Origin of the sequence: Lactobacillus kefiranofaciens, from assembly GCF_900103655.1 — a bacterium.
Lineage (GTDB): Bacteria > Bacillota > Bacilli > Lactobacillales > Lactobacillaceae > Lactobacillus > Lactobacillus kefiranofaciens.
Genome location: NZ_FMXC01000015.1, coordinates 1 through 48840 on the forward strand (window position 1 = coordinate 1; position 48840 = coordinate 48840).

General features: G+C 39.2%; 44 protein-coding genes and 4 pseudogenes. 31 read left to right on the forward strand and 17 right to left on the reverse strand.

Going from position 1 to position 48840, the window contains the following annotated elements; all coding sequences use genetic code 11:
* Positions 1 to 208 (reverse strand): annotated as a pseudogene (locus BLP58_RS06605) (hypothetical protein); the annotation flags it as partial.
* A gap of 362 nt (positions 209 to 570) precedes the next feature.
* Positions 571 to 1563 (reverse strand): GMP reductase, encoded by a 993-nt coding sequence (locus BLP58_RS06610; RefSeq protein WP_013854883.1) that lies wholly within the window; start codon positions 1561 to 1563, stop codon positions 571 to 573.
* A gap of 198 nt (positions 1564 to 1761) precedes the next feature.
* Between BLP58_RS06610 and BLP58_RS06615 the strand changes: the two genes are divergently transcribed.
* The 6 genes from BLP58_RS06615 (at position 1762) to BLP58_RS06640 (ending at position 6074) form a co-directional block, all read left to right on the forward strand.
* Positions 1762 to 3051 (forward strand): adenylosuccinate synthase, encoded by a 1290-nt coding sequence (locus BLP58_RS06615; RefSeq protein WP_013854882.1) that lies wholly within the window; start codon positions 1762 to 1764, stop codon positions 3049 to 3051.
* 3 nt (positions 3052 to 3054) lie between these two features.
* A complete protein-coding gene (gene purB / locus BLP58_RS06620) occupies positions 3055 to 4353 on the forward strand; it encodes an adenylosuccinate lyase (RefSeq protein ID WP_013854881.1) in 1299 nt (432 codons plus the stop codon).
* A 128-nt stretch (positions 4354 to 4481) separates the two neighbouring features.
* The gene (locus BLP58_RS06625; RefSeq protein ID WP_013854880.1) at positions 4482 to 4742 is read left to right on the forward strand and encodes a type II toxin-antitoxin system HicA family toxin; all 261 of its coding nucleotides are present in this window, start codon (positions 4482 to 4484) and stop codon (positions 4740 to 4742) included.
* Positions 4729 to 5070 carry a type II toxin-antitoxin system HicB family antitoxin gene (locus tag BLP58_RS06630; protein ID WP_013854879.1) on the forward strand — a complete coding sequence of 114 codons (342 nt, stop codon included), beginning with the start codon at positions 4729 to 4731 and terminating at the stop codon, positions 5068 to 5070. The genes BLP58_RS06625 and BLP58_RS06630 overlap by 14 nt, the downstream gene beginning before the upstream one ends.
* A gap of 72 nt (positions 5071 to 5142) precedes the next feature.
* Positions 5143 to 5502 carry a hypothetical protein gene (locus BLP58_RS06635; protein ID WP_013854878.1) on the forward strand — a complete coding sequence of 120 codons (360 nt, stop codon included), beginning with the start codon at positions 5143 to 5145 and terminating at the stop codon, positions 5500 to 5502.
* Between the two features lie 92 nt (positions 5503 to 5594).
* Complete coding sequence (locus BLP58_RS06640; RefSeq protein ID WP_013854877.1) at positions 5595 to 6074, forward strand: hypothetical protein; 480 nt, start codon at positions 5595 to 5597, stop codon at positions 6072 to 6074.
* 73 nt (positions 6075 to 6147) lie between these two features.
* On the opposite strand, the gene BLP58_RS06645 is transcribed toward BLP58_RS06640, so the two are convergent.
* Positions 6148 to 7179 carry a YdcF family protein gene (locus BLP58_RS06645; RefSeq protein ID WP_013854876.1) on the reverse strand — a complete coding sequence of 344 codons (1032 nt, stop codon included), beginning with the start codon at positions 7177 to 7179 and terminating at the stop codon, positions 6148 to 6150.
* A 63-nt stretch (positions 7180 to 7242) separates the two neighbouring features.
* Here BLP58_RS06645 and BLP58_RS06650 point away from each other — a divergent pair, with 63 nt between their 5' ends.
* The 5 genes from BLP58_RS06650 to BLP58_RS06670 all read left to right on the forward strand — a co-directional run bounded on the left by BLP58_RS06650 (position 7243) and on the right by BLP58_RS06670 (position 10963).
* Positions 7243 to 7638, forward strand: coding sequence for a hypothetical protein (locus BLP58_RS06650; protein WP_013854875.1), 396 nt, complete (start codon positions 7243 to 7245; stop codon positions 7636 to 7638).
* Positions 7639 to 7725: 87 nt separating this feature from the next.
* Entirely contained in the window at positions 7726 to 8256 is a 531-nt protein-coding gene (locus BLP58_RS06655) for a hypothetical protein (RefSeq protein WP_013854874.1), read from the forward strand.
* Between the two features lie 109 nt (positions 8257 to 8365).
* Entirely contained in the window at positions 8366 to 9010 is a 645-nt protein-coding gene (locus tag BLP58_RS06660) for a hypothetical protein (protein WP_013854873.1), read from the forward strand.
* Positions 9011 to 9100: 90 nt separating this feature from the next.
* Complete coding sequence (locus BLP58_RS06665) at positions 9101 to 10021, forward strand: EamA family transporter (RefSeq protein WP_013854872.1); 921 nt, start codon at positions 9101 to 9103, stop codon at positions 10019 to 10021.
* A gap of 12 nt (positions 10022 to 10033) precedes the next feature.
* Complete coding sequence (locus BLP58_RS06670; RefSeq protein WP_013854871.1) at positions 10034 to 10963, forward strand: EamA family transporter; 930 nt, start codon at positions 10034 to 10036, stop codon at positions 10961 to 10963.
* Positions 10964 to 10985: 22 nt separating this feature from the next.
* Here BLP58_RS06670 and BLP58_RS06675 read toward each other — a convergent pair whose 3' ends face one another.
* From BLP58_RS06675 to BLP58_RS06700, 4 genes are all read right to left on the reverse strand, one after another.
* On the reverse strand, positions 10986 to 11177 hold the full coding sequence (locus BLP58_RS06675) for a hypothetical protein (protein WP_013854870.1): 192 nt from the start codon (positions 11175 to 11177) through the stop codon (positions 10986 to 10988).
* A 772-nt stretch (positions 11178 to 11949) separates the two neighbouring features.
* Positions 11950 to 13251 carry a UPF0236 family transposase-like protein gene (locus BLP58_RS06690; RefSeq protein WP_074484256.1) on the reverse strand — a complete coding sequence of 434 codons (1302 nt, stop codon included), beginning with the start codon at positions 13249 to 13251 and terminating at the stop codon, positions 11950 to 11952.
* A 125-nt stretch (positions 13252 to 13376) separates the two neighbouring features.
* Complete coding sequence (locus BLP58_RS06695; protein ID WP_013854868.1) at positions 13377 to 14009, reverse strand: hypothetical protein; 633 nt, start codon at positions 14007 to 14009, stop codon at positions 13377 to 13379.
* A 99-nt stretch (positions 14010 to 14108) separates the two neighbouring features.
* A complete protein-coding gene (locus BLP58_RS06700) occupies positions 14109 to 14984 on the reverse strand; it encodes a helix-turn-helix domain-containing protein (RefSeq protein WP_013854867.1) in 876 nt (291 codons plus the stop codon).
* A 405-nt stretch (positions 14985 to 15389) separates the two neighbouring features.
* Between BLP58_RS06700 and BLP58_RS06705 the strand changes: the two genes are divergently transcribed.
* On the forward strand, positions 15390 to 15875 hold the full coding sequence (locus BLP58_RS06705) for a C40 family peptidase (protein WP_013854865.1): 486 nt from the start codon (positions 15390 to 15392) through the stop codon (positions 15873 to 15875).
* Positions 15876 to 15926: 51 nt separating this feature from the next.
* On the opposite strand, the gene BLP58_RS06710 is transcribed toward BLP58_RS06705, so the two are convergent.
* The 3 genes from BLP58_RS06710 to thiD form a co-directional block, all read right to left on the reverse strand.
* A complete protein-coding gene (locus BLP58_RS06710) occupies positions 15927 to 16610 on the reverse strand; it encodes a type 1 glutamine amidotransferase (protein ID WP_013854864.1) in 684 nt (227 codons plus the stop codon).
* Between the two features lie 95 nt (positions 16611 to 16705).
* On the reverse strand, positions 16706 to 16828 hold the full coding sequence (locus BLP58_RS12385) for a hypothetical protein (RefSeq protein WP_013854863.1): 123 nt from the start codon (positions 16826 to 16828) through the stop codon (positions 16706 to 16708).
* 287 nt (positions 16829 to 17115) lie between these two features.
* The gene (gene thiD / locus BLP58_RS06720) at positions 17116 to 17928 is read right to left on the reverse strand and encodes a bifunctional hydroxymethylpyrimidine kinase/phosphomethylpyrimidine kinase (RefSeq protein ID WP_013854862.1); all 813 of its coding nucleotides are present in this window, start codon (positions 17926 to 17928) and stop codon (positions 17116 to 17118) included.
* A 124-nt stretch (positions 17929 to 18052) separates the two neighbouring features.
* Between thiD and glpK the strand changes: the two genes are divergently transcribed.
* The 13 genes and pseudogenes from glpK (at position 18053) to BLP58_RS06790 (ending at position 35205) form a co-directional block, all read left to right on the forward strand.
* Positions 18053 to 19555: a glycerol kinase GlpK gene (gene glpK / locus BLP58_RS06725; RefSeq protein ID WP_013854861.1), complete on the forward strand. Its 1503-nt coding sequence runs from the start codon at positions 18053 to 18055 to the stop codon at positions 19553 to 19555.
* An 87-nt stretch (positions 19556 to 19642) separates the two neighbouring features.
* The gene (locus BLP58_RS06730) at positions 19643 to 20416 is read left to right on the forward strand and encodes a tyrosine-protein phosphatase (RefSeq protein ID WP_013854860.1); all 774 of its coding nucleotides are present in this window, start codon (positions 19643 to 19645) and stop codon (positions 20414 to 20416) included.
* A 7-nt stretch (positions 20417 to 20423) separates the two neighbouring features.
* A complete protein-coding gene (locus BLP58_RS06735; RefSeq protein ID WP_013854859.1) occupies positions 20424 to 21374 on the forward strand; it encodes a LacI family DNA-binding transcriptional regulator in 951 nt (316 codons plus the stop codon).
* 91 nt (positions 21375 to 21465) lie between these two features.
* Positions 21466 to 22644 carry an acetate/propionate family kinase gene (locus BLP58_RS06740; protein ID WP_013854858.1) on the forward strand — a complete coding sequence of 393 codons (1179 nt, stop codon included), beginning with the start codon at positions 21466 to 21468 and terminating at the stop codon, positions 22642 to 22644.
* A 117-nt stretch (positions 22645 to 22761) separates the two neighbouring features.
* The gene (locus tag BLP58_RS06745; protein ID WP_025084242.1) at positions 22762 to 24420 is read left to right on the forward strand and encodes an alpha-glucosidase; all 1659 of its coding nucleotides are present in this window, start codon (positions 22762 to 22764) and stop codon (positions 24418 to 24420) included.
* Between the two features lie 3 nt (positions 24421 to 24423).
* Positions 24424 to 26147, forward strand: a pseudogene (locus tag BLP58_RS06750) (glycoside hydrolase family 13 protein).
* Positions 26148 to 26316: 169 nt separating this feature from the next.
* Positions 26317 to 28581: a glycoside hydrolase family 65 protein gene (locus tag BLP58_RS06755; protein ID WP_013854857.1), complete on the forward strand. Its 2265-nt coding sequence runs from the start codon at positions 26317 to 26319 to the stop codon at positions 28579 to 28581.
* Complete coding sequence (gene pgmB / locus BLP58_RS06760; RefSeq protein ID WP_013854856.1) at positions 28574 to 29236, forward strand: beta-phosphoglucomutase; 663 nt, start codon at positions 28574 to 28576, stop codon at positions 29234 to 29236. Before BLP58_RS06755 ends, pgmB begins: the two co-directional genes overlap by 8 nt.
* A 22-nt stretch (positions 29237 to 29258) precedes the next feature.
* Complete coding sequence (locus BLP58_RS06765; RefSeq protein WP_013854855.1) at positions 29259 to 30365, forward strand: ABC transporter ATP-binding protein; 1107 nt, start codon at positions 29259 to 29261, stop codon at positions 30363 to 30365.
* A gap of 84 nt (positions 30366 to 30449) precedes the next feature.
* Positions 30450 to 31676 carry an extracellular solute-binding protein gene (locus BLP58_RS06770; protein WP_013854854.1) on the forward strand — a complete coding sequence of 409 codons (1227 nt, stop codon included), beginning with the start codon at positions 30450 to 30452 and terminating at the stop codon, positions 31674 to 31676.
* A gap of 77 nt (positions 31677 to 31753) precedes the next feature.
* A complete protein-coding gene (locus BLP58_RS06775; RefSeq protein ID WP_013854853.1) occupies positions 31754 to 33112 on the forward strand; it encodes a carbohydrate ABC transporter permease in 1359 nt (452 codons plus the stop codon).
* 3 nt (positions 33113 to 33115) lie between these two features.
* Positions 33116 to 33973, forward strand: coding sequence for a sugar ABC transporter permease (locus tag BLP58_RS06780; protein WP_013854852.1), 858 nt, complete (start codon positions 33116 to 33118; stop codon positions 33971 to 33973).
* A 728-nt stretch (positions 33974 to 34701) separates the two neighbouring features.
* A complete protein-coding gene (locus BLP58_RS06790; RefSeq protein ID WP_013854851.1) occupies positions 34702 to 35205 on the forward strand; it encodes an O-acetyl-ADP-ribose deacetylase in 504 nt (167 codons plus the stop codon).
* A 34-nt stretch (positions 35206 to 35239) separates the two neighbouring features.
* On the opposite strand, the gene BLP58_RS06795 is transcribed toward BLP58_RS06790, so the two are convergent.
* Positions 35240 to 36484, reverse strand: a complete 1245-nt coding sequence (locus BLP58_RS06795; RefSeq protein WP_025084240.1) for an MFS transporter — start codon at positions 36482 to 36484, stop codon at positions 35240 to 35242.
* 145 nt (positions 36485 to 36629) lie between these two features.
* On the opposite strand from BLP58_RS06795, the gene BLP58_RS06800 reads away from it, so the two are divergent.
* Positions 36630 to 37607, forward strand: coding sequence for a hypothetical protein (locus BLP58_RS06800; protein WP_013854849.1), 978 nt, complete (start codon positions 36630 to 36632; stop codon positions 37605 to 37607).
* Between the two features lie 66 nt (positions 37608 to 37673).
* On the opposite strand, the gene BLP58_RS06805 is transcribed toward BLP58_RS06800, so the two are convergent.
* Positions 37674 to 38027 carry an aggregation-promoting factor C-terminal-like domain-containing protein gene (locus tag BLP58_RS06805; RefSeq protein ID WP_013854848.1) on the reverse strand — a complete coding sequence of 118 codons (354 nt, stop codon included), beginning with the start codon at positions 38025 to 38027 and terminating at the stop codon, positions 37674 to 37676.
* 208 nt (positions 38028 to 38235) lie between these two features.
* Here BLP58_RS06805 and BLP58_RS06810 point away from each other — a divergent pair, with 208 nt between their 5' ends.
* From BLP58_RS06810 to BLP58_RS06825, 4 genes and pseudogenes are all read left to right on the forward strand, one after another.
* Complete coding sequence (locus BLP58_RS06810; RefSeq protein WP_013854847.1) at positions 38236 to 40767, forward strand: M1 family metallopeptidase; 2532 nt, start codon at positions 38236 to 38238, stop codon at positions 40765 to 40767.
* Between the two features lie 111 nt (positions 40768 to 40878).
* Positions 40879 to 42372 (forward strand): peptide MFS transporter, encoded by a 1494-nt coding sequence (locus BLP58_RS06815; RefSeq protein ID WP_013854846.1) that lies wholly within the window; start codon positions 40879 to 40881, stop codon positions 42370 to 42372.
* A gap of 133 nt (positions 42373 to 42505) precedes the next feature.
* Positions 42506 to 42948 (forward strand): annotated as a pseudogene (locus BLP58_RS06820) (LytTR family DNA-binding domain-containing protein).
* Between the two features lie 2 nt (positions 42949 to 42950).
* Positions 42951 to 43649, forward strand: a complete 699-nt coding sequence (locus BLP58_RS06825) for a LiaF domain-containing protein (protein ID WP_025084239.1) — start codon at positions 42951 to 42953, stop codon at positions 43647 to 43649.
* A 35-nt stretch (positions 43650 to 43684) separates the two neighbouring features.
* Here the strand turns inward: BLP58_RS06825 and BLP58_RS06830 are convergent, their stop codons facing one another.
* The gene (locus BLP58_RS06830) at positions 43685 to 43882 is read right to left on the reverse strand and encodes a hypothetical protein (protein ID WP_013854844.1); all 198 of its coding nucleotides are present in this window, start codon (positions 43880 to 43882) and stop codon (positions 43685 to 43687) included.
* 89 nt (positions 43883 to 43971) lie between these two features.
* Positions 43972 to 45014 (reverse strand): annotated as a pseudogene (locus BLP58_RS06835) (L,D-transpeptidase).
* Positions 45015 to 45164: 150 nt separating this feature from the next.
* Between BLP58_RS06835 and BLP58_RS06840 the strand changes: the two are divergent.
* Complete coding sequence (locus BLP58_RS06840) at positions 45165 to 45956, forward strand: DUF4931 domain-containing protein (RefSeq protein ID WP_013854843.1); 792 nt, start codon at positions 45165 to 45167, stop codon at positions 45954 to 45956.
* 34 nt (positions 45957 to 45990) lie between these two features.
* Here the strand turns inward: BLP58_RS06840 and BLP58_RS06845 are convergent, their stop codons facing one another.
* The 3 genes from BLP58_RS06845 to BLP58_RS06855 all read right to left on the reverse strand — a co-directional run bounded on the left by BLP58_RS06845 (position 45991) and on the right by BLP58_RS06855 (position 48731).
* Complete coding sequence (locus tag BLP58_RS06845) at positions 45991 to 46632, reverse strand: hypothetical protein (protein WP_013854842.1); 642 nt, start codon at positions 46630 to 46632, stop codon at positions 45991 to 45993.
* A gap of 204 nt (positions 46633 to 46836) precedes the next feature.
* Complete coding sequence (locus tag BLP58_RS06850) at positions 46837 to 48120, reverse strand: RNA-guided endonuclease InsQ/TnpB family protein (RefSeq protein WP_013854089.1); 1284 nt, start codon at positions 48118 to 48120, stop codon at positions 46837 to 46839.
* Positions 48117 to 48731, reverse strand: coding sequence for an IS607 family transposase (locus tag BLP58_RS06855; protein WP_013854090.1), 615 nt, complete (start codon positions 48729 to 48731; stop codon positions 48117 to 48119). The genes BLP58_RS06850 and BLP58_RS06855 overlap by 4 nt, the downstream gene beginning before the upstream one ends.
* Between the last annotated feature and the right edge of the window lie 109 nt (positions 48732 to 48840).

Sequence of the window (48840 nt, forward strand, 5' to 3'; positions counted from 1 at the left end):
AAACGCTAACTTTTTGGTTCTTAGTATCCTTAACAGTAACAAAGATCTTGTTGCCTTTCTTGATTGAAGGGTTAGCAGGAGCAACTTCTGAAACACCAAGCTTTGGAGCGTTGAAGCTAGCAGCTTGAGCAACTGAGCTGACACCTAACAAACTCATTGAAGCAACTGCAACTGAAACAACTTTAACTAATTTCTTTGAATCAAACATAATGAATACCTCGTTTTTTCTATATCGCTTTAATTGATTGGAACTTTTTGTTCCCTCATTCCTTACATCTTTATTGCATAACATATGCTATTAATTGCAAGGGAAAATTGAAACTTTTTTAAAAAGAATTCAAATGGCTCAAAGCTTTGCTATGATAACAAGTATGACGATTTTTAAGCAAAAATTATTTAAAAAATGGAAAACAAAAACTTTGTAATTTAAACCAAAAAGGCCCAGCTACTGACTACCCTACAGTAACTAGGCCTTTACCATTTTATCGAAAAAACGGGGATAAAACTATATTATCTTTGATTTCTTAATAAGAAAATAATTGAAATGCAATATATTGGATTAGTTTTGCCTTATCTATCTCCATCGAAGATATTGTCTTTGACGATTACATAGTCGACTAGCTTAATAGAATTCAAATCACGACCGCCAGCATAGGAGATAGAAGATTGCAAATCTTCCTGCATTTCACGCAAAGTGTCCTTGATTGAACCACGGTAAGGGACCAGCATTTGCTTGCCTTCTACATTACGGTAGGCGCCTTTTTGAACCTCAGAAGCAGAGCCCCAATATTGCTTGTAGTCTTTACCATCAATTTTAATAATATGACCAGGAGATTCTTCGTGTCCTGCGAGCATAGAGCCGATCATGACCATGGTGGCGCCAAAGCGAACAGACTTAGCAATGTCACCATTATGGCGAATACCACCATCTGCGATTAATGGTTTGGATGCAGCTTTACTGCACATCCGCAAAGCCGCTAATTGCCAACCACCAGTACCAAAGCCAGTCTTCAGCTTAGTAATACATGCTCGACCAGGTCCAACACCAACTTTAGTAGCATCGGCACCTGCGTTTTCTAATTCACGAACAGCTTCTGGCGTAGCGATATTACCAGCAGTTAAAAATGATTCTGGCAATTTTTCCTTAATATATTTGATCATTTTGATGACATAAATTGAATGACCGTGAGCTACATCAATGGTGATGTATTCTGGCTTTAAGTTTTGCTTAACCAGTTCATCGATGAAGTCATATTCGCTGTCTTTGATCCCGACTGAGATTGAAGCAAATAGGCCTTTTTCATGCATCATCTTAATAAAAGGAATGCGTTTCTCCGGTTCAAAACGGTGCATAACATAGTAGTAACCATTTTCTGCCAGCCAAACCGCTAAACCATCATCAATTACGCTTTCCATATTAGCGGGAACAACGGGAATTTTAAACGTTCGCTTCCCAAACTTAACGCTAGTGTCGGCGTCACGGCGACTTTTGATAATTCCCTTATTAGGGACAAGTTGAATGTTGTCGTAGTCGAAGGCTTCCATACTGAAATAATTGCTCACTTTAATTAACTCCTTGTTAACATATTATTCGAACCGAGACCTACTATATGAGATATAAATTGGTTTGTCAATATAGAAATCGAACTATGCAAGAAAATAAAAATGAAATAATTCGGATTTTGCATTGACTAATAATTATTAAATTGCTAGACTAGCATACGTAATATTTATAGAGATTTTTTATGAGGTGAATTTCAAATGACAGCAGTTGCAGTCGTAGGTAGCCAATGGGGCGATGAAGGTAAAGGTAAGATTACTGACTTCTTAAGTAAGGAAGCCACGATGGCAGTTCGTTCAAATGGTGGTAACAACGCAGGCCACACCATTGATATTGATGGTAAGGAATTTAAGATGCGTTTAATTCCATCTGGTATTTTCGCTGCCTCCAAGGGTGCCGTAATTGGTAACGGCGTAGTAATCAACCCAGAAGTAATGTTTGGCGAACTTGATAACTTGGAAAAGAATGGTATTGATACCAGCAAGTTAAGAATTTCTAACCGTGCTAACATTATTATGCCTTACAACGTTAAGCAAGATGAATACCAAGAAGAAGCTAAGGGCGACAAGAAGATCGGTACTACCAAGAATGGTATTGGACCAACCTACATGGACAAGGCTTCAAGAATTGGTATTCGCGTTTGTGATTTACTTGAAAAAGATACTTTTGAAGAAAAGCTACGTCTTAACTTAAAGATGAAGAATGAATTATTCACTAAGGTTTATGGTAAGCCTGCTCTTAAGTTTGAAGATATTTTTGACAAATACTATGAATATGGTCAAAAGATGAAGAAGTACGTGACTGATACTTCAGTATTGGTTAACGACGCACTTGATAACGGTGAAAAGGTCCTCTTTGAAGGTGCTCAAGGTACCATGCTTGATATTGATGAAGGGACTTACCCATATGTAACTTCATCTAACACTATTTCCGGGGGAATTTGTTCCGGTATCGGTATGGGTGCTAACCGCTTGAATACTGTAATTGGCGTCTGCAAGGCTTACACTACTCGTGTTGGTGAAGGTCCATTCCCAACTGAACTTCTTGACGAAGTTGGTGACCGCATTCGTGACACTGCTCATGAATATGGAACTGTTACTGGCCGTCCACGTCGTGTTGGTTGGTTTGACTCAGTTGCTTTGCGTCATGCTAAGCGTGTTTCAGGCATTAACGGCTTAAGCCTTAACTTGCTTGACGTCTTCTCCGGTTTTGACAAGATCAAAATTTGTACTGCTTATGAACTTGATGGCAAGAAGATTGACTACTACCCAGCAAGTTTGAAGGAATTGTACAGATGCAAGCCTGTTTATGAAGAACTTCCAGCTTGGGAAGAAGACATTACCGGCGTTAAGACTTGGGATGCACTTCCAGAAAATGCTAAGAAGTTCTTGAACCGCGTTTCAGAATTGGTTGGTGTGCCACTGGTAACTGTTTCAGTTGGTCCTGACCGTGAACAAACTATTGTATTGAAGAATCCATGGGAAATGTAATTTATGCTTGAACGTTATACTCGCCCAGAAATGGGTAAAATTTGGACTGATGAAAACAAGTATGCTGCTTGGTTAGAAGTAGAAATTGCGGCAACTAAAGCCTGGGCTGAACAAGGCGAAGTTCCAGAAGCTGACGCAGAAAAGATTGCTAAGAATGCTTCTTTTACTGCTGAACGAGTTGCGGAATTAGAACAAATAACCCACCATGATGTCGTTGCTTTTACCAGAACGGTATCTGAAAGCCTTGGGCCTGAAAAGAAGTGGGTGCACTTTGGTTTAACTTCAACTGACGTGGTTGATACAGCACAAGGACTTTTACTTAAGCAAGCTGATAAAATCATCAGACAAGATCTGCATGAATTGAAAAAGACGATTGCAGAGAAGGCTAAGAAGTACAAGTACACGGTAGAAATGGGTCGTACGCACGGTGTGCAAGCTGAACCAACTACCTTTGGTTTGAAATTAGCTCGTTGGTATGCCGAAATTAACCGCGACATCGACCGTTTTGAACATGCTGCTAAGGGTGTAGAATCGGGTAAAATCTCTGGTGCCGTTGGTACCTTTGCCAATGTGCCACCTGAAATTGAAACTAGCGTGATGAAGCAGCTTGGCTTGACGCAACAACCAATTACCAGTCAGGTTTTGCCACGTGACTTGCACGCTGAATATATTGCTATGCTGGCTTTAATTGCTACTAGCATTGAAAATTGGACTACTGAAATTCGTGGTCTGCAACGTAGCGAGATTCATGAAGTTGAAGAGCATTTCCGTGCTGGTCAAAAGGGTTCATCTGCAATGCCGCATAAGCGTAATCCGATTGGCTCTGAAAACCTTTGCGGGATGGCACGCGTGATGCGTGGTCATATCGTTACGGCATATGAAGACGTTGCGTTATGGCATGAACGCGACATTTCACACTCTAGTGCTGAACGAGTAATTTTGCCGGATACTACGATTGGCGTGGACTATATGTTGCACCGTTTCAATCGAATTTTAACGAACTTGGACGTCTTCCCTGAAACGATGCTCAAGAACATGAATCGTACTTATGGTTTGATCTACTCACAACGTGTGCTGCTTAAGCTGATTGATGAAGCAGGCTTATCACGAGAAAAGGCTTATGACATGGTACAGAAGTTAACGGCTAAGTCATGGAACGAGCAAAAGCAATTTAAACCTCTAGTTGAAAACAGTGAAATCATGAACTATCTATCTAAGGAAGATATTGATGATGCGTTTGATTATCATTATCACTTGCGTCATGTAGATGATATCTTTAAGAAGTTAGGTTTAGATGATTAGAATAAAGAAGCGTTTGGAAATATCCAAGCGCTTTTTTGGTAGATTGATTTTCAGAAATAGGGTATAATTTTTAGTTGCAAATTTAGTTACAATTTAAACACTATAATATATACTTAAGTGAGGATAACGTGAGTAAACTAGAAAAATTATTATTAAAGTTATACAGTCATCCAAAAACATTTGATTTTAAAGATGCCAAGACTCTACTGCAAGAACTAAATTATCAACTTGATAATAAAGGAAAAACTAGCGGATCTAGGATTGTCTTCAAGAAAGGTAGTGATCGTATCATTCTTCATAAACCACATCCTAGAAAAGAATTGTTACCTTATCAAATTAAGCAGATCCAAGATAAAATTAAAGGGATGAACGAAAATGAAAAAGACTAATCAATATATGAAATATAAGGGCTATGAAGGCTCTATTGAGTATACTTTAGAAGATAAGATTCTATTTGGTAAAGTTCAAGGAATTAAAAGTCTTATTTCTTACGAAGGTAATACAATAGATGAGTTAGAAAAAGACTTTCAAGGTGCGGTTGATGATTACCTAGAAAGCTGTAAAGAAGATGGCATCGCACCAGAAAAACCTTTCAAGGGCAATTTCAATGTACGTATTGATCCCGCATTGCATGAAAAATTGGCTAATTATGCTGCAGCTAAGCATCAGTCTTTGAATGCAAGTGTAGAAGAAGCTATCAAGAAATTGCTAGCTTAATATTGAAAAGCGTTTGTAAATATCCAAGCGCTTTTTTGGTACAATGAGAACATAATACGAGAGGAAGAAATTATGAAAAAATTCACTTCATTTATCGTCAGACTAATTATTTTGCTTGCAGGTATTGCCTTAGCAGGTTTCATGGTTTGGCAATTATTCAGTGATGCTACACTACTTGATGTTGATGTGCAAACCAAAGGTCCAGCCATTATTGTCATCTTTAGCTTGATTGCCTTAATTGCGTTAGGCGCTGGTGTTAGTTTTTACACTGATAAAAATATGGGTTCAACTATCTTTTTAGGTGCTCTATTGACAGTAATTGCCTTAATTTTATGGGTAAAAAATCAAGACTTGGCTGATATTTACCGCTGGTACTTCATTTACGGCTTACTTGTAGCCTTACTCAGCCCATTCTTTAGAAAAGAAATTTAAAAAATTCAATTTTCAAAAAAATTTTGCGCTTTTTTTGCGTAATAAATAATAGAGGGATAAAAGCTCTAATTTTTTGAAATGAGGATTTTTAGATGTTAGAAGATGAATTTTCAGCAGTAATGGCAGATCATATGGCTGTAGCCATTATGAAGAAGCATAATGAGCATTTGCTGTCAACGGTGCAAAGAGTTCTGCCTAACCTTGATATTCAGGAAGCCAATGCACTTGATGATCCAAACAGAAATGTGATAGAAGAAAAAGCAATCGTGCATGTGGTTGCGCGAGATAAAGCGCGCAACAAATATGGCTTGATTATTCAAGTGGGATCTCAAGAACCAGGAGAGAACATCTTGGAGGTGGCCAATGGCTATCAGGAAGAAATCATTTTTGGTGGATTAGGTTGCCCGGAAGAGGAATTTAAGGCAACGTATGTAGCTTTTCTTTGTCATACAGATCCTTTGGATAAGGGAAAAGCGCGCTATGAATATTATGGTGGCAAGTATAACAAAAAGACGAAGCAGACTTCTGCAGCACCAAATGTGATTTTCCTTAATTTAGATGTTGAAAATTAGGTACAATAAAAAGAATCGGATTTTGTCCGATTCTTTTTACTTAGTCTATTCTTCAAAAAATTATAGCCAGACTCTAAAAGTGAAAAGCCGCTGCAATGATCGTCATCAAGGCAAAGAAGCCGATGACAGTCATTTGCATTCTCTTGGTAATTACGAGGTAGGCAATGAATTCACGCACAAATGCGTTTAAGGTGAAGTACCATTTAGTTTTAGCACCGTAGCCAATGCATTTTAAGCCTTGATGCTTAGCTAAAACTAATGCGCGATAAACGTGATATGAACTTGTAACCAGGCAGAATTTGCTATTAGGAGCCATTAATTTATGTGAAAATTGTAGATTTTCTTTAGTTGTTCTAGATTTATTTTCGATAATGATGTCGGCTTTAGGGATGCCTAATTTTTCCGCATAAGCAGCCATTGCCTCGGCTTCGGGGATATCCTCACCGGGACCACGGCCACCCGACATGATTAATTTAGAACCGGGATTCTCTTGGTATATTTCTATTCCCCGGGAAATACGAGCAGCGAGTAATGGAGTAACCTTTTTCCCCATAATGCCAGCGCCTAGAACAACAATGTAATCCAAATGAGGTACGCGCCAGTTAATCAAATTGATCCAGGAGGTTAAAGTGTACATCATCATGATAACGACTAAATAGATGATAACTAACCATAAGAAGACGTAGGGATAAGTTAGCCACGGGTTCTTAGTGGCGTGACCAATTATAGGATAGATGAATAAGAAGAAAATAATGGCTAGTCCCATACATAATGATAGGTAATTAGTTAAGCGGTTGCCTTCCTTAAGAATGATTTTAATCCCATCATATAAAAACATCACAATTAAAGTGATAATAAAAGTGACTGTTCCGACTGCAATCAGCGCGAAAACTATTACAAATAATGGCAGAACCCAGTCTTTATAATGAGGATCAAGATCAGCAACGTTAACCAGAACGACTGCGTCAAAGAAGGCGAATGAAAATAGGGTAATAACTAGACTGACTCCAGCTCGCAAAGATCGCCGTTCGTGCGTTAAGATCCAAATGAAAATTCCAAGGCAAACTAGAAAAAATAAAAATGAAAAGATAATTGGGTATGGCATAATTTGCTCCTAAGTAGTATATTCTTAAACTAATTATACAGGCTAAGAAAGTTGAGGCAAAATATGAATCCACGAAAAAGCAAACAGGCACGTATCTTTTGGTTCTTAGTTGATTATTTTGTGTATGTGATGATTACAATTTCAGTAGTTGGAACCTTAATAGCCAGCATTGCTGGTATGGGTAATGCTGCATCGAAAATTACAATCATTGCAGGCAATATTACTTTCATTATGTATGTTGTAATGTTTTTTCTGCTTGGCTTTGAGAGTAAGATCCACAAATATGTAGTTATTACTGTTGCAGTTGTTTCTGCCTTAGTTGGTATAACTGGCTATATAAGTTTAGTTCCAGGCTTTAGTGCAGAAATAGTTTGGCAGCTTATTCAAGTTATTGCTGGGCTGATCATCGCTTCCGCCTTGTTTGCACTTGCTAAATTTTTGTTTTATCCCAAAGAATAATACTGGTTTATTTTTCATTTGAATCTCTCAAAAGGATATTGTATAATCACTTAAGAAATAATTAAAAATGAGAAGCAGGTGAGAATAATGGATGGACATATGAATAAAAAAGAGTTAACGCATTGGATGCATATGAGAAAATACAGAAAGTATATTCTATATGCAGAATTAGTTTATGTGTTTATTTTATTAATTACCTTACTGTATAACTTTTCTTTGTTTATGCATTTAATTGTGTTCCAGGGTATTGCTATTTTTGCTTATCTAGTAATTGGTTGGATCTTTGATAGGGGTGATCCAATCTTTAGATATCGTAAACGGGATACCTTCTGGGAAAGCGTCACTAGTATTAGGATAACGAAAATGTTTGTTTTACGCTTCTTTGAAATGATTCTTTTCATTGCAAGTGTCGGAATTGCAGGCGCTTTTACACGTGAGTTGTTTGCCGATCTATTTCGCAAGACTTTGAAGGGATCAATGGCAAGTTTAATTGAAAACGTCTGGCTATATGGAGATTTTATTTGTGCACTTTTAATGCTGGCCTTAGCTATTAGTATTTTGCAAGGTAGTAAAAAGGCCATTCGTATTCTTAGCTGGTTAGCTTTTGTACCTATTTAGTACTGGCTGTATTTCAGCAAAAAATGCTAGTGGCAATTGTTATAGCTGGCCTGACTGCGATTGCTGGGATCTGGCTATCTTACAGAGCAAAGGTGTAAGGGATGAGAAAATGATCGATCCGAATAGTAAAACTTTTCAAAAAGTCTTCAAAAATAAGCGGCGTACCAGATTTATTATTTATGCCGAATTGCTTTATGCACTGATATTGTTTTTGGCAGTCATTTATGATATTGCTATTTTCTTTCGTTTGGTAGTCATTCAGTTCGTTGTGTTGTTTGTCTTCTTTGCACTGGGCTGGTTAATTGATCGGCATGATCGCAGAACTGGCAAGGCAATTACTAATCAAAAAGATCATGCTTTCTTTTTGAAAACCTTTATGGAAGAAACCCCAATTCAAAAACAAAAGTCAATTTTTCGTACCGTTAGCTTCATTGCAATAGTATTATCATTTTTAATTGCTGCTTTTTCCTGTGAACAGGTCTTTGCCTTAATTGCACTGAAGCCGGCTAGTGGAGCTGCTGGCATTATCCAAGATGTGGTTTCTTATGGGGATGTTTTTTATTTATTGACAATGTCCGGCATCATGTTCGGCTTGCTTTTTGGTAAAAAGCGCTTAGAACGTGATTCCAGTTTAGCTTCATTATTTTTATCCTTATTATTAATTGCATTTTTGCCAACCTATTGGTGGATTTATCTTTGTGGTATTTTGGTTAGCGTGGCTGGCTATGTCCTTTATCGTTTGAATCAGCTGTAAAAACATTACATAAACTTCCAAGCAGACTAGGTAAAATTAGTCTGTTTTTGTTATGATAAAGAAGCTAGTTTAAAGATGAAGGATTGAAGAATGATTACACAAAAACAACGTCGACTTTGGGCATTCTTAGCTGCCCTGGCCTGTGTCATGTGGGGAATTTCAGGCTTATTTGCTAAGAGCTTATTCAATATTAGTTCAGATATTACGCCAATGTGGCTGTCGCAGATTAGAATGGTTACTTCAGGCATTATCTTATTGATTGTTGCTGGTTTCTTGAAGCAAAAGCCGCTAGCTACAATGAAGAATAAACATGATGCGTGGGTGATTATTGCTTATGGTATTTTTGGGTTATTACCCGTGCAATTATTTTATTTTATTGTAGTACAGAAGGCCAACGCCTCAATTGCCACGATTTTGCAGTTTGTAGGACCATTTTTTGTAATGGCTTATTTAGCAATTACGCACAAGCAAATTATGCGTCGCATTGATGTGATTGCCGCAATTTGTGCATTTATTGGCGTAGTTCTCTTAGCAACACACGGACGTTTTAACCATTTTGCCATTACGCCAGCTGTCTTGTTCTGGGGAATGCTATCGGCTGTGGGAGTAGCCACGAATACATTGATTCCCATTAATGTGTTAAAGCGCGTCTCTAGTTTAGTCGTTACGGGCTGGGGATTATTATCTGCAGGTATCTGCTTAATGCTGGTTCATCCGCAGATGCCTCATATTCCTAATACGCCACATGTTTGGCTAAACGTGACAGCGGTAATCGTAATTGGAACTTTGATTCCGTTCCAATTAATGACAAATTCGTTGCGGTTCATCAAGGCATCAACGGTCAGTTTGCTCGATGCCTTTGAACCATTTTCGGCTACAGTAGGATCGGTTTTGTGCTTTGGCTTAATAATGACGCCAATGGATTGGGTCGGCTCGATCTTAGTTGTATTGGCAGCAATGGCCTTGAATATTTCGCCTAAGAAAAAGAAGAGCAGAAAGTCACACGCATAGAAAGGGTATGTCATGGTTGATTCAAAGACGCGCAGACTGTGGACTTTTTTAGCGGCATTAGCAGCTGTCATGTGGGGCATCTCTGGACTATTTGCCAAGGGATTGTTTAACATTAGTCCTAAAATTACACCAATGTGGCTGACGCAGATCAGATTAATTATTTCTGGCATTGTTTTGTTAGTAATAGCAGCCATATTGAAGCAAAAACCAATCGCTAGTTTAAAAAATAAGCATGATGCTTTAGTTATTTTAGCTTACGGAATTTTTGGCTTATTACCCGTGCAATTATTTTATTTTATGTGTATTCAGGTGGCTAATGCATCTATTGCGACGATTTTGCAATTTATTGGGCCGTTTTTTGTACTCGGCTATTTAGCTATCACGCATAAGCAAGTAATGCGACGGCTTGATATTTTGGCTGCAATTTTTGCCTTTTTGGGTGTATTTTTACTATCGACGCATGGCCAGTTCGATCATTTAGCTATTACGCCAGTTGCTCTGTTCTGGGGATTGCTCTCTGCTTTAGGGGAAGCGGCTTATACTTTGATTCCCGTTAATATTGTCAAAAGAATGTCGACTTTAGTAGTCACAGGTTGGGGGATGCTCTTTGCTGGAATTAGTTTGGTGATTATTCAACCGCAATTTCAAGCAATTCCTAATCAGCCATCTGTCTGGCTATATACTGCAGCGGTCATTATTATTGGAACAATTATTCCGTTTCAACTAATGGCGAACGCTTTGCGTTATGTTGTTCCATCTACGGCAAGTTTATTGGATGCCTTTGAGCCATTCTCAGCGACGGTGGGATCAGTGCTGTGCTTTGGCTTAGTAATGATGCCGATGGATTGGGTCGGTTCGGTCTTAGTAGTTGTAGCGGCGATGGCATTAAATTTAACACCGAAACAAAAGAAAAATAAGATCAATCCAAAAACGAAGCCTTAATTGACTTCGTTTTTTTGAGTTATTAAGTTTTTGTTTTCTCGGATACCTTAATTTTGCGCTTTTCATAAAGATAGGCAATTGGAAATTGAATAATTACTACAGCTACTGTAAACCATAACATCCATGTTGATAACAAAGAGTTGTAGTAATCAGAAACTAATATTATTCCTTCGGCAATAATAACCTCAAGCTGCCTAAGCAAAAACTTTTTCATATGGATCACCGCCTAAAAGTAGTATTTACTAGTTAATAACATAATAATATGCTTTATTTAAAAACATTGATGCTCCAGACTTATATACAATTTTTACTCTTTTTCCTTAATGGTATGCTTTAGTTATGGCATTTCTAAAGCTAGGGTTTTGATACATTGATAAGCCAATAGCTGCTCCCGTTTTCGGAAAGAATGCACCAACAATCTTTTCAATGATTGAAGTTGCTTTATTTACATTATGAAATCCTATGAATAAGTTAATACCTGCGATTACTAGGAACTGTATTAAGATGTCCCAGTAACCTACTTTGGTCAAGCAAAATAGTTGGTATCTTTTATAAAATGGTAAACAAGCTAGTGCAATTGCTACGATAATTAAAATGATTGTTATTAAAGTTTTGGTGTCTATTGTTGTCCTTATGATGTTGATATTTATTTTGCATCTTTATATCAATATATATTCCAGCCGCAATTAATAAGCTCCAAATAATTGTATACGGGATCCTGACTATTACGAGGGTAATATAGGCACCCCAATCCAAAGTAAATGGAAATACTAAAAATATCCATGGAAGACTGATTAAAGCCACCATTACCAGCTTTCGATAGGGATAATATCTTTTATAAGTTACATACACCTTCTGAATCCTGAAGCGCCCAGTTTATATCCTGATAAATTCTACTTTTTCTATGAGAATTATTATAACTTTGTAATCTGTAAGTGTCAATATTTTTGCGGTAGGCTATTAACCATTAGTCTGACCTTAATTTCTTAAATATTTATTTGATTTATTTTTCTGCCAAAATCATCCAAATAGCTATGTCCTGCTGTTAAGCTTTCAATGGCGCCGTGATGAATGCCCAGATGAGCTTCATGCGTCTTTCTTAGGCTGGCACGAACCACACCTTTCAAGTCTTCCTGATCACCAATATCCAGCTGCCCACCTGCAAATTCACTGCTAAGCCAGTATTCCAGCTCTTTGTTTTTAATGCAAGTCAGCACACGCAAAATACCCTCAGCACCATCCTCTGACCAGTATTTTCCTTGTCCTTTAACGCGATAAGTATACTTGCGGTGATTGCTTTCACAGCAACCAATTGCTTTAATTACGGACAAATGACGCATCTTAAACGGCTTAATATCAACCCAGCGACGATGAAGATAGCTGCGCAGCCGCTTTAGGTTTTCATGATTTTCTGGCGTATTCAGCTCATCAATCAGATTGCTTTCAATCGTGTCTAAAATCACGTCAGTCAAGTGGCGATCATACTTGAACTCAACTGCACTGATCAATTTGCTTGGCATAGCCGGCATAAAGCCTAAACGGTCCTTGATCTTTTTATTCAAGTGAAAGACATCCAAGAAGTGTTCGTGCTGCCGGCAATAGCCAACTATTTCATCAAAATCTTTCTTGGCATAACCAGCACTGCCATCGGCATTACTGATGATTAAAGTATTGCTTAAATTAATAATATCCTCGCAGACTTGATAGCGATGAAATTCCAGTCGCTTCTTGGTGCCTTTAATCACAACGCCATCGCCTTCAAGATAAAGCACTGGCACCTTTTTCTTTTGAGTAATACCATCGTATCTTTCCTCAGACTGCTGCTGTACTTTAATCTGTTTGCCTGCTTGCACAATCAGCTTGCCAACTTGGCTGTGACTAATCTTAAAACAAGAAAGGGTATTAACTGCTAGAACGGTATTGCGGTAAGTAGCCACAGCACTAACTTGCAAAACATCTTTTACTGCCAAAACACTGTAACGCTTATATTTGTCATAGCCCATCAGCTTATCCAGTGGATATTTAGCCTTTTTGCCAGGACAAGCATATCTTCTGCGCCAATAGCTGATTTCACCAAAGGCAGTCACAACTGAACGCTTATTTTTCTTCTCAATCTGATAGCCTTGCTTTTTAGTCTCTTCAACTAAACCAGCATCAACTTCTTCTAGTGCTAATGTAATCAATTCTCTAATCAAATCAAAGAAATAGCACATTAATGCCTTTTCACGGGCAATAACATTATTTTCAGACTTAATAATTTTCACGATATCAGCTATAATAGATTCCATAAAAGACCAGCTTCTAATGTGTTTTTTGTTCTTAACATCAGACTACTGGTCTTTTTGTTTGAGCTCAAGTCCAATTTCAAAGGATTTGAGCTTTTTTAATTATTTATTCAACTTACCGCAAAAAATTATACACTTAGTTGTAATCTATTAGCCCAAGTTTGACATCTATCTGATACGGCAGCACTACTTACAGTTCCAATTAAAGAAGCCCAAGGGAAACCAACCATACCAGCTGTTCCTGACACATCTCCGACGGCTAAAGCACCAATGTAAATGTTGTTATATATATTAACACGTGTTCTTACAGCAGCATTGCTTCTAAAGATGGATCTAACACCCCAAGGATATGTTCTATTCTCATTTGCTGGCCGCTTGGCTAGTACTATAAATGGAGAATTTGTATCAAGAGATATTGGATCTGCAAACTTAGTTTGTAGATCAATTACTAAATTTTGATTTTTAACTACTCCATTTGCAATGTTTAATTGATTTTGGGCATTCTTTTTAGTCTGTGTGTCAATATTTGAATTTTGTGGAAGACGGAGTACATACTGATTATCTTTGACAGTTACATACTTATCTATTTCTTTAAATTGAGATGGGACCGTATATGCAGTTGAGGTTGTTTCATTATTTTTAATTGATTTAGAGGTATCAGAACCAACAGTATCAGCAGAAACTGTAGTTACAGGTGCTATAAATCCTAAAGCTAACGCACTAACAGAAAGTACATTTATTAATTTGATTGATTTTTTCATTTTTATATCCTCCTCAAGAAAATCTTAATTGGTTTACGGATATAAAGTAGCATGCTTAATTTTTGTAAAAATAAAAATGCCAAAATATTGGCAAAATTGCTAAGAGAAATATATTTCTTTAACTTGTTCATATGCTGTTTTAAAACCAGCTTTTAGATCAAGTAGTTGCTCAAATTCGAGAATGTGTAATTGTCGAATTATTTTACTGTCATCTTGAGTTGAAATATATTCTATTAACTGATGCATAAAATTTTGTCGAATTTTTTCGAAAGCATAGTTGTCTGATAAATCCCACTTTTGTCTTAAAAGTTGATCTAACTTAGTAGCTAAATTAATGTCTGACTTTATAAGAATAAATTCAGCATTTATCAGCGTATTATAAACGGCATTGATCCATTCTCTGTTGTTAATGTTGTGCTTTTGACGATAGTAATTTAGAGAATAGGCTAGACTGTAAATATTTCTGGGACTCATTAAGTTTTGTGTGTTTCCGAAGAAATAAATATCTTCGAAATTCCAAATTTCTTCTCCATCTAAAATCCTTTTAAAATGGGAGATGATTCGTAGTTTATGGGAAGTAGATGTTATATCTTTTCCTGTAAGATCCATATAATAATTACATGCCACAGCAGCACGTAAAAAGCTAATCCTGTCTGTGAGATTGCGATGACTTATTTCAAGATATTTATTGGCATAATGCAATAATCTATCAATTTGATTGTTAACGTAGGCGACAGAAATTTGTGAAGTGGTTTGCTTGAGGTAACTATTTATGCTACTTTCTAAAAAGTCTATTGGCTGGACATTAATTTTTTTGAGTAGTAAAAGAACTTTGGCAAAGTCTAACTCGCCTTTGCCAGTTTCCCAGTTGCCTAGAGATTGCCTTGAAGTTATTCCAGCTGCAGCTTGGGCTAAAGTTATATGTTGTTGTTTGCGTAATTGGCGGAATTTTGATCCGAAAATTTGATTATTCATAATAGAAAGGTCTTTCTTATGATGAAGTATTTTTTAAAAAAGAAATTAGTAAGTTTTTATTCAATGGTGAATTAGTAGTAATTGGAGTTGTGTTGCCTGTGCTTGAACAAGTGATTTAGCATTTTAATTAATGTTAAAATACGCCATGCATGGTTTGTTCAACTACATTATTGCTTTTTAATGTAACAAGTTTAGTGAAAACAAAGCAAGGCTTTAAGCAACATAAAATAATAGTAGAATATTTTCTAATCATACAATAATTTACAAAATTTACCGCTTTTTGTTACATTGCTTAATTAGATAGTAGTCAGTTTAACATCAAGTTGTAATATTTCTCCGGTATTATATAAACCGTTGAGTGATGAAACACATCACTACAGATAAAGTATATAAGGAGAAATTTAAGTGAGTTTTAGACGTAGTTTAGTTAAGGTTGTCGCAGTTTTATCATTATTCTTAACAGGTACATCCCTGATTAATGTGCCTAATGTGAATCAAACACAAACTGTTCAGGCAGCCAGCACCAAGGAAAAACGCAACGCTGTAGTTAAGCTTGCTAATAAACAAGTCGGTAAGCGTTACGTTTACGGTGCTACTGGTCCATTTTCTTTTGATTGCTCTGGTTTAGCTCAATACGTTTATAAAAGGGCTGCTAAGAAAACCTTGCCTCGTACTACCTTTGGTCAAGTTACTAAAGGCAAACGCGTTTCAATGAATCATTTAAAGAAGGGTGATTTATTATTCTGGGGCTCAGCTGCTTCTCCTTATCACGTTGGTATTTACGTAGGTGGCGGCAAGTACGTTCACGCTGCAACGCCAAGCCAAGGCGTAAGAAAGCAAGCATTGAGTGGCTACTTCTACCCATCAGCTGCTAAGCGTGTGTTAAATTAATTTCGAAAAGCAAATTAAAAGCGAAATCCAAATTTGAGGATTTCGCCTTTTTTATTTTATTGGTTCAGTTTGCTTCATGCGTTCATCATGACGTTTAATGATCATTTTTACAATAGCGTTGGCTACGTTAGTATTCTTTAGAAGTGGCCCGTGTGAGTATGAACCGATGAAGTTGCGGTAGCGCAGGCCTTCGACGTGATCTTGTGGGTTGTTGCCATAGCCTTCGATCATGTCGCCGAGGGGATGCAGCTTATCTTTATTATCAAAGTAAGTTTGACCTGAATGATTTTCAAAAGCTTTAACTTCGCCCCATTCGGTTATGTAACGCGTATCGTCGATCATTCGCTTATCGCTCTTGAAGACCGTGTGCAAAGGCAGGATGTCTAACCCAGGAATAGTAACGCCTGAGTTAGTCTTATAATAGCTGCCCATTAATTGATAGCCACCACAGATGCAAAGCATTGGATTATCTTCATTAATGTACTTTTCCAATGTTTCTTTGTGGCGTGGTAAGTCTTTAGCAACGACAGTTTGTTCAAAGTCCTGGCCACCGCCGAAGAAGACAAAGTCATAGGCAAAGGCATTGAATTGATCGCCTAATGAGATGTTGTCTACTTGAGTGTCATAGCCTTCGCGTTTAAGTAAAAAGCTGAGGATCTTGACGTCGCCGGAATCGCCGTAAGTGTTCATCAAGTCTTCGTAAAGATATGCAATTTTGATTAATTTATCGCTCATATTATTGTCCCTTAATTCGTTTGATTTCTTCTGTCTAGTATAGCTTAATAGCGAAAGTGGGGCAAAGGATTAGTAGTGGTTTGCTTTAATCAGCACTATTTTGATAATCCTAACTGCTTATCTAGTTTCTTAAATATTTCTTTGGTACTGAGGCTTTTACCATTATCCATTTCTTCTGCATGTTTAGCCAATCTCGCTTCTAATTCTTCTTTGGTCATTTTGTTCATGTAAAATATGTAGATATTATGTAAAAGGCAATTGCTAAAGATTTTAGGGTATAATGGCTTGAATATGTTAATTCGAATTAGAGAGCTAATATTTTCTAACATAAAGGATAATATACTACTTTGGTTTCACCACATTTGTTTAATTTTTGGATTAATGCCTTAGTGAGTACATTGTGTGGTGCAATTATAGCTATTGTCCTTTACAAAATTTTTGAAAACAGAAAATAGTTTACAAAAAATAATCATCTAGTTTTTTTGATTAACTAGATGATTATTTCTTATCCCACACTATCTTCCGCAGCCCAATGATTAATCGGACCCCACTTAGAACCAACATCAATCGGGTGCGAAATAGCTTCATAGGTAAAATCTTTTCCGATCTTGACGGCATCGATAATTGATTTCCCCTTAGCCAGTTCTGCTGCAATGACAGCAGAGAGTGTGTCACCAGTACCGTTCACGCGGTCGGTCTTAAAGTGCGGTTTGGTGAATTCATGAAATTCGCCGTCTTCAGTAAGCAAAATGTCGGTTACTTCAGGTTGATCCGTGTCATGACGCCCCTTCATCAAAACATTCTTAGCACCCATCTTTTGCAACAATTCAGCACCTTGATGAATTTCTTCCATATTATTTAACTTTAAACCAGTCAATTTTTGTTGTTCATAAAAGTTAGGCGTAATTACGTCAGCAAGTGGCAATAGTCGATCTAGAAAAGTTTGATAAGCATCGTCGTCAAGCAAAGTAGCCCCATGCTTGGTGATAATCACTGGATCAAGCACGATTTTACCCATATCGTATTTTTCTAAGTTGTCGGCAACGCAGTCGATAATTTCTTTATTAGCTAGCATCCCCGTCTTAGTCGCATTAATCTTGAAGTCGTCATTTAATACGTCAAACTGCTTTTGAATAAAGTCTACCGGCATAATCTGTTGAGCAAAAATACCCTTAGTATTGCCAGCTACTGCGGCAGTCATTAGCCCCATGCCGTAAACGCCACGTGCATAAAAAGAATGCAAATCGGCTGGCATGCCCGCACTGCCGTCGCTGTCGTTACCTGCAATAGTTACCACAATTTTTTGATCTTTAATCATTCTTGCACCTCTTATTATTGTAGTTATGAAAATTATAGCTTAGATAGTAGAGGAACTGCTAGAATCTGCACCTAAAAAACAGTAAACTTATAAGAAAACGCTTTTAAAGAAAAGAGATATAGGAATGGCCGAACAATATATTTTAGCAATTGACGAAGGAACTACTTCAACGAGGGCGATTATCTTCGATCATCAGGGGAGAAAAGTAGCAGTAGCTCAAAAGGAAATCACGCAATATTTTCCAGAACCTGGCTGGGTGGAGCATGATGCTAATGAAATTTGGATAGCGGTCCAAACGACTATTGCCAATGCCTTTATCAACTCGGGCATCTGGCCTAGTCAAATTGCCGCAGTGGGCATTACCAATCAGCGAGAAACGACAGTTGTCTGGGATAAAGATACAGGCAAGCCAATATATCATGCCATTGTTTGGCAATCACGGCAGACGACACGATTAGCTGAGCAACTGAAAAAAAGGGGTTATAGCGAAGAAATTAGGGAGAAAACTGGCTTGATCATTGATCCATATTTTAGTGCAACGAAAATTCGTTGGATCTTGGATCATGTACCTGGTGCGCAGGAAAAAGCAGAACAGGGTAAACTCTTATTTGGCACAATTGATAGCTGGTTAATGTGGAAGTTGACGAATGGCAAGCAGCACGTGACGGATTATACCAATGCTTCACGGACAATGCTTTTTAACATTCATGCCCTTAAATGGGATGAAGATATTCTGCGGTTGCTTAATATTCCTAAGCAAATGTTGCCCGAAGTTCATTCTAATTCTGAAGTGTATGGCAAAACGGCAGATTGTATGTTCTTCGGTGGTACTGTACCCATTGCCGGGATGGCTGGCGACCAACAGGCTGCTTTATTTGGTCAATTAGCCTTAAAGCCTGGAATGGTTAAAAACACCTATGGAACAGGTGCTTTCATTGTGATGAATACTGGAGAAAAGGCTACTAGTTCTAATCATAATTTATTAACTACAATTGGCTATAGTATCAACGGTAAAATCACTTATGCTCTAGAAGGTTCAATTTTCGTAGCTGGCAGTGCAATCCAATGGCTACGCGATTCGATGAAGCTGATTAAGCATGCGCCAGATTCTGAACAAGCGGCTTATGAATCAACCTCTGAGAATGAAATCTATGTCGTACCAGCATTTACGGGACTAGGTGCGCCTTATTGGGATGCGGAAGCACGTGGCGCAATTTTTGGTGTTACACGTGGAACTACGGATAAAGATATGATTAAGGCAACGCTGCAGTCGTTGGCTTATCAGACGCGGGATGTAGTTGATACTATGCAGAAAGACTCCGGTATTAAAATTCCAACTTTGCGCGTTGATGGTGGGGCTAGCAATAATAATTACCTGATGCAATTTCAAGCAGATATTCTGAATACTAAAATTGAACGAGCTAAGATTTTAGAGACAACCAGTATGGGTGCCGCATTTTTGGCTGGACTTGCTGTAGGCTATTGGAAAAATATTGCTGAATTAAAGCATATTTTCACGATTGTGCAAGCCTTTGAACCCAAGATGGGCAATCTGGAACGAGTTAAATTGTATGCTGGTTGGCAACGGGCAATTAAAGCAACGCAGGTTTTTGCACATGGAGAGTAAATCCTAAGAGTTGATCAAGATCAACTCTTTTTTGCTATAATAAAAGTACTATATTAACATTTTCACAAAGAAAGGCGTTGAGCAAGAATGAAGCATGATAGAATACTTGCATTAGATGGGCCGCTTAACTTTAGAGATATTGGTGGTTACAAGAATGACAAGGGTCAATATGTCAAGTGGAACAAAATATATCGTTCTGATTCACTTAGCTCCTTGTCTGAAAAAGATGAACAAAAATTAGCTGACCGTCGTATCACCGTTGATATTGATTTGCGTTCAAAATATGAACAAAATGCATCTCCGGATGTCTCTTGGCCTGGCGTGCGCTACGTAGACGCGCATATTTATTCTGAAGATCGCAAGAAGAATAAAGGCGACAACAAGCTCTATCGCTTCGTTCATCATATTCCTGATATGGGTGATAATTGGCTAGGGCAGATCTATCAGCAGGTTTTGCTTAATACGCACAGCCAGCATGAATTTGCTAGAATTTTTGCGGAATTAATTGAGTTGCCACCTGAAGATGCACTGGTTTATCACTGCAGTGCTGGCAAGGATAGAACTGGTATGACGTCTGCCCTAATCTTGACGGCATTAGGTGTAGATGATGATACTATTGCACGAGATTATTTATTGACTAATGAGCTATATGATTTTGCCATAGCTAAGCAGTTCCCCGATGATAATGAGATCGCAAGCTTGGTCTCGAAGATGAATATCACCAAGGGCGAAGGGCCAGCTATTCGCGGCATTACTGAGACCATCCGTAAAGGCTGGGGCAGTTTTGATGCATTTTTTAAGAAAGAACTAGGTTTTAGTCAACACGATTTAGATCGTTTTAGAAAGATGTATTTAGAATAGGAAGAAAATGACAACATTAACTGATGTAGCTAAAGAAGCAAACGTTTCAAAAATGACTGTTTCACGTGTAATCAACCATCCGGAGCAGGTCACGCCGGAATTACGCGGGATGGTAGAAAAGGCGATGAAATCATTGAATTATCGTCCTAACTCTATCGCTCAAGCCTTGGTCAATAACCGTACTAATGTGGTGAAGTTTGTTACTTTAGAAGATATCGATACGACTGAGCCGTATTACATGAATTTATTATTTGGCTTTGCTCGCGGGCTGAATACTAAGCAATATGCCATGCAGTTAGTAACTGATCCAGAGCATATTGAAAGAGGACAGGCAGATGGCTATTTGATCACGGGTGCACGTAATGATGATTATGAGATGTTTGACAAGTTGGACAAGCCTTTTGTCTTGTTCGGCGAGAATCACCGTGGTTATGACTTTGTCGATACTGACAATCAAACTGCTGAGAAAATTGCAACGCAATACGCATTAGACCGGCTGTATAAGCATATCATTTTTATTGGTATTGATCTTAAGGAGCCATTTGAATATTCACGTGAAGCTGGTTATATCAATACGCTGCAGCAGCATCGTTTAATTCCGCAGATTTATCGTGTGCCTAATCATAGTCATTGCGCGCAACAGATTATTCATGATCATTTCTCTGAGTTAAAAAAAGATACTTGCTTTATTTGTGCCAGTGATCGAATCGCGGTCGGAGTAGTACGTGAGTTGCAAAATCGCGGAGCCAAAATTCCTAATGATTTCGGTATTATCGGCTTTGATGGCGTATTTTTGGATCAAGTTTCCAATCCTAAATTGACCACGATTAAGCAGCCGATCTTTAAGATGGGTGAAATGCTGGCTAAGATGCTATTACAGAAGATTGAACAATCAGGATCGCCTCAAGGCGAGATTATGCTTAAGCCAGAATTAATCAGACGGCAAACAACCAGATAATTAAGAAAAAGTTTTTATCGCCAACATGAAAGCGCTATACTTAAATCAGAGATAAATTATAGATAATGAATTGTGAATAGAGGTCAAAAATATGAAAAAAGTTTTAGCAATCAATTCAGGTAGTTCATCTTTTAAATACAAACTCTTCTCATTCCCAGATGAAAAGGTAATCGCATCGGGAATGGCTGATCGTGTGGGATTGGATAATGCCGTTTTCAAAATTAAGTTGAGCAATGGCAAGGAATACATTAAGAATACGTCGATTCCCGATCAAGCAGCTGCAGTGAAACTGTTAATGGAAGACTTGCAAAAGTTTAATGTGGTTAAAGATTTAAAAGAAATTGCTGGTGTTGGCCATCGGGTAGTTAATGGTGGTGAAATCTTCAAGGATTCTGCCATAATTGATGATCAAAAGCTGCAGCAAATTTTTGATCTAGGTGAATTGGCACCACTGCATAATATTCCTGAAGCAATGGGAATTAAGGCATTTAAGGAAACCATCCCTAATGTGCCTCAAGTAGCGGTTTTTGATACTTCTTATCATACTAGCCTTGATCCAGTTCATTATCTATATTCAATTCCTTATAAGTATTACAAGGATTATGGCATTCGTAAGTACGGTGCACATGGCATCTCAATTGATTATGTTGCTCCACGTGCTGCTAGAATGATGGGCAAAAACCCTAACATTGTTCGTCTAATCGTTTGTCACTTAGGCTCTGGTGCCTCAATTACAGCAGTTAAGCATGGCAAGTCATTTGATACTTCAATGGGCTTCAGTCCATTAACTGGGGTAACGATGGGTACTCGTAGCGGAGACTTTGATCCGTCAGCTGTTCAGCGTCTGATGAAGAAAACTGGCATGTCAATTGACGAAGTTGTCGATATGCTAAACCATGATTCTGGATTACTAGGCATCTCTGGCGTTTCATCTGATATGCGTGACTTGATTGAAAGCAAGAAGAAGTCCGCTAAGTTGGCCCGCCGGATCTTTATTAACCGAGTCGTTCGGTATGTTGGTGCCTATGCGGCCGAGATGGATGGTGTTGATGGAATCGTCTTCACGGCTGGAGTTGGCGAACATGATCCTGGCATTCGTGCGGGAATTATGGCTTCATTGAGATTCTTAGGTCTTGATCCTGACTTTAAGGCTAACCGAACTGATGGTGAAAAGTTTATTTCTAAACCACGTTCTAAGGTGAAAGCCTTGATTGTGCCAACGAATGAAGAGCTGATGATTGCACGTGAAGTTATTCGTTTAACGCGATAAAAAGATTATTTTTAAAGGCATCCCTAAAGGGGATGCTTTTTTTGATACCGCTAACAGGCAAGATTGTATTGAAACCGGTTTCTTTATTCAACTAAACTATGGATGGAGGAAAAAATTATGGCACATTGGTACGATCATGCAATTATTTATCAAATTTATCCTAAGTCTTTTCAAGATAGCAACGGTGATGGCATCGGTGATCTTAATGGGATTCGCCAGCGTATTCCCTATTTGCAAAATCTAGGCGTCAATGCGGTTTGGCTAAACCCAGTCTTCATTTCCCCTCAAGTAGATAATGGCTATGATGTTTCAAATTACTTCGCCATTGATCCACATATGGGAACGATGGAAGATATGGAAAACTTAATTAAGGACCTGCATCAAGCAGGAATTCATCTCATCATGGATTTTGTTTTAAACCATACTTCTGATCAACATCCTTGGTTTCAAGATGCAATCAAGAATCCTAATAGCATTTACCGTGACTACTACATCTTTGCTGGACATGATGGCAAGCGGCCAAACAACTGGGGCAGCTTCTTTGGCGGTAGCGTTTGGGATCCTGATCCAGCAGGAACGGGGCAATCATATTTCCACTTGTTTGACAAGCGCATGCCTGACTTGAATTGGAAAAATCCAGAGGTTCGCCACGCCATGCTAGAAGTAGCGGAATATTGGCTCAAAAAAGGCATTGATGGCTTACGGCTAGATGCTTTTATTCATATTGGCAAGGCAGATTTAAGGCAAAATTATCCTACTAAAACTGACGATGATCAGCCAGTAATCGCGGAACCATTTTTTGCTAATTTGCCCCAAGTTCAAGAATGGATGCGGCCGTTTTGCGAGCAAATCAAGCAGGACTATCCAGATGCATTGTTATTAGGTGAAGCCGCTAGTGCCAGCGTTAATTTGGCCGTTGACTACACTAATCGGCGTAATCATTTGATGGATAGCGTTATCACGTTCCGCTACTTTACTGATGATGAGTCTAAGATCGATCCACGTTTTTCAGAACAATATCAACCTAAGGATTTAGATCTCACCGCCTTTAAGCAAAACCAGGTTGTCTGGCAGCAGACTTTAGCGGGGGTGTCGCAGCCAACTTTGTATTGGAATAACCATGATATGGCTAGAATTGCGACTCGAGTTGCCAAGACGCAAACTCAGGCTAAGAGTCTAGCGATGTTGATGTATTTGCAGCGCGGTATTCCGATTATCTATTATGGTGAAGAATTAGGAATGAAAAACCTGCATTTTACGCATGCAGAGCAGTTTGAAGATCAAACGGTTAAGCCGTGGCTAAAGGATGCGGAGCAATTTTTAAGCAAAAAAGATGCTATGGCAATGCTTAGCGATAATCATAAATTGCCGGCACGGGGTCCGATGTGCTGGGACGATACGAAGAATCACGGCTTCACTGATGGCACGCCATGGTTAACAGGCATTAGTCAAAACGATGCTACAGTTGCTAGTGAGATGAATGTTGCTGGCAGCATGTACAGCTTTTATAAGCAGATGCTGACTTTGAAAAAAGAGAAGCTATTCCAAAATGGTACTTATTATATGATTGCAACGGATAAAAATAGTTATGTCTATCAGCGTGACTTAGGCGATGAGAGCGCGATTGTAGCCGTATCATTGAGCAATCAAAAGACAGTGATTACAGTTCCCGGGAAATATACCGAGGAAAAATTAAAAGCGGGAGAATATCAGTTAACTGATGGGAAGTTAACTTTGATGCCTTATGCAGGCGTTGTGTTGAAAAAGGAGAACTAACAGATGCAATTAGCAGCTTTAAAGCACCGAACTGAAAGCGAAGATAGTTTTGTAATTGATCCTACTCATGTACGCGTTCGCTTCCATAGCGTTAAGAATGATGTAGAAAAAGTAATTGTGCACTACTGTGACAATTACTTGCCATTAACTGAGGCGCAAACCATCGTGATGGATAAGATTGGTGAAGGCCAAGTTGAAGATCATTGGGGCGCAACGTTGACAGCACCATATCACCGCTTGAAATATTCTTTTGAGGTGATTGGTAGAGATGGGACTAGCGTAGTTTATGGTGATCGTGCAATTAGCAGTGATGTTGAGTCGGCCTTGATGGAAGACGGTTCTTACTTTAAGGTGCCGTACTGCCACGACATTGATATGGCTAAGACCCCAGAATGGGTAAGGCATACCGTGTGGTATCAGATCTTCCCAGAACGTTTTGTGCTAATGGGGATAAATCCAATGATCCTAAGGGTACCAAGCCTTGGAATTCTAGTGATCATCCGGGTCGCGAGGACTTTTATGGTGGCGACTTGCAAGGGGTATTAGATCATTTAGATTACTTAAAGAAATTAGGCGTCAACGGTATTTATTTCTGTCCTATTTTTAAGGCGCATTCTAATCATAAATACGATACGATCGACTACCTTCAAGTGGATCCCGATTTTGGTGACAAAGACTTGTTTGCCAAAGTTGTTAATGAAGCACATGCCCGCGGGATGAAAGTCATGTTGGATGCTGTCTTTAATCACTTAGGTGACCATTCAATGCAATGGCAGGATGTGGTTAAAAATGGACCAAGTTCGCGCTTTGCTAGTTGGTTCCATATTAATGAATATCCAGTTGAGCCATATCGCAACCCTGCGAAGGGCGAAGGTAATCCGCAATTTGACACTTTTGCCTTTGAAAAGCATATGCCTAAACTGAATACTGCTAATCCAGAAGTGCAAGACTTCTTATTAGAGATTGCTACCTACTGGGTAAAATATTTTGATATCGATGCATGGCGCTTGGATGTAGCTAATGAGGTAGACCATCATTTCTGGAAGAGATTCCACAAGGCTGTCACAGATATCAAGCCTGACTTCTACATCGTCGGCGAAGTCTGGCACTCGGCTCGGCCATGGCTGAATGGCGATGAGTTCACTGGAGTCATGAATTATCCTTATACTTTGCAGATTGAAGATCATTTCTTCAAGCATAAGTTAACCGCTTTGCAAATGACTAGACGATTAACCGACCAGTTAATGAAATATCGTGATTCAACCAACGCGGCCATGATGAATATGCTGGATTCTCACGATACTGCGAGGATTTTAACGGTGGCTAATGGTGATCAAGATTTAGCTTTGCAGGCGTTGACATTTGAATTTATGCAAAAAGGCAGTCCATGTATTTACTATGGTACGGAAATGGGCATGACTGGTGGCAATGATCCTGATTGCCGTAAACCAATGGATTGGTCTAAGGAAGATGGTCCGGTTTGGCAAAGAGTGCATCAATTAATTAAATTCCGGTTAGACCATGACGAAACCTTTGGCAAAGGGACGATTCAGTTACGCGTAACAGAAAATGGTCTGATTGAGGTCATTCGTGAAGAAAAAGAGAGTATTCACGCATACTTTAACACTACGAACGAACCAGTAGAGATTAGTTGTGCAGATACTTTTAGCCAAGATTATGAAAATAATCAATTAGCTCCAAAAGGCTTTGTAATCAGTGTTCAGTAAAAGTTACTTATAATAAGCCAGATCGAGAAGATGGATGAAGTTCTATCTTCTTTTTTTGCAATAAATCTTGATACCGTTAACAGTACTTTTAATATTGTAAACCGCTTTCAATTCAAATATAATGAAAGCGCAAACAAAAGAGCACCTCAAATATTGCGGGAGATAACAAATGAAACGAATTTTTGAAATTGACCCTTGGAAGGTCATCACTCATAACTTCGATCCAAATAATAAACGGCTGCAGGAAAGCATGACTGCAATCGGTAATGACTATATGGGTATGAGAGGCAACTTTGAAGAAGGGTACTCTGGTGATCATTTGCAAGGAACTTACCTTGCAGGTGTCTGGTTCCCAGATAAGACTCGTGTAGGCTGGTGGAAGAACGGTTATCCAAAGTACTTTGGCAAGACCCCAAACGCACCAAGTTTTATCGGTATCGGCATTACAATTAATGGCGAGAAGCTAGATTTAGCCCTAGTTAAGTTTGATGATTTTGAATTAGCATTAGACATGCACCAAGGACTTCTTTCAAGAAGCTTCATTTATGAAGGAAAAGATGTCAAAGTTAAATTTGAATTTGAACGCTTCCTTTATATCATTCAAAAAGAAGCTGCTTTAATCAAGGTTAAGGCAACTGTACTTGAAGGACATGCCAAGATTGATTTTTATTCCTCGTTAGATGGCACCGTTGTTAATGAAGACAGCAATTACGACGAACGCTTCTGGTTGCCACTTGGTGAAGACAAGGATGCAAGAACCATTCAAGTCCAAACTAAGGAAAATCCATATGACGTTCCTCAATTTACTGTTTTGCTTAAACAAGGCTTACGTCATAACGGTGAAACGGTAGAAGGCGATGTTTCTACTGAAGAGGCTAAATTAAGCGAAAAGCTTTCAATTGACTTAAATGAAGGCGAAAGCTATGAACTTGAAAAAGACGTCATTGTAGTAACTAGCCGCGACGTTAAGGATGAAGATCAAGCTGGAGTTGCAGCGGACTTAATGAAGAAGCTGCAATCAAAGAGCTTTGCAGATAACTTAGCTGACCATACAGCAGCTTGGAAGAAGCGCTGGGATAAGTCAGATGTTGAGATTTCCGGTGATGATGCCGCTCAACAAGGTATTCGCTTTAACATTTGTCAATTGTTCATGACTTACTACGGTGAAGATGAACGATTAAACGTCGGTCCTAAAGGCTTTACTGGAGAAAAATACGGTGGTGCTACTTATTGGGATACCGAAGCTTACATTGTTCCAATGTACTTATGTGTAACTGATCCAAGCGTTCCAAGAGCTTTGCTGCAATATCGGCACGATCAATTGCCAGGTGCTTACCATAATGCTAAAGAGCAAGGTCTTCCAGGAGCTTTGTTCCCAATGGTTACCTTTAACGGAATTGAATGCCACAACGAATGGGAAATTACCTTCGAAGAAATTCACAGAAATGCAGATATTCCTCATGCAATTGCTATGTACACTGATTACACCGGTGATGATAGCTACGTTAAGAATGAAGGTATGGACGTTTTAGTTGGCACCGCAAGATTCTGGGCAGCTAGAGTTCACTGGTCTAAGTGGCGTAACAAGTACGTCATGCACGGCGTAACGGGTCCTAACGAATATGAAAATAACGTTAACAACAACTGGTTCACCAATACAATGGCAAGATGGCTTCTGCAATATACTTTGAAGCGCTTGCCACTGGCAACTAAGGAAGCTCAAGCAAGAGTTCACGTTACTGAAGAAGAAAAAGCTAAATGGCAAGACATCGTTGATAAGATGTACTTACCAGAAGATAAAGAACGCGGCATCTTCTTACAGCAAGATGACTTTCTTGATAAAGACATCCGTCCGGTTAGCGAAATTGAAGATCAACGTCCAATTAATCAGCACTGGTCATGGGATAAGATCTTGCGCTCACCATTCATCAAGCAAGCCGATGTTTTGCAAGGCATTTACTTCTTGAATGATCAATACACTAAGGAACAAAAAGAAAAGAACTTCGACTTCTACGAACCATTGACAGTTCATGAAAGTTCACTTTCACCATGTATCCACTCGATCTTGGCTGCTGAGTTAGGCAAGCAAAAGAAGGCTGTTGAGCTTTATGAAAGAACGGCTCGACTTGATCTTGATAACTACAACAATGATACGGTTGACGGCTTGCACATCACTTCAATGAGCGGTTCATGGCTGGCAATTGTTCAAGGTTTCGCAGGGATGCGTTATGACCATAATCAATTGAAGTTCAATCCATTCGTGCCAGATGCTTGGGATCATTACAGCTTCAAGATTAACTACCGTGGTCGTTTAATTGAAGTTTATGTAGATCACCAAGACACTAAGATCACCTTGCTTAAGGGTGATGATTTAGATGTCTTAGTTAAAGACAAGAAACTTACTCTTAAAGAAGGTGAAACGCAAAATGCTTAAAGGATTATTATTCGATTTAGATGGTGTTTTAACCAATTCGGCTAAGTTTCACCTGACTGCTTGGAATAATTTAGCTAAAGAATTGGGCATCACTTTAACTGACGCTCAACTTGATAGCTTACGTGGGATTTCAAGAATGGATTCACTGGAATTAATCTTGAAGTACGGTGGCCAAGAAGATAAATATTCTGAAGCAGAAAAAGAAAAGTTTGCGGCGGAAAAGAACGCTAAGTTCGTTGAACAAGTTGAAACGATGACGCCTAAGGATATTTTGCCAGGCATTCCAGAACTTTTAGCAGATGCTAAAAAGCAAAACTTAAAGATGGTGATTGCTTCAGCTTCCAAGAATGCCCCTAAGATTTTAACTAGATTAGGCATTATGGATGAGTTCGATGGCATTGTTGATCCTGCAACTTTGCATCGCGGCAAGCCGGATCCTGAGATTTATGAAAAGGCGCAAGAAATTGCCGGGCTTAAAGCTGATGAAGTAATCAGTTTTGAAGATGCCAAGGCTGGGGTCGAGTCAATCAAGGCTGCTGGTCAATTTGCAGTTGGCATTGGTGATAAGGATCTTTTGCATGAAGCAGACTATATCGTTCCAACTACAGCGGATTTGAAGCTGAGTGAGATTGAAAAAGTTTTTGAAGAAAAATAAAAGTTAGAGAGTAGGGGAAACAATGGTTGAGGTTGATTTAAACCATATTTACAAGAAATACGCAGGCAACGATAAGTATTCTGTAAATGATTTTGATTTACACATTAAGGACAAGGAATTTATCGTATTCGTTGGTCCATCAGGTTGTGGTAAGTCAACGACTTTGAGAATGGTGGCTGGTCTAGAGGATATCAGCAAGGGTACTTTGGAAATCGATCATAAGGTTATGAACGATGTTGCGCCAAAGGATAGACACATTGCGATGGTTTTCCAGAACTACGCTTTGTATCCACACATGACGATCTATGACAACGTGGCTTTCGGCTTGAAGCTTCGCCATACGCCTAAGGACGTAATTGACGGCAAGGTTAAGAAGGCTGCTAAGATGTTAGGCCTAGAAGAGTACTTGGATAAAAAGCCAGGTGCTTTGTCCGGTGGTCAGCGTCAGCGTGTTGCCTTAGGACGTGCGATTGTACGTGAGGCACCTATCTTCTTAATGGACGAACCTTTGTCAAACCTTGATGCTAAGCTGCGTGTAACAATGCGTACCGAAATTGCTAAATTGCACCAGGACTTGGGTACCACTACTATTTATGTTACCCACGACCAGACTGAAGCAATGACTTTGGCTGACAGAGTTGTCGTTATGTCTGTTGGCCGAGTAGAGCAAATCGGTTCGCCACTTGAGGTCTACAACAAGCCAGTGAACATGTTCGTTGCCGGATTCATTGGTTCCCCTCAAATGAACTTCTTCAATGTTCATTATAAGGACGGACGAATTTCAGACGGCAAGGGTCTGAATATCGGTATCCCTGAAGGCAAGGCTAAGATGCTTGACGAAAAGGGCTACAACGATAAGGATTTAGTCTTCGGTATTCGTCCAGAAGATATTCACTCAGAAGAAGCATTTATGGAAACTTGGCCAGATTCAGTCATTGAATCTAAGGTTGTTGTTTCAGAGCTTCTGGGTGCAACCATTCAGCTTCACCAAGAAGTTGATGGTACTGAATTTACTGCAATCGTAAATTCACGTGATTATCATAAGCCTGGTGACAAGGTCAAGATGGGCTTCGATGTTAACAAGGCTCACTTCTTTGACAAAGACAGCACCAAGACGATCGTTAACTAATTTTATTAAAGCTTACAACCATATGTAGCAAAGGCTACTGTTGTTAAGAATTGTTTATTGTTTTGATTTTTAGGAGGAAAAGTCATGAAGATTTGGAAGAAAATGGCTTTAGGTAGTGCTGCAGTACTCGCAGCTATGTCATTAGCAGCTTGTTCAAACGGTTCAAGCAACTCATCAAGTAGTAGTAATAGCTCAAGCAAGAAAGCTAACTTAACTCTTTGGGTTGATACTGAGCAAGTTCCTTACTACAAGCAAATTGCTAAGGACTTTACTAAGAAGAACAAGAATATCAAGGTTCGTGTTGTTCAAAGTCCTAACGGTTCAGCTAACGCTAAGACTGATGTTGGTAAGGACCCATCAAAGGCTGCCGATGTATTTGAAGTTCCTAACGACCAATTAGGTCAAATGGCTGAAGCTGGTTACATTAACCCACTTTCACCAGAAGCAACTAAGGATATTAAGGCTAACTACATTAAGGTTGCTTCAGAAGGTGTAACTTGGAAGAACAAGATTTACGCATTCCCATACGCACAACAAGCACAAACCATTTACTACAACAAGTCTAAGTTGTCCGCAAATGATGTTAAGGACTGGAAGACTTTAACTTCTAAGGGTGTTGTAGCTACTGACTTTACTAACGCATACGTAATGTGGCCAGTAATGTTCTCAGCAGGTATAAAGCTTTATGGTGCTAGCGGTGAAGACCTTAAGGGTTCAACCTTCGATTCACAAAACGGTGTTAATGCTTTGAAGTGGTACGCAGCTCAAAAGAAGAACAAGGGCGTAATGCAAACTTCAAACGCTTTGAACCAATTGAAGAAGGGTAACGCACAAGCTATCCTTGATGGTCCATGGAACGCTGCTAACATTAAGAAGATCTTGGGCAAGAACTTCGGTGTTGCTAAGTATCCTAAGATTGAAGTTGGCGGCAAGACTGTTCAAATGCAAGCATTCCTTGGTATCGAAGGTTTCGCAGTTAACTCACACACCAAGAACGCTAAGGCTGCTTCAGATTTAGCTGCTTACATTACTAACAAGAAGGCACAATTAATCGCTCACAAGGAAGCTGGTCAAATCCCAGTACTTAAGACTGCTGTAAACTCAAGCGCTGTTAAGAATGACCCAGTGGCTGAAGCTATAATTGAAATGGCTAAACCAGGTAACTCAGTATTACAACCTAAGCTTCCACAAATGGCAACATTCTGGAACGAATCAGCTCCACTTATCAGTGGTACTTACGACGGCAAGATTAAGCCTTCACAATACAAGGCAAAGCTTGCTAAGTTGCAAAAAGATATTTCTAAGAAATAATTAAAATAATATTTCTTAAAGCATAAGCAAAGGTTGGCTAATAACCCCAACCTTTTTGCCTAAGAAGGGGAGAAGTTATGTTTCTAAAGAAAAAACATGTAGCTCCTAAAGCAAAATATAGCGAAGTATGGTCCAAAGGCGATATTGCTACTAAGTTATCATTCTTGATTATGGGTAGTAACGCCTTGGCCAATAAGCAATGGGTAAAAGGGTTAGCACTTTTACTCTCGGAAGTTGTTTTCCTTGTTTGGTTCATCTTCAGCGGTATTTCAACTTTAGGCGTATTAGCTACACTAGGTTCTATTAAAAGCAAAAAAGTTGTCTATGATGCTGCACAAGGCGTTTATATCACCAAGCAGCCTTCAAACTCTGTTTTGATTCTGCTGTTTGGGGTACTGGCAATTATCTTATGTATTGCAATGATTTATCTTTACATTGTTAACTTAAGATCAACCAGACACAACTACATCTTAAAGCGTGACGGTGAACACATTCCAACCAATATGGAAGAAATCAAGAGCTTGTTTGATACGCGTTTGCACGCAACCTTGATGGTTATCCCATTACTTGGAATCTTGTTCTTCACGATTTTGCCAACGGTCTTCATGATCTCAATGGCATTTACCAACTATGATCGTCAACACCCGATCGCATTCTCTTGGACTGGCTTTAAAGCCTTCGGGAATGTTTTAAGTGGTGACTTAGCTGGTACTTTCTTCCCAGTCTTAGGCTGGACCTTGATCTGGGCTGTAGCTGCGACTGCAACTACATTCTTCTTCGGTGTCCTGCTTGCAATGCTGATTGAATCAAAAGGCATCAAACATAAGGCATTTTGGAGAACGGTCTTCGTAATTGTTTGGGCTGTCCCACAATTCGTATCACTGTTGATGATGGCTCAATTCTTAGACTATCAGGGTGCCTTGAACAACATCTTGATGAATCTGCACTGGATCAGTTCGCCAATTCACTTTATTGACAACCAAGCTTCCCCATTAGTTGCCAGAATTACCGTTATTATCGTTAACATGTGGATCGGTATTCCAGTCTCCATGTTGGTTTCAACCGCGATTATTCAAAACTTGCCGCAAGATCAAATTGAAGCTGCCAAAATTGACGGTGCTAATGCAGCACAAATCTTCCGTTCAATTACTTTCCCACAAATCCTATTTGTAATGGCTCCTTCATTGATCCAACAATTCATTGGTAACATTAATAACTTCAACGTTATCTTCTTGCTGACCGGTGGGGCACCAATGAACAGTAATTATAACGGCGCCGGGTCGACTGACTTGCTGGTAACGTGGCTATATAACTTGACCTTCGGGCAAGAGCAACGTTATAACGCATCAGCTGTTCTAGGTATCTTAATCTTTATTATTAGTGCGGTTGTTTCGCTGATTGCGTACAGACACACCAATGCTTTCAAGGAGGGCTAACACATGAAGTCTTATTCAAATCAAAGACGGCTCTCATTAATCTTTCGGTATATCCTGCTAATTCTATTAGCAATTCTCTGGATACTGCCAATTGTGTGGATCGTCTTAGCAAGTTTTTCATACAATGATACGGGGTTTGTTTCGACCTTCTGGCCAGAACAATTCACGTTGCAAAACTATATTGGGATTTTCACTAATCCACAATACCCATTTGGCAACTGGATCATTAATACTTTAATTGTCTCAATCGCTTCAATGATTGTTTCAACTTTCTTAACTATTTCAGTTGCGTATGTTTTGTCACGACTCCGCTTCGCATTTAGAAAACCATTCTTGCAAATTGCTTTGGTCTTAGGGATGTTCCCAGGCTTCATGTCAATGATTGCTTTGTACTACATCTTAAAGGGACTTAATATGTTAAACCTCTTTGGGTTGTTCCTAGTTTATGTAGGTGGTGCCGGCTTAGGCTTCTACGTTGCTAAAGGTTTCTTTGATACGATTCCTAGATCAATCGACGAAGCTGCTGAAATCGACGGTGCTACTAAGTGGCAAGTATTCTTACACATTGGTTTGCCACTTTCAAAGCCAATGATCGTTTACACTGCTTTGACTGCATTCATTGCTCCATGGACAGACTTCATTTTCTCAGGTATTATTCTTTCAACCTCAGGAAACGCCAAGACCTACACGGTTGCCTATGGACTATACAACATGGTTCACACGGCTAAGGGTAACGCGACTGCATACTTCGCACAATTCGTTGCAGGGTGTGTAATCATCGCGATTCCTATTACGATCTTGTTCGTCTTCATGCAGAAGTTCTACGTTAACGGAATTACTGCTGGTGCTGACAAGGGTTAATCAAAAATTTGCTTATGCTAAAAACGCTCTATCTGTTTGGATAGGGCGTTTTTGTGTGAGAAAATAATAACTCCAGCTACGCTGTCTAAAATTACCCGGCAAGTAAACGCAATGTCATTTTTGCATAAGATTATTATTAGATTGATTTTTTAGTGAATAATATCCTAACACTAAGCTCAATCCTAAGTAGACAATAAACGGCGTGTAAATAATCCATATTTGTGGAAATTTAATCCATGCGATTATGGTAATTATTAATAGTTATGGTAATTATTAATAGTAGTGTAGAAATACTAAGCAGTAAATAATTTAGATTAGGAAAGAGAAGTAAAATCCCAGTAGCAAAGATACATAAAAAATAAATAATAATCGGTGAATCTTTGATGCTAAAATCGCCTTTAGGTATATTCATAAATAAAGTATATATAGCAGCTGCTGGTAAAATGGATGAAATGACAAATAACACTATTCTGATTTTTTTGATCATAGTTTAAAGACCTCGTGATTTTGAAAATATATAAGATGGGATAAGCAGGTATTATTCATTCACATAATACTAAAATTGAATATTAATACAACCCATTTTGCATGTGTGCAAAACTTTTTCTAGATTATCCCTATAAAGTAAAAATGATCACTAGAAGTTTGCCTAAAAGAATTAATAACACTCGTGTTGATGTTAAAATATACATAGCAAGAAATTATTGGATTTCTGAGGATAGTAAAGAATGAAAAAAATAAAAATTATTCAAGGTGATATTACTAAAATGAAGGCCGATGCCATCGTTAATGCTGCTAATAATTCTCTACTTGGCGGTGGTGGCGTCGATGGCGCAATCCATGCGGCAGCTGGTCCGCATTTGCAAGAAGAATGTATGGCTTTGCATGGCTGTCATACTGGAGAGGCTGAAATAACTCAAGGCTACGATTTGCCGGCTAAGCATGTAATCCATACGGTAGGTCCAGTTTATTCTGGTGCTAAGAGAGACGTTGATCTGCTTAAGTCATGCTACCGTAATTCTCTTAATTTAGCTAAAAAAGCCAATCTGCATAGTATCATTTTCCCAGCAATTTCAACCGGAGCTTTTGGTTTTCCAGCTCAAAGGGCAGCGCAGATAGCTTATGACACAATTGCCGCTTGGCAAGCTGAAAATAAAGATTATCAATTAGAGATAACGCTGTGTGCCTATGACGATAAGATGTATCAACTTTATAAGAAAATCGCGGCATAATAAAAACTTGAGTTCTTAGCTCAAGCTTTTTTTGTTAACGATCACGATAAGAAATACCCCAAGCAAAGATCAAAACAAGGATAAAGTTAAGCAGAAGTGTAAATCCAGTTACCCAGAAGACTGTAGCGTAATTTGAAAAACCAGAAATAGTTGAGCCAAGTAATGATCCTAAAACTGCACCAACTGCTTGGAAAGATTGGTTATAAGAGAAAATTCGACCGAAGCTTTCTTGTGGTGTGTTTAAAGTTAAAACGGTTTGAGCTGCTGGCAACATCCCCGCACTAGCAATTCCTAAGAAAAACCTCAGTACAGCTAATACCCAAGGATTATTTGTCAAAGCCATTGGAATAAACAGAACGAGACCAACAACCAAACCAGTTCTAAGTACACGTAATGGACCAATTTCATCCATCTTATGGCCAATTCGGGATGCCGCGATTAATGTGCCCAGTCCCGGCGTTGCGGCAACGACACCTGCTACAAAGGCGACATTGCTGCCGTGTGGCATCATCGATTTTACATATAATGATACGATAGGGTCAATTGACATCGTTGAAGATTGGACCAACATTGTAGTAATGAACATTACGATAATCAATTTAACACTAGGCAGACTTCGCATGATCTCGCCCATCGGCTTCATCTTTTCACGAGAAATAGGAGTAAAGTCTTCGTGAACCAAGAAGGTCGTTCCTAAAAAGACGATGAACATGAGCACACCGGTGATGAAGAAAGGAATCCGATAACCCCAGGCACCGCCGAACATGTTGCCAAAGAAACTAGATAAGGCACCACCAAGAAGTGGGCCAACTAAGTTGCCGGCAGTACCAGCAGTCATCATTTGACTCATCACCCAGCCGCTACGTTCATGCGGCGTTTCACTAGCCATCAGTGCAGTTGCGTTGTTAATGTAGCCAGAAAAAGCACCCTGAATAAAACGCATAATAACGATATAAATTGCGTTAGGAGCAAAACCAGTTAAGGTAATCGTCAAAGCCATTACCCCAGAAGCCCGCATGCACATTAACTTTCGACCTTTACGGTCGGCTAAATTACCCCAATAAGGCGAAACTATTGCCTGGGCAATAAAAGTCATGGCAAAGGCCAATCCTGAATATAGGTTGATTTGTAACTTAGAATAATTACCTAAATCAGAAATAAATAATGAAATAAAGGGCATGGTCATTGAATAGCCCATTCCAGTAATAAAACATCCTAGCCAAAGGGTGTAAAATGCTTTATGCCAGCCAGCTGGTAAATTGCGTATTTTTGCAGTCAAAAAGTCATCTCTTTCAAAAAATTGGTTAATAATGCTTATTGTAACATATGCTTCAAATGCTAAAATTTTCTTCAATTCTGGCTGCGACTAATACTATATTGTAAATAATGTGCTACGATAATGGCTTGAAGGGAGAAGTTGTATTATGGCACACATGTCACGGCGTGAATATCGCATGAAGAAGGAACATAATCAAACCAGTGCTGATCAAGCGCGGGTTAATTATTCCAGGAATCAAGCTAATAGTCGCGAGGCTTTTAGAAATAAAAAGATTAGCAATCCTGCACCACTTAATACCAAACTGGATACTTCAAGAGAAGATTATCATCAGGTAAAGCTGAACTTCTGGACTATCTTTTCGGATCGACCTTATGTTTCAGTGGCAATTATCGTTTTAGCCCTATTCTTAGCCATGATTAAATTATGGTGGGCCTTACTCATCTTATTGCTAGTGGTGATTGCTGGTATTTTCATTATTGGTCACAGTCATCACCCACATCAGGTGTTAAGTTTAGAATTTCACCTGAAGGCATCAAGAAAATTAAGCATGTTGCGAGCATTAGAGCTTGGTGGTTCCGTTGTAATGTTTTTAGCTACCTATATGAAGCAGGTAGTTACCGTAGACTTCTCATCAGCTGGGTCAACAGATAGCTTCCAGATCATTCAAGGTGCCTTGTCTAATAGTGGTGGCATCTATGGTCAACGTGGCTCGTACTTTTTAAACTTGCTGAATACGGTGACTGGTGGGCAATTATGGAGTTCATATCGCTATGCCACCAATAGTGCACAGATGATGAATAGTAATTCTGGTCGCTGGATTATTATTTGGATTATGTTGTTAATGCTTGCTCCAGCTTTTTGCGTTTTGGCCCAATTCTTTAGAGAGCCTTATTCAAGAAATGCGACTTTAGTTACTTCACTGATCACAACCGTAAGTTTTATTCTGACACCCCTTTTGATGAGAAAATGGGTAGTTGGCTACGCGATGGAGAATCAGATGGCTCGAGAAGCTGCCAATAATGCCGTGCGTATTGGAACGATGGCCTATGTGGGCATGGCTTGTTCAATTCTAGTATTAATCATTGCCATCTATCGCTATATTAAACAAGATAATTTTGCATAAACAAAAACAGCTTAGCTCTAATTGAACTAGGCTGTTTTCTTATATTTTTTGGGAATTAAGAATGAATTAATACCGGTTATGTGCTAACCAAAATCTCTTAGCGTTAACCCATGAACCGTAACGGATGTAAACATATCTGTCGGCAGTACGTTCTTGGTTCTTAGGTGATAAGTTGCCGTGCAAGTAACCGATTGATAATTGGTATTTACCGTAACATGAACCGTTTCTAGCAGTGTAGTTACCACCTGATTCGCGCATTGCAATCCATCTTTTAGCTGCTCTTTCTTTCTTAGAAAGCTTCGCGGCTTGTACAGTTTGGGTTGAGTTGCTGCTGAAAGCTTGTACAACTGTTACACAGGCAAAGGCAAGTGCTAAAGCAGCTAAAATTTTAACAAAAGTAGATTTAACGTTTTTACTCATTTATTTTATTCATCCTTATTAATACTTGTTTTAAAAAAACTTATTTATTTCTTAATGACTATGCTTATATAGTACGAGCTTAATGTGACAGCAGTGTTACAAAATGAAAACGTCACTCTTACAATCGAGAATATTTAGCCTTTTTTAAGTGTTTTCCGCCCAATTTTGGTAAAATTTAAATGAAATGTACTAATTTAGGAGGTATGAAATGGCAGTTAAACGTTTTTATGAAACTTTTCATCCAGAACACTATGATCTTCGAATCGAAGTAAACCGTGAAAAGAAGACAATTTCTGGAACTTCTACTATTACTGGTGAAGCAATTGAAAATCCAGTAATGGTTAACCAAAAGTTCATGGACATCAAGAATGTTACAGTCGATGGTGAAAAAGTTCCTTTCGAATTTAATGATAAGGATGAAGCAATTAAGATTGATGCGGGCAAAACCGGCAAGATGGTCATCGAGATTGCTTATACCGCACCATTGACCGATACAATGATGGGTATTTATCCTTCATATTACGAAGTTGATGGCGTTAAGAAGCAAATTATCGGTACGCAATTTGAGACTACTTTTGCTCGTCAAGCATTCCCATCAATCGATGAACCAGAAGCTAAGGCTACTTTCTCACTTGCACTTAAGTGGGACGAACAAGATGGCGAAGTTGCTCTTGCCAACATGCCTGAAACTGAAGTGGACCAGGATGGCTACCACCATTTTGAAGAAACTGTCCGCATGTCTAGTTACTTGGTCGCATTTGCCTTTGGTGATTTGCAATCCAAGACTACTCATACTAAGGATGGCGTTTTAATTGGTGTTTACGCAACCAAGGCTCATAAGGCTAAGGAATTAGACTTTGCTTTGGATATTGCTAAACGGGCAATCGAATTTTACGAAGAATTCTACCAAACTAAGTACCCACTTCCACAATCATTGCAATTGACCTTGCCAGACTTCTCTGCTGGTGCCATGGAAAACTGGGGCTTGGTAACTTACCGTGAAGCATACTTATTGCTTGACCCAGACAACACTAGCTTGGAAATGAAGAAGCTGGTTGCCACTGTTATTACCCACGAATTGGCTCACCAATGGTTCGGTGACTTGGTAACCATGAAGTGGTGGGACAACTTATGGTTAAACGAAAGTTTTGCCAACATGATGGAATACTTATCAGTTGATGGCTTGGAACCTGACTGGCATATTTGGGAAATGTTTCAAACGAGCGAAGCTCCTGCAGCTTTGAGCCGTGATGCTACTGATGGCGTTCAACCAATTCAAATGGAAATCAACGACCCTGCAGATATTGACTCAGTCTTTGATAGCGCGATTGTTTACGCTAAGGGTTCAAGAATGTTGGTCATGGTTCGCTCACTTCTTGGCGATGACGCATTGCGTAAAGGCTTAAAGTACTACTTCGATCATCATAAGTTTGGCAATGCTACTGGTGATGATTTGTGGGATGCACTTTCTACTGCTACTGATTTGGATATCGGCAAGATCATGCACTCATGGCTCAAGCAACCTGGCTATCCAGTAGTTAACGCTTTTGTTGATGAAGATGGTCACTTGAAGCTTACGCAAAAGCAATTCTTCATCGGTGAAGGCGAAGATAAGGGTAGACAATGGCAAATTCCATTGAACGCTAACTTCGATGCACCTAAGATTATGTCCGACAAGGAAATCGACTTAGGCAACTATAAGGTAATTCGTGAAGAAGCAGGCCACCCATTAAGAATCAATGTGGGCAACAATTCTCACTTTATTGTTAAGTACGACAAGACCTTGCTCGATGATATCTTGTCTGATGTTGATGAGCTTGATCCAATTGCTAAATTGCAATTATTGCAAGACTTGCGTCTTTTGGCAGAAGGCAAGCAAATTTCTTACGCATCAATCGTACCTCTTCTTACCAAATTCGCTGACTCTAAGTCAAGTTTGGTAATCAATGCATTGTACACAACTGCCGCTAAGCTTCGTCAATTCGTTGAACCTGAATCAGCTGCCGAAAAGAACTTGAAGAAACTCTATGATCTTTTGTCCAAGGATCAAGTTGCTCGCTTAGGCTGGACAGTAAAGCCAGGCGAAAGCGATGAAGATATTCAAATCCGTCCATACGAATTAGCCGCTAGCCTTTATGCAGAAAACGCTGATTCAATTAAGACGGCTCACGAAGTCTTTACTGAAAATGAAAACAACTTGGAAGGCATGAATGCAGATGTTCGTCCATATGTTTTGCGTAATGAAGTAAAGAACTATGGTAGTCACGACTTAGTTGCTAAGTTGATCAAAGAATATCAAAGAACTGCTGATGCATCTTACAAGGCAGACTTGCGTGGTGCGATTACCAGCACGATTGACCCGGTTGAAGTTAAGGAAATTATTAATAATTTCGAAAATGCCGATGTAATTAAGCCACAAGACTTGCGTGGTTGGTACCGCGGGTTACTGGCTAACCATCATGGTCAACAAGCTGCTTGGGACTGGATCAGAGACGACTGGGACTGGCTTGATAAGACTGTTGGCGGTGACATGGAATTTGCTACGTTTATCACCGTTACAACCGGCGTCTTCCACACTCCAGCAAGATTGAAGGAATTCAAGGAATTCTTTGAACCAAAGGTAAACGTTCCACTTCTTAGCCGTGAAATTAAGATGGATGTTAAGGTCATCGAAAGCAAGGTTGACTTGATCGAAGCCGAAAAAGATGCAGTTAATGCTGCCGTTGCTAAGGCACTTTAATTAGAAAAAATAATATTTAGAAGATAAGGATCCAACTGTAAAAAGAGGATCCTTATTTTTCGTGGTATAATTATTTTTATTGCTTACCTTAGATAAGAAGGGAGTTTTTCTTTGGGTAAACGAGATTCAAATACAGCATTTTTTGGACAACCAAAGGGTTTGTCCACTTTATTCTTTACTGAAATGTGGGAGCGTTTCAGTTATTACGGTATGCGTGCTATTTTACTTTTCTACATGTATTATGCAGTTACCAAGGGTGGTCTGGGGATGGACCAGACTACTGCTGCGTCAATCATGTCGATTTATGGCTCGCTGGTTTATTTATCTACCCTAGTGGGTGGTTGGCTTTCTGATCGAGTATGGGGTTCAAGAAAGACCGTTTTCTATGGCGGTGTTTTGATCATGTTAGGTCATATCGTCTTAGCTTTGCCAGCAGGCGTAGCGGCGTTATATAGCTCAATCGCGTTAATCGTTGTGGGTACGGGACTACTCAAGCCTAATGTTTCCTCAATGGTTGGAGGCCTTTATTCAGTTGAAGACCGTCGTCGAGATGCCGGCTTTAGTATTTTTGTTTTTGGTATTAATATCGGTTCGTTTTTGGCACCGCTACTCGTGCCATGGGCTGCTCAAGGTTTCGGCTTTAATTTGTTCGGCAATGAAATGAACTTCCACGCTGGCTTTTCATTAGCTGCAGTGGGGATGTTCCTAGGCTTGGTTCAGTATGTGTTAGGCGGTAAGAAATATCTTTCAACTGATAGTTTGACGCCGAATGATCCAATTGATAAAGGCGATTTGCTTAATGTAATTAAGTGGGTAGTAATTATTATCGTGGCAATTGGCATAGTATTAGCTGCAATGGCTGGTGTAGGTCAATTGAATGTTAATAACATTATTACCTTGCTAACGATTCTAGCAATTGCACTGCCAATCTACTATTTCGTTATGATGCTGCGCAGCCCTAAGGTTACTAAGATGGAACGCTCACGGGTTAAGGCTTATATTCCGTTGTTCTTCGCGGCAGCTATTTTCTGGGGTATTGAAGAATCGGGTTCTGTTGTTTTGGCTTTATTTGCGGAACAAAGAACGGTGCTGCATATTGGTGGTTGGCACTTTGCGGCAGCTAATTTCCAATCACTTAATCCATTGTTTATTATGATCTTAACGCCGGTTTTTGTCTGGTTATGGGAACATTGGAAAAAGCAGCCAACAGCACCAGGCAAGTTTGCGGCAGGACTGATCTTTGCCGGCTTGTCTTACATGTGGATGGCTTTACCAGGGATGCTCTTTGGCACTAGCGGTCGCGTTAGTCCATTTTGGCTTGTTGGATCTTGGTTTATTGTAGAAATTGCCGAGATGCTGATTTCACCAATTGGTTTGTCAATTACGACTAAATTAGCACCGAATGCATTCCGTTCACAGATGATGAGTATGTGGTTCATGGCTGACGCAACGGGTCAGGCAATCAACGCACAAATCGTTAAGTTTTATTCAAGTGGTACAGAAGTACAATACTTCTTGGCAATCGGTTTAGTCAGTGCTGTCTTTGGCATTATTATGTTCGCGTTAGTTAAGAAAATTAATACGCTGATGGAAGGCGTTCATTAGAAATTCAATCAGAGTCTACGAAAGTAGGGCTTTTTTTACCGCTTGGAACTAAAAAGTTACCGCTTAAGCCAAAAGACTAGTAATTTAAATGAATATATCTTTTAATAAAATTATCAGATTTGAGGTGAGAAGCATGAAAGTCAAACTTGAAATAGATCCAGATGCACCGGAAGCGGAGATCGTAATTAGAGCCAAGGATATTTCCCCGGAAATAAAACAGCTTTATCAAAAATTGCAGGCACAAGATCAGCACGCGGATCAAATTGAAGGAATACGTGATGATATGTCTTACTATCTGCGCTTGAGTGATATTCTCTTTTTTGAAACCAAGTCATGGCACATACTAAGAGGCACGCTTATCTGGTAAAATATAAATTATACGAGCTTGAAAATATCTTGGGCGCAGGGTTCATGCGTATCTCCAAATCAGCAATTATTAATTTAGATCAGATTTATGGCCTAACGCGGTCGATCTCTAATTGTAAGATTCAATTTCATGATTCTTATAAGACAGTCTATGCTTCACGTCGTTATTATAAAGATTTACGTAATCGCTTGAATGAAAGAAGGTTTTAATGATGAAAAAGAGTTTTAGCAGAATTTTATTAGGAGTAGGTTTTATTGCGGCGGCTGTTTTACTGGTAGTGAACCAATTAAATTTGCTTAGTTTCCGTTTAGGCTTCATGACTATTATTCTAGGTATAATTTTCTTAGCGCTGGTGATTAAGGGATTAATTGATCGTAGCATTTACTTAACTGTATTTTCGTTAGCCTTTTTAGTAATTACTTTTTCTAAGGATCTGCATATTGAAAAAATGCTATCACCAATGAAGATTTTGTTTATTGCCCTATTAATTGCAATTGGTTTGAGTCTGCTTTTTACTCATAGCTTTCGGCCCAAAATAAGCGTTAATAAAGAGATTGGTGACACTACGGTTGAGGAAAATGGCAATAATATCGTAATTGATCATCGTATGGGCGATACGTCGCGTTATGTGCACTCGCAACATCTAGAATCGATTCAAATTAATGCTTCGATGGGTGACATCAATGTGTATCTAGATGATGCCAAGGCCGCTGGCAATCGCGTCGACGTGAATCTGAATGCCTCAATGGGGGATGTAACGCTCTTTGTGCCACTATCTTGGCGAGTTGAGAATCACCTGCGGACAACTTTAGGCGATGTCACAATCAAAGGCGAGAGCAATGGCGGCGGTCCTACTTTAGTTTTGCAGGGCAAGGCTAATATGGGCGATGTTGAAATTAATTATGTTTAGAAATAAACGCGCGAGAGTAATTCCCGCGCGCTTTTTTAGAATTTACGTAAGTAAATGGCGTACATAACCAAGATAATACCTAAGATTAAGAAGATAATTGCTAAAGAACGTTGCCATTTTGCTTCATTGGCGTTAGTCTCTTTATCTTGCTGATTTTTATTATTTTTCATGCTTAAATATCTAAAATATGAGATTGCCGCTACAGCGAGGCAGATGATTCCGATGAATATCATAATAATCCTTTCAAAAGTCTATATCTTTTTAGCTTAATTTTACGCAAAAAAATAATGCTATTCAAATTCGAATAGCATTATCTTAGTTTTTAATAAACAATTACAGCTTCATTCGTAAGGACGTTGTTCCAGACGCTTCTAATTTCGGCAGGACGAATGTTAACGCAACCGTGTGAGCCGCCAGTTAGGTAAGCAGTCTTGCTCCAGTCGTTACGCCAGCTAGCATCGTGTAAACCACAGCCACTTAAAGTGAATGGCATCCAATACTGTACCTTTGAAGCATACTTAGAACCATCATCATTGAAGCCGCGTAATACGCTTGGTGATTGCTTGTACATGATGTACCAGACACCCTTAGGAGTTTGGTTGCCCTTGCCGCCTTCTAAAGTACCAGTAACGACATCGTTGAGGTGAACGGCAACTTTGCCTTTGCGCACAACCCATAATTCTTGGTGTTTAATTGAGACAACAACATAGTTGTTACCAATACCGTTGTTGCTCTTACCATGTTGCCGACAGGGACAGTGAATTTGTAGCTCTTCTTTAGAGTTTTGACCTCATCATCGATTTGCTTCAGCTTGGTATTAAGTGCCTTAACGTCGGTGAACTTGTACTTGCCATCCTTATAAGTAACCTCGCCAATTAGGTCAGCAGCCTTTAGGGTGTAGCTCTTACCGTCGATATTGTAAGTAACTGCAACTTTTTGCATCTTCGTTAGATTCTTCTTAGCTTCAGTCAATTGACTAGACTTGTAGGTATATTTTTGACTATTAGGCAAATCTGTATGTTGCTTGTCAAAATAACTCTGAACCGTCTGTTGGTCAATGGTTTGCGTGTTGGCATCCCGTTCTGAAACAATCTTTTTATTTCTTAAGAAGATGACGTTATCAGCTTTTTCATTAATCTTGTCAGTTGCTTTTTTCACCGTTAGCTTGCCGACCTTCACCCCATAGATTGATACATTCGGGTTGAAGTGCGTAGTCGCAAAGCTACGTTGACGTTTTTCATTAGCGATTTTTTGATTATAAAAGAATGCACCGCCAATAATTGCAATTATGATAATTACACCGATAATTACTAAGTAGAGATTATTGCGGCTATTATGTTTTCTAAGGTCTTTTCTAGATTGCATTTGTTAATTACCCATCTCTTCATTTTTCAAATAAGCGTTTACTTTGACACAGTATAGCAACTATTTTTATTATAGTAAAGTTACGTAATTATTCTACATTATTATTGCTATGTATAACAATATTTATTTTATATTTTAGAGGCAAATATTATGACTAATGATCCGTTAGTTTTTCAATTAAGTGCTGCTAAGGGCAAGCCCCAATCTTATCATAAGGATAAAAAGAAAAAAGTTTGTCCTTTTTGTGACGTGGCAAGTTTAACCGACATTTATGTCAAACAAGGCGAGATGATCTGGCTGCATAATAAGTTTCCTACGTTGCGTGATACTCTGCAGACGGTTCTAATTGAGTCGCATGATCATCACGGCGACATTAGTACTTGCACACAAGAGCACAACCGTGAATTGATGCGCTTCAGTTTAGATTGTTTTGAAAAAATGAACCATAATGATCAATATGAATCTGTTGTTTGGTATAAGAATTATGGCCCACATTCAGGTGGTTCATTAATTCATCCTCACATGCAGATTGTGGGATTAGAACATGAAGATGGGTATAAGTATATTCACCCTAATAATTTTGAAGGTGAAACACTGTTTGAAAAAGATGGGGTAGAGGTCAATGTGGGCGAGCATCCCGTCCAGGGTTATACCGAATTGAATATGAACTTGCTGGATCGCCAGAGTATCGACTTATGGGCAGATTGGATTCAGAGTGGTGCTAAGTACATGCTTAATATTATGTACAATGGCAGATGTGACTCGTATAATCTATTCTTCTATCCACGGAATGATGGCGGCATCTGTGCTAAATATGTGACTAGATTTGAGGCACCGCCTTATTTTGTAGGGTATAAGCTGTCTCAGGTAAATGATGAGATTACCTTAGATAAGGAAGCACATCGCTTTAGAGAGTTCTTTGATCAGGGATCGAAGATATAAATAAAAAGGCATTCTCAAATGAGAGTGCCCTTTGTTAAAATTCCGTATGAATAATGTCATCTTCAGGTCGATGAGCTTGAATGCGTAGCACGTTCCACTCGAAGACGTCATCTGGTTTGACTAGGTTAATAGTCAACTGCTTGTCCTTCATTGTGAAATCGAGTTCAGTTCTATGCTCAATCCATTCAACTCGATTAGGTTCTTGAGTTAAACCGGTAATCACCAGCTTTTCAGGGATGTCTTTTAAGAAAACATACTTTTGATAATTAGCGTGACGGTTTTCTAAAACAAAACCAGCACTGCTAGTTAATTGACTAGGCTGCCCTTCGTTGAATGCGTGGCTAAACATGTGCATCCAGGAGTTGATCACGTCTAGCGTCTTTTGAGTAGCTTCAGTGAATTTGCCATTTTGTACAGGAATATTAATGACAGTATTTTGTCCTTTTTGTCGGTTATCAACCATTGTGTCGATGACAGTTTCACTAGTTAAATCGAGACCGCTGGTTGGTTTAGCTAAAAAAATAGTGTACTTTTCGCAAGCGGCTTTAAAATCATCGACTTGCTGGTTAGTCATTACGGCTCGAGCACCGATGTCTCTAGCAGTCTTTACTAAAAAGTCGGCATCTGCTGGGCCAGTTAAGTTATAATTTAAGACAATTGCAAAATCAGGATTCATCTTTTCCTGCTATATAAAATGTGGAAAAGCATGGAAGAACATAAAAGAACGGTATTTTCCATGCCTCAAAGGTTTACATTTTTCCCTTTCCATTCTATATTCACCACCGTCAAACACCGGTATTCCGATATTCCAACTAGGGAGTAATCGCATTGACCAGCTATGATGGCATCGTTATCGGCCATAGCCTGACCGTGGATTTTTTTATAATGCTTTGTTTAATTCGGGATGACTGATCAACAGCGTAAGGTTTTTCATGGCATTTACGTCACGATCAACCGTTTTGCCGTAATTAGGGCAAGCTGGATTGTAGCAGATATACTCATTGTGCTTTGTTCCATGCTTCTGATTGCCTTTTAAAGTGATCTTGTCAGCGCCTTTTTTGACCGTGCCACAGACCGCACATCTTTGCGTTGATGGATAGTGCTGATCAGCTAAAATTAGTTCTTTGCCGTACCAAGCGCATTTATAAGCCAGCAGTTGCCTAAATAGTCCGAACATTGATCTTTGCATGCCCTTCGAAGCTACATGACTCATAAGCATTGCCTTAACGTCTAAGCTTTCAATTACAATCTGGTCATATTCATCAGCCATTTTCGTAGTAAACTTATGCATCAAGTCACGCTGAATATTAGTGGCACGCTGGTAGCAGGCTTGAAGCTTGGCTTTCGTCTTCAAGTATTTGTTGCTTTGCGTTCCTTTAATTCTGCCGTTGACTGTCCGCTTTTTAGCTAAACGCTTTTGGTAAAACTTAATTTTAAGATAAAGATGCTTTAGCGAATCAGGCAAAATCAAGCACTGACCATCCTGATAATTGAAGTGGCCGACATTGACATCAATTCCTGCTTCTTTGCCCGTTTTTGCCTTTGATACAGGTGTTTCTAGCTTATACGGCACGCAGGCATAATATTTATCATTAATTCTAACGATGGATACTACGCCAATTTTGCCTGGCAGCGGCTTTTCTGAAAGCTTGATGCCAGTCCAGTCATCCTTATAAGGCGTTTCTCTAGGCATTTCAAGCCAAAGTCGCCCGTCTTTGATTTTGGCTCGATCGGTTTTAAAGCCTTGCCGTGGATTTCTCTTGGAACGGAACTTTGGCTTGCCCCAATCAGGCTGAGCCTGATTAAAGAAGCTTTCCCATGCTTTGCCTAAATCTTGAACCGCCAATTGTAAAGTACGGGCAGAGTAGGCATATTGCCAGTCGTTTTTTTGCTCGATCATTCTGTCGCGCACTAAGCGCCAGTTAGGACTAGGATTCAGGTGCTGATCCCGATGAATTGCTTTCCATTTTTTAGTCTTTTTATCCTGCTTGGGAATAAAAACCGTGGCAACCACTTTATCCAAGATAGTATGAGCCATATATAGGTCTTGCCATAGAGCCAGTGCTTGATTCCAACAATATCTGCGATAGTCGCACCAATCGTCTAAGACCTGCTTCATGGTCTGATTAGGGTATAGCTGGTAGATTCGTGTCTTCACAATCATTTTTGGCTCAGCTCCTTATCCTCGCTAATCTTATGCTTATATTTACGCAAACCATAAAGTCGGCACGAGAATACATGCAAAATGCTTAGAACATCCTGCACTAATTCATCATTAGGCGAGGTTTCTTGGTTGTTCAGCACTACTATTTCAGTGCCATTTTGATTGCACAGCTTCTCAAACCAGTCATAGCCGAAGCGAATAAAACGGTCTTGATAGGTAATGTAGATTGTCTTAATCTTGCCTTGCATTACCTCATCAAGAAGTCTATTCCATTTCTTGCGCTTGTAGTTAAGCCCACTGCCAATATCGGTAATCATTTCATCAAGAATAATGCCTTTTGCATTCGCATATTGGCGGATAAAGTCTTCTTGATCCTTAAGATCACCCTTCTGATTAGCAGTAGAAACTCTTGCATATCCGACTATCTTGCGCTTGTCTTCTTCTGAGCTAGACTGGCCATTAACGTATCTTAAATAATCCTGCTCGGTATAATAGCGCTTGTTTGTAGGCGTGCGGTGCGCTGGAAATATTCCCTTGCGATCCCATTCCTGCAAAGTACGTACTGTAATTCCTAAACGGTCAGCCATCTCTCTAGGTTTAAGCATAGCCATAATCTTCACCTCCACATATTGCCTTTGAGAAAGATTATAGCATATGCTTCTATCTTATTCTACTTATTTCTGCTTTTCATTATATAATAGTTAATCATTCCTTTCTCCT

Coding starts and splice junctions, on each gene's coding strand:
- BLP58_RS06700 (WP_013854867.1), bottom strand. CDS start 14,984: ATGAATAATCAAATTTTCGGATCAAAATTCCGCCAATTACGCAAACAA.
- BLP58_RS06855 (WP_013854090.1), bottom strand. CDS start 48,731: ATGGCTATGCTTAAACCTAGAGAGATGGCTGACCGTTTAGGAATTACA.
- BLP58_RS06640 (WP_013854877.1), top strand. CDS start 5,595: ATGTTAGAAGATGAATTTTCAGCAGTAATGGCAGATCATATGGCTGTA.
- BLP58_RS06695 (WP_013854868.1), bottom strand. CDS start 14,009: ATGAAAAAATCAATCAAATTAATAAATGTACTTTCTGTTAGTGCGTTA.
- BLP58_RS06745 (WP_025084242.1), top strand. CDS start 22,762: ATGGCACATTGGTACGATCATGCAATTATTTATCAAATTTATCCTAAG.
- BLP58_RS06660 (WP_013854873.1), top strand. CDS start 8,366: ATGATCGATCCGAATAGTAAAACTTTTCAAAAAGTCTTCAAAAATAAG.
- glpK (WP_013854861.1), top strand. CDS start 18,053: ATGGCCGAACAATATATTTTAGCAATTGACGAAGGAACTACTTCAACG.
- thiD (WP_013854862.1), bottom strand. CDS start 17,928: ATGATTAAAGATCAAAAAATTGTGGTAACTATTGCAGGTAACGACAGC.
- BLP58_RS06635 (WP_013854878.1), top strand. CDS start 5,143: ATGAAAAAATTCACTTCATTTATCGTCAGACTAATTATTTTGCTTGCA.
- BLP58_RS06755 (WP_013854857.1), top strand. CDS start 26,317: ATGAAACGAATTTTTGAAATTGACCCTTGGAAGGTCATCACTCATAAC.
- BLP58_RS06665 (WP_013854872.1), top strand. CDS start 9,101: ATGATTACACAAAAACAACGTCGACTTTGGGCATTCTTAGCTGCCCTG.
- BLP58_RS06850 (WP_013854089.1), bottom strand. CDS start 48,120: ATGATTGTGAAGACACGAATCTACCAGCTATACCCTAATCAGACCATG.
- BLP58_RS06830 (WP_013854844.1), bottom strand. CDS start 43,882: ATGATATTCATCGGAATCATCTGCCTCGCTGTAGCGGCAATCTCATAT.
- BLP58_RS06775 (WP_013854853.1), top strand. CDS start 31,754: ATGTTTCTAAAGAAAAAACATGTAGCTCCTAAAGCAAAATATAGCGAA.
- BLP58_RS06805 (WP_013854848.1), bottom strand. CDS start 38,027: ATGAGTAAAAACGTTAAATCTACTTTTGTTAAAATTTTAGCTGCTTTA.
- BLP58_RS06765 (WP_013854855.1), top strand. CDS start 29,259: ATGGTTGAGGTTGATTTAAACCATATTTACAAGAAATACGCAGGCAAC.
- BLP58_RS06810 (WP_013854847.1), top strand. CDS start 38,236: ATGGCAGTTAAACGTTTTTATGAAACTTTTCATCCAGAACACTATGAT.
- BLP58_RS06655 (WP_013854874.1), top strand. CDS start 7,726: ATGGATGGACATATGAATAAAAAAGAGTTAACGCATTGGATGCATATG.
- BLP58_RS06740 (WP_013854858.1), top strand. CDS start 21,466: ATGAAAAAAGTTTTAGCAATCAATTCAGGTAGTTCATCTTTTAAATAC.
- BLP58_RS06840 (WP_013854843.1), top strand. CDS start 45,165: ATGACTAATGATCCGTTAGTTTTTCAATTAAGTGCTGCTAAGGGCAAG.
- BLP58_RS06630 (WP_013854879.1), top strand. CDS start 4,729: ATGAAAAAGACTAATCAATATATGAAATATAAGGGCTATGAAGGCTCT.
- BLP58_RS12385 (WP_013854863.1), bottom strand. CDS start 16,828: ATGACCAAAGAAGAATTAGAAGCGAGATTGGCTAAACATGCAGAAGAA.
- BLP58_RS06770 (WP_013854854.1), top strand. CDS start 30,450: ATGAAGATTTGGAAGAAAATGGCTTTAGGTAGTGCTGCAGTACTCGCA.
- BLP58_RS06710 (WP_013854864.1), bottom strand. CDS start 16,610: ATGAGCGATAAATTAATCAAAATTGCATATCTTTACGAAGACTTGATG.
- purB (WP_013854881.1), top strand. CDS start 3,055: ATGCTTGAACGTTATACTCGCCCAGAAATGGGTAAAATTTGGACTGAT.
- BLP58_RS06845 (WP_013854842.1), bottom strand. CDS start 46,632: ATGAATCCTGATTTTGCAATTGTCTTAAATTATAACTTAACTGGCCCA.
- BLP58_RS06780 (WP_013854852.1), top strand. CDS start 33,116: ATGAAGTCTTATTCAAATCAAAGACGGCTCTCATTAATCTTTCGGTAT.
- BLP58_RS06675 (WP_013854870.1), bottom strand. CDS start 11,177: ATGAAAAAGTTTTTGCTTAGGCAGCTTGAGGTTATTATTGCCGAAGGA.
- BLP58_RS06690 (WP_074484256.1), bottom strand. CDS start 13,251: ATGGAATCTATTATAGCTGATATCGTGAAAATTATTAAGTCTGAAAAT.
- BLP58_RS06790 (WP_013854851.1), top strand. CDS start 34,702: ATGAAAAAAATAAAAATTATTCAAGGTGATATTACTAAAATGAAGGCC.
- BLP58_RS06615 (WP_013854882.1), top strand. CDS start 1,762: ATGACAGCAGTTGCAGTCGTAGGTAGCCAATGGGGCGATGAAGGTAAA.
- BLP58_RS06650 (WP_013854875.1), top strand. CDS start 7,243: ATGAATCCACGAAAAAGCAAACAGGCACGTATCTTTTGGTTCTTAGTT.
- pgmB (WP_013854856.1), top strand. CDS start 28,574: ATGCTTAAAGGATTATTATTCGATTTAGATGGTGTTTTAACCAATTCG.
- BLP58_RS06800 (WP_013854849.1), top strand. CDS start 36,630: ATGGCACACATGTCACGGCGTGAATATCGCATGAAGAAGGAACATAAT.
- BLP58_RS06730 (WP_013854860.1), top strand. CDS start 19,643: ATGAAGCATGATAGAATACTTGCATTAGATGGGCCGCTTAACTTTAGA.
- BLP58_RS06670 (WP_013854871.1), top strand. CDS start 10,034: ATGGTTGATTCAAAGACGCGCAGACTGTGGACTTTTTTAGCGGCATTA.
- BLP58_RS06735 (WP_013854859.1), top strand. CDS start 20,424: ATGACAACATTAACTGATGTAGCTAAAGAAGCAAACGTTTCAAAAATG.
- BLP58_RS06825 (WP_025084239.1), top strand. CDS start 42,951: ATGAAAAAGAGTTTTAGCAGAATTTTATTAGGAGTAGGTTTTATTGCG.
- BLP58_RS06645 (WP_013854876.1), bottom strand. CDS start 7,179: ATGCCATACCCAATTATCTTTTCATTTTTATTTTTTCTAGTTTGCCTT.